Below are 56,167 nucleotides of genomic sequence, written 5' to 3'. Positions count from 1 at the left end.
CGCTGGTTGCCGGCACCACCGGCAACTTCCGCCAGCTGCTGGAAGACGTCACGCTCAACCCCGCGATGGGCTTCTACCTGAACACCCGCGGCAACCGCAAGGAAGACGTCTCGGGCCGCCAGCCCGACGAGAACTACGCGCGCGAGGTCATGCAGCTCATGAGCATCGGCCTGTACCAGCTCAACGCGGACGGCACGCTCAAGACCGGCGCCGACGGCCAGCCCATCGAGACCTACGTGCAGAGCGACGTGTCGAACCTGGCGCGCGTGTTCACCGGCTACGACCTCGACATCCGCGCCTCGGAGCGCAATGCCTTCCCGCTTCCGGGCGGCGGCAGCGTCGAGACCAACCAGTGGACCACCCGGCCCATGGCCTTCACGCCGAACAACCACTCCACGCGCGAAGCCGCCTTCCTCGGCACCACCGTGGCGGCCGGCACGCCGGGCCCGGCGGCGCTGAAGACGGCGCTCGACACGCTCTTCAACCACCCGAACGTCGGCCCCTTCATCGGCCGGCAGCTGATCCAGCGGCTGGTCACCAGCAACCCGAGCGCGGCCTACATGCAGCGCGTGTCCGACGTTTTCGCCAACAACGGCGCGGGCGTGCGCGGCGACATGAAGAGCGTGTTCGCGGCCGTGCTGCTCGACGACGAGGCGCGTGGACCCGCGGGCCTGGCCGACGCCAACTTCGGCCGCCTGCGCGAGCCGATGCTGCGGCTGGTGCAGTGGGGCCGCACCTTCGGCGTCAGCTCGGTCAGGGACACCTGGAAGATCGGCAATACGTCGGACCCGAGCCAGACCCTGGGCCAGAGCCCGCTGCGCTCGCCCTCGGTCTTCAACTTCTTCCGGCCGGGCTACGTGCCGCCCGCCACCGCCATTGCCGCCAACAAGCTGGTGGCGCCCGAGTTCCAGCTGGTCAACGAGACCAGCGTGGGCGGCTACCTCAACTTCCTGCAGCGCATCCTGCCGATCGGCTTCGACACCAAGGACGTGAGCGCCGCCTACACGAACGAGAAGGCGCTCACCGCCGACCCGGGCGCGCTGGTGCGCCGGCTCAACCTGCTGCTGGCCGGCAACCAGCTGTCGGGCGCCACGGTGGCGTTGATCACCGATGCGCTCTCGAAGGCGCCTCTGGCGAACCCGGGCACCGACGCGGCCCGGCTCAGCATGGTCTGCGCCGGCGTGCTGCTGGTGATGGGCTCGCCCGAATACCTCGTGCAGAAATAAGTCGACAGGACGCCGGAGCGAAAACGCACATGTACCTCATCAACCCCGCCGAGCACACCCGCCGCGCCTTCCTGCGCCGCGCGGGCCACCTTGCCATTGCCGGCACCGCGATGCCGTTCGCGCTCAACCTCGCCGCCATCGGCGACGCCGCCGCGCTGGGTGCGCCCAGCGGCGACTACAAGGCGCTGGTGTGCGTGTTCCTGTTCGGCGGCAACGACTACGCCAACACGCTCGTCAACTTCGACACCGCCAGCTACGCCAAGTACAGCACCATCCGCGGCGCGATCGCGCTGCCTTCGGACGCGGCGCTCGCGCTCACCGAGCTTCGGCCCACCGCCGCGCTGCCCGACGGCCGCAAGTACGCGCTGAACCCCAAGATGACCAAGCTGGCCGCCCTGTTCGACGGCGGCAAGATGGCGGTGCAGCTCAACGTCGGCCCGCTCGTCAAGCCGCTCACGCGCGCGCAGTACAACGGGGGCAACCGCAAGGACTTTCCGGTTCCGCCGAAGCTGTTCTCGCACAACGACCAGCAGTCGGTGTGGCAGTCTTCCTCGCCCGAAGGCTCGACCATCGGCTGGGGCGGCAACCTCGGCGACACGGTGCTGTCGGGCCAGGCGACGGGCTCGCTCTTCACCTGCATCTCGGTGTCGGGCAACGCCGTGTTCCTGTCGGGCGATACCGCGCAGCAGTACCAGGTCGGCACGGGCGGCGCGGTGCGCATCAACAGCGTGAGCGCGGCCGCCGGCAACGTCTACGGCTCGTCGGCCGTCAAGGCGGCCATGCAGCAACTGGCGCAGCAGGAGCGCGGCCACACGCTGGAGAAGGAATACAACAAGGTCACGGCGCGCGCAACGTCGGCCGAAGGCACCGTCACCGCCGCCATCCAGCCCGATGACCTGAACGCCAACTTCCCGGCCGGCAACAACCTGGCCGACCAGCTCAAGATGGTCGCGCGGCTGATCCGCGGGCACGACGCGCTGGGCGTGAAGCGCCAGGTGTTCTTCGTGTCGATGGGCGGCTTCGACCTGCACGACGACCTCGACACCAAGCAGGGCGGCCTGATGGAGCGGGTGTCCGATGCCATGGCCGCGTTCCAGGAGCAGATGAGGCTCCTCAACCTCGATGACAAGGTGACGAGCTTCACCGCCTCCGACTTCGGCCGCACGCTCTCGAGCAACGGCAACGGTTCCGACCACGGCTGGGGCAGCCACCATTTCGTGGTGGGCGGCGCGGTGAAGGGCAAGGCGCTGTACGGCACGGCGCCGCCGGTGAGCGTGGGCAACACCGCGGCCGACGACGACCAGTGGCACGTGGGCCAGGGCCGGCTGCTGCCGACCACCTCGGTCGACCAGTACGCCGCCACGCTGGCCAGGTGGTTCGGCGTGCCCGACGCGGAGCTCGACGGCATCCTGCCGAACCTGAAGAATTTCAACAACGTCGCAGCGCCGAGCGGCATCAGCTACCTGCGCGACATGGGGTTCATGGCATGAACGAAATGAGCATGATGGTCAACATGAGCGGCATGACCGACATGGGCAGTCTCAACGGCATGGAGGGGGGCGCCAGCGTCAACTTCGGCGGTGACGCGCATCGCGAGACGCGCCCGCTGATGCGCAGCAGCGAAGTGACGAACGTGCGTCCGTTCGGGACCGTCGAGGCCGCCATCGGCGCCATCGAATCGCTGGACCGCGAGCTCAGGAAGTTCGAACTCGCGGTGGCCGACAGCCTCCAGGACTACCTGGGCGTGCAGATGGCGCAGATCACCGACTGCGCGCTGGCGCGCGGCTGGGAGCCGGTGAGCTTCGTGCAGAAGGACGGCTTCCGGCTGTACCGCTACGAGACCATGCGCAGCTACTCGAAGCGCAGCAAGAAGCGCTGAGGCGCGGGCGCATCGCACAGCGCACGCAGCCGGCACTTCAGATCGGCACTTCAGGCCGGCGCGTCCGCCCCGACCGCGGCAAGCGCGCCGCGCACGCCATCGGCCTCCAGCGTGCCCAGGTGGCGCGCCACCGCCGCCACGAAGCGCGGCTCGCTCCCCAGTTCACCGAACACCGGCGCGAAGCCGGTGATGAACGCCACGCGGTCCTGCATCGATGTTGCCGCGCCGGCTTGCGCCAGCCGCTGGGCCAACGCGGCGGCCAGCGGGTCCTGGATGTCGTGCGTGGCGCCGGTCTCGTCCGTGCCGCGCAGGTAATAGACCCAGCCTGCGACCGCCAAGGCCAGCCGGTCGATCGGCAGGCCTTGCGCCAGCCGGTCGCGCACCGTGCCGAGCAGGCGCTGTGGCAGCTTCTGCGAGCCGTCCATGGCGATCTGTTTGGTCTGGTGCTGCAGCGCGGGGTTCGAGAAGCGCTGCAGCAGCCGCGCGCGGTAGCCGTCGAGGTCGAGGCCTTGCATGGCCGGCAGCGTGGGCGCGATCTCTTCGCGCATCAGCGCGTCGATGTAGCCGCGCAGCGCCGGTTCGGCCATGGCGCGGTCCACCGTGCGCAGCCCGGCCATCGCACCCAGATAGGCCAGCGCCGAGTGGGCGCCGTTGACCATGCGCAGCTTGAGCTTCTCGAACGGTTCCGCGTGATCGACGAAGCGCGCGCCGCCCGCCGTCCAGTCGGGCCGGCCGTTCGCGAAGCGGTCTTCCACCACCCACTCCAGAAAGGGTTCGCCGATCACCGGCCACGCATCGCCGGCGCCCAGGCGCGCGGAGATGCGTTCGCGGTCGGCGTCGGTGGTGCGCGGCACGATGCGGTCGACCATCGAATTCGGAAAGGTGCAGTGCGCCTCCATCCACTCGCGCAGGCCGGCGTCGACCTGCTGCGCGAAGGCCAGCACGATGCCGCGCGTCGTGTCGCCGTTCGCGGGCAGGTTGTCGCACGACAGCAGCGTGAGGGGTGCCAGGCCGCGCGCTCGGCGCAGCGCCAGCGCATGCACCACGAAGCCGGGCATGGTGCGCGGCGCCTCGGGGTGGGCGAGGTCGTGCACGATGTCTGCGGCGTCGAGGCGCAGCGCGCCGGTGGCCGGGTCGTGGTGATAGCCCTTCTCGGTGATCGTGAGGCTCACGATGCGGGTGTCCGGGTGCGCGATGCGCTCGAGCACGGCCGCCGGGTCTTCCGGCGCGACGAGCACGTCGAGCAGGTTGCCCACCACCTGCAGTAGCTCGCGCGGGCTGCCGTCGCCGGCCCCGTCGCGCAGGGCCAGCGTGTAGAGCCCGCCTTGCGGCTGCAGTGCGTCGCGCGTGTCGGCCGCGCGCAGCGAGACGCCCACGGTGCCCCAGCGCAGGTCGCCGCTGGCATGCAGCGCGGCCTCGTTGACGACCGCGATGTGCGCGCGATGGAACGCGCCCACGCCCAGGTGGACGATGCCGGCGCGCAGCGCGTCACGCGCATAGAGCGGCCGCGCGATGTCGGCGGGAAGGCGGGGCAGGGTGGCTGGATGCAGGCGCTGCATGGTTCGCCCGCTCACCAGTTCCAGAGCGTGCCGTCGTGCTGCAGGCGGTTCACCGGCAGGTAGGCGCGCTGGTACGGGTACTTGGCGGCCAGCGTCTCGTCGATGTCCACGCCGTGGCCCGGCGCCTCGCCCGGATGCAGCATGCCGTTGGCGAAGGAATACGAATGCGGGAACACCGCGTCGGTTTCTTCCGTGTGGCGCATGTACTCCTGGATGCCGAAGTTCGGCACCCACATGTCGAAGTGCAACGCGGCACCCATGCAGGCCGGCGACAGGTCGGTGGCGCCGTGGCAGCCGGTGCGCACCTGGTAGAGCGAGGCCAGGTCGGCAATGCGGCGCAGCTGCGTGATGCCGCCCGCGTGGACCACCGTGGTGCGGATGAAGTCGATCAGCTGGTTCTCGATCAGGTCCTTGCAGTCCCAGATGCTGTTGAAGATCTCGCCCACCGCCAGCGGCGTGGTCGTGTGCTGGCGAATGAGCTTGAAGGCCTCCTGGTTCTCCGCCGGCGTGGCGTCTTCCATCCAGAACAGGTTGAAGGGCTCCAGCGACTTGCCCAGCCGGCCGGCCTCGATGGGCGTGAGGCGGTGGTGCACGTCGTGCAGCAGGTGGATGTCGGGACCCACCGCGCTGCGCACCGCGTCGAACAGCTTGGGCGTGTGCTCCAGGTACTTGGCGGTCGACCAGTCGTGCTCGCTCGGCAGGTCGGCGTCGGCCGGTTCATAGAACATGGTGCCGCGGCCCACGCCGTACACCTTCTCCAGGCCCGGCACGCCGCTCTGCGCGCGAATGGCCAGGTAGCCTTCTTCCTTGTAGCGCAGCACTTCTTCCACCGTCTGCTCGATGTCGCGGCCGTTGGCATGGCCGTACACCATCACGCCGGTGCGGCTCTTGCCGCCCAGCAGCTGGTACAGCGGCATGTTGGCGGCCTTGGCCTTGATGTCCCAGAGCGCCGTGTCCACGGCCGCGATGGCGGTCATGGTGACCGGGCCGCGGCGCCAGTAGGCGCCCTTGTACAGGTACTGCCAGATGTCCTCGATCTGGTGCGCGTCGCGCCCGATCAGGCAGGGAATGACGTGTTCGGTGAGGTACGCCGCCACGGCCAGTTCGCGCCCGTTGAGCGTGGCGTCGCCGATGCCGGTGAGGCCCTCGTCGGTCTCGATCTTCAGCGTGACGAAGTTGCGGCCCGGGCTGCAGACGATGACGCGGGCGTTGGTGATTTTCATGGTGTATGTCTGTGCGTGTCGTTGGGGGAGGAGGGCGCGTGGCTCAGCCGTGCCAGCCGAGGTGGCCCAGGAAGTCGCGCGTGCGCTCGGCGGTCGGCGCCTCGAAGATCTGCCTGGGCGGGCCCTGCTCGACCACCTTGCCGTGGTCGAACACCACCACCCAGTCGGCCACGCTGCGGGCAAAGGCCATCTCGTGCGTGACCACGACCATGGTCATGCCTTCGTCGGCCAGCTTCTTCATCACGTTGAGCACTTCGCCGATGGTCTCGGGGTCGAGCGCGGAGGTGGGCTCGTCGAACAGCATCACCTCGGGTTCCATCGCCAGCGCGCGCGCAATGGCCACGCGCTGCTGCTGGCCGCCCGACAGGCCGCTGGGAAAGTTGTGCGCCTTGGCGGCCAGGCCCACCTTCTCGAGCAGCTTCATCGCGCGCTCGCGCGCCTTCGCCTCGCTCATGCCCAGCACCGTGACGGGGCCGATGGCCACGTTGTCCAGCGCGTTCTTGTGCGGGAACAGCTCGAAGTTCTGGAACACCATGCCCATGCGCTGGCGCACCTTGCGGGCCTCGCGCTCTTCGGTGGGCAGCGGCACGCCGTCGATCAGCACGCGCCCGCCGTCGATGGTCTCCAGCGCGTTGGTGCAGCGAAGCAGCGTCGACTTGCCCGAGCCCGAAGGCCCGATCAGGCACATCACCTCGCCCTTGTTGACCTGCACCGTCACGCCGTCCAGCGCCACGAAGCTGCCGTACAGCTTGCGCACGTTGTCGTACACCACGACCGGCGCCTGGCCCGCCGATTTACGTTCGCCGTTCATCATTCCTTGACCTCGAATTTCTTCTGTATCCAGTCGACCAGCTTGGCCTGCGGGTAGCCCATGAGCCAGTAGATGACGGCCATGGCCGTGAGCATCTCCAGCACGCGGAAGCTCGACGAGCGGATCTGCAGCGCCACGTGCGCCAGCTCGCCCACCGCGATCACCGACACCAGCGAGGTGTCCTTGAACAGCGACACCCAGGTGCTCGCCAGCACCGGCAGCACGCGCCGCCAGGCCTGCGGGATCACCACCTTCTTCATGGCCTGCCAGCGGCTCATGCCCACCGCGATGGCGGCTTCCATCTGGCCCTTGCGGATCGAGTTGATGCCGGCGCGGAAGGTCTCGGCGTTGTAGGCCGACACGTTCAGGCACAGCGCCACCAGCCCCGTGGTGAAGGCCGAGAACTCGATGTGCAGAAACACCGGCATCACGTAGAACGCCCAGTACACGACCAGGATCAGCGGCAGGTTGCGGAAGAACTCCACGAACGCCTGGCTGGCGCCCGACAGCACCTTCGATTTCGACAGCCGCATCAGCGCCAGCAGGATGCCTGCGGGCACCGCCACCACCATGGTCAGCACGGTGAGCAGCACGGTCAGCCCGGCGCCGTGCAGCAGGTCGTAGCGGTGGACCCAGACAATGTTCCAGTCCAGATTCATCACGACCTCCCCAGGTGCGCAACGCGCTTGTACAGCGCATCGATCAGCCGTGTTCCGGGGAACAGGATGATGAAGTAGATGACCATCACCACCGTGAACACCTCGATCGGCCGGTAGCTCTGGCCCGCGATGGTTTCGGCGCGTTTCATGAGTTCAGGCACGGCGATCACCGTGGCAATGGCCGTGTCCTTGATGGTGATCGACAGCACCGAGCCGAAGGCCGGCAGCATGCGCACCAGCGCCTGCGGCAGCACCACCTTGCGCACGATCTGCGCGCGCGACATGCCCAGCGCCAGCGCCGCGCGGATCTGCCCGGGCCGGATCGACTCGATGCCCGCGCGCACGATCTCCGCCACATAGGCGGCAATGTGCAGCGTGAGCGCCATCAGCGCGGCCCAGAACGGGTGGAAGCTGATGCCCGTGAGGATGGGCACCGCGAAATAGAACCACACCAATATCACCAGCACCGGAATGGCGCGCTGGGTGTCGATGTAGAACACGATGGGTATGCGCAGCCAGGCCGCGCCATAGACGCGGCCCAGGCCCAGCGCGGTGCCGAGCACCAGCGCGCCCACGGCGGTGAGCACCGACAGCAGCAGCGTGATGCCCAGCCCGCCGAGCAGGTACTGCCAGCTGTCGAGCAGGGGGGAGAAGTCGAGCTCCATGGGGTCCGTGAAATCAGCGAATCAAAGCGTTGCGGCCGGGGCCGCGGCTCACATCGCGTTGATGATTCGCGCTTCGTCCGCGTCGAGCTTGGGCTTCATCTGGTCGTTCACCGCCTTGAGCCAGTTCAGGTACTCGGGCTGGTTCTTGTCGATGGCCAGGCCGATGGGGGTGGCCATCTCGGTGGAGTCCTGGCAGTTGTTGCCGTCGGGCAGCACCTTCAGGCCCTTGACCTTGCGGTTGAGCGCTTGCCATGGCACGCGGTTGATGGGCGTCACGTCGGCGCGCTTGGCCATGATTTCTTCCACCGGCGCCGCGGTGCCGGCGGTGGACACGCCGCGCAGCTTGGCGTTGGGGAAGCGCTTCTTCACCCAGTTTTCTTCACCGCCGCCGGTGAAATAGGCCACCGTGATGTTCGGGTTGTTGAACTCGTCGATCGACTTGGCGTTGGCCACCTTCGGGTTGTCGGCGCGGCCGAACACGCACAGCGCGGTGCGCGAGTAGGTCACGAAGTCGACCACCTTCAGGCGCTCGGGCGTTACCGACAGCGGCGAGATCGTCATGTCGGCCTGGTTCGACGCCAGCACCGGCACCTTGGTCTCGTGCGAGACGGGCACGGCCTGCAGCTTCACGCCCAACTGCTTGGCTACCTCGTTCGCCAGCAGCCATGCGGGGCCGGCCCAGGCATCGCCCGAACCGGTGGTGTTCTCGATCAGCCACGGCGGGTTCGACAGCACCCCCGCGCGCAGCACGCCGGCCTTCTTGATGGCGTCGATGCGCGCGCTGGTGCCGGGGGCCGGCAGCGGCACGGTCTGCGCGGCGGCCTGGCCGACGAATGCCGCGGCCATCAAGGCGGCGAGCAGGGTCTTCGTAGTCGTCATCTTCTGTCTCCAGTTCTGTGGTTTTGGGTAAGGCCCAAGTCGGGCGGCGGGAACAACGAAAAAGGGAACGGCGGTGCCCGCGCGGGCACATGACGGCACCTGGCGGGCACGCGCCCTCAGCGCCAGGCCTGGGCGAACTCCGCGATCACGCGGTCGATGTGCGCGCGCATCGCGGCGCGGGCCTCGGCGGGGTTGCGTTCGAGCAGCGCGTTGAACACGCGCTGGTGGTCGTCCTGCGAGGCGCGGCGCAGCTCGGGCGTGTGGAAGTGCGCCTCCATCTGCGACCAGATCGGCGCCTTGGTGTGGTCCCACAGCCCGGTGACCATCTGCAGCAGCACGCTGTTGCCGGTCGACTCGGCAATGCGCAGGTGAAAGAGCCGGTCGGCCGCCTCGTTGGCCGCCTTGTCCTGCATGTGCTCGCGCATCGCGGCCAGCGCGGCGTAGATGCGGTCGATGTCGCTGTCCTTGCGGTTCTCCGCCGCCACCGAGGCGATCTCGGCCTCGATCAGGCTGCGCGCGCGCAGCAGCTCGAAAGGGCCGGGGCCTGGCGAGAGCGTGTAGGCGGCAGCGGGCGCCATGGCGCCGGCCGCCGGCGCGCAGATGTAGATGCCCGAGCCGCCGCGCACTTCGACCGCGCCCTGGATCTCCAGCACGATGATCGCCTCGCGCACCAGCGTGCGGCTCACGTTGAAGCGCTCGGCCAGCGCGCGCTCCGACGGCAGGCGGTCGCCCACCTTGAATTCACCGCCGCGAATGAGCTCGGCGATGCGTGCCGCGAGCTTCTGGTACGAGCGATCGGATTCCGGCTCGGCAGCCTGGACAAGGGGGGATTCGGTGAGCGTGGCCATGATGTGGTGAGCCAGTTTAAAAGTGGTTCACCAATTTGGGCCTCGTGGTTTACCAGTAGCCCGGCGAGGCTGGGAGGGACGCGCGCACGCTCGCGCCGCGCCGGGGAGCGGCGCCAACAGAAGGGAAACGAAGAAGTGGTGTACCGGCGCCTGTTCCGGCCCCGGTGAGCCGTCAGGAAGCGGCTTGCGCCAGGATGCGTTCCAGCTTGTCGATGTCGATCGGCTTCTGCAGGTGGTGGTCGAACAGGCCTTCGGCCGACTGGCCGCCCGTGTCCTGCGCCGAGAAGCCCGAGATGGCGACCAGCAGTTTCGGCGTGCCCTCGGCCGGGTTCTCGCGCAGCCGGCGTGCCACCTCGGTGCCGGGGAAGTCGGGCAGCGTGAGGTCGATCAGCGCGGCGTCGAAGTGCTCCGCGGCCGCCGCGTCCAGCGCCTGCTGCGCCGTGTAGGTGCAGCGTGCCGTGTGGTCCTGCAAGGTCAGCAGTTCTTGCAACAGGTCGGCCGCGGCTTCGTTGTCGTCGACGATCAGCACGTTCACGTAAAGCTCTCTTTTCAAGTAAGTCGAATGGAGCAGTATCGCGGCCCGCTACGAGCCGCGCAGTAGGAGCGCACCTACGATTTCGAGGCGCCGTCGCCGGTGTGGGTGTCCGTGTCCGTGCTGGCATCGCTGGCGTGCAGCGGCAGCTCGACCACGAAGCGCGAGCCCGCGCCGGGCGCGCTCTCCACGCCGATGCGCCCACCATGCAGGCTCACGATCTTGCGCGTGATGTACAGCCCCAGGCCTAGGCCGGCCGCGTGCTTGCGGCTGTCGTCGGTGCGCTCGAACTGCTCGAAGATGCGTGCCTGGTCTTCGGGCGCAATGCCGATGCCCTGGTCGCGCACCGCCACCTGTGCCAGGCCGCCGGCCTCGATCACCATCATCTCCACCGGCTTGCCGCCGCCGTAGCGCAGCGCATTGGTCAGCAGGTTGGTCAGCACCTGCTCGATGCGGAACTCGTCCCACACGCCGCGCAGCTCGGCCGGCGTCTCCAGCGTGATGGTCGAGCCCGCCGCCTCGGCCTGGTGCCGCAGGTTCTCGACCACGGCACGCGCCAGCACCGACAGGTCCACCGGCTTGGTCTGGATCGACAGCGCGTCGCGGCGCATGCGCGTCACGTCGAGCATGTCGTCGATGAGGCGCACCATGTTGCGGATCTGCCGCTGGTCGCGCTCGATCATCGCGGGCAGCCGGTCGGGCGCGAAGTTGGCGAGGTTGCCCTTGGACAGGTGCAACTGCCGCAGCTGCGCCTCCAGGTACAGCGTGTTCAGCGGCGTGCGCAGCTCGTGCGACACCATCGACATGAAGTCGTCGCGCATGCGCACCGCGCGCTCCAGTTCGCGCTGCGTGTGCTGCAGCTGCTGCACCAGTTCTTCCTGCTTGTGGTGGGCGGCGGCGAGCTGGTCCATCTCGTGGCGCAGCGCCTTGCGGTGGCGGTGCAGGTCGACGAACACGTTCACCTTGCTGACCACCGCATGCGGGTCCAGCGGCTTGTGCAGGAAGTCGACCGCGCCACTCTCGTAGCCCTGGAACGCGTAGTTCAGCTCGCGGCCGGCGGCGCTCACGAAGATGATGGGAATGTGCCGCGTGCGCTCGGTGCCGCGCATCAGCTCGGCCAGCTCGAAGCCGTTCATGCCCGGCATCTGAACGTCGACGATGGCCAGCGCGAATTCGTTTTCCAGCAGCAGCGCCAGCGCCGCTTCGGCCGAGGCGGCGCGGAACACCACGCGGCCCGGCGCGCGGATGAGCGCTTCCAGCGCCAGCAGGTTTTCCGGCAGGTCATCGACGATCAGCAGCTTGCTTTCGACGTCAATGTGCATGGGCGGCCTCCAGTTGAAGCAGCAGGGCGCGCAGGTCGCGCAGGGGGAGCACGTAGTCGGGCACGTGGCGCGCAATGGCGGCTTGGGGCATGGTGGGAATCTGGGCTTCCTTCGGTTCCTGGACGGCGGTGAGGCCGCCGGCCAGATGGATGCGGTTCAGGCCTTCGGCACCGTCGTCGTTGGCGCCGGTCAGCAGAAAGCCGGCCACGGCGGGGCCGTAGGCGTCGGCGGCCGAGCCCATCAGCACGTCGATCGACGGGCGCGAGAACAGCACCGGCGGCTCGCAGCTCAGCGAGAACCTGCGCTCGCGCTCGATCGACAGGTGGTAGCCCGGCGGCGCGAAATACAGGCTGCCCGCGGCCAGCGGCATCTTGTCGGCGGCCTCGTGCACGGGAATCGGCATGCGTTGCGCGAAGATCTCGGCCAGGTGGCTCTCGTGGTCCTCGGGCAGGTGCAGCACCACCGCCATCGGCAGTTGCCAGGTGGCGGGCAGGTCGTTCAGCAGCACGGTCAGCGCGTCGATGCCGCCGGCCGACGCGCCGAGCACCACCGCGTCGACGTGCTTGTTCACGGAAGAACGCAACTGCCGCTTCATGTGGCCTTCCGGTAGATGCGCTCGGCGCGCGCATGCGGCGCAAAGCGGTCGGAATAGCCCGAGAAGTCGATGCTTTCCTTCGAGCCCAGCCCCAGGAAGCCGCGGTGCGACAGCGACTCGTGGAAGAGGCCGAGCGCGCGGTCCTGCAGCTGCCGGTTGAAGTAGATGAGCACGTTGCGGCACGACACCAGCTGCGTTTCCGCGAACACGCTGTCGGTGGCCAGGCTGTGGTCGGCAAAGATCACGTCGGCGCACAGCGAGGGGTCGAAGCGCGCGGCGTCGTAGGCGGCCGTGTAGTAGTCGGAGAACGCGCTGCGCCCGCCCGCGCGCTGGTAGTTGGTGGTGTAGCCGCGGATCGCATCGAGCGGAAAGATGCCCTGGCGCGCCTTCTCGAGCGAAGCAGGGTTGATGTCGGTGGCGTAGATCTGCGTGCGCTCCAGCAGGCCTTCTTCGCGCAGCAGGATGGCCAGCGAGAACACCTCTTCGCCGGTGCTGCAGCCCGCCACCCACACCTTCACCGACGCGTAGGTGTGCAGGATCGGCACCACGTGCTGGCGCAGCGCCAGGAAGTACGACGGGTCGCGGAACATCTCGCTCACCGGGATGGTGAGGAACTGCAGCAGCCGGCCGAACAGCGCCGGCTCGCGCAGCACGCGCTCCTGCAGCGCCGAGATGCTCGGCAGGCCGAGCTGGTCGAGCGCGTGCAGCACGCGGCGCTTCTGCGAGGCCACGGTGTAGTTGCGAAAGTCGTAGCTGTACTTGAGGTAGATCGCCTCCATCAGCAGGCGCAGCTCGATCTCGGTGTCGCTGAGCGGGTGCAGCGGCGGCGGGGACGCGCCCGTGAGGGGCGAAGAAGGCGTCGGTGTCGCTGGCGTTCGTGTCACAGGCGCTCCATCTTCGGCATCCACACGCGCAGCAGCGAGAACAGCCGCTCCAGGTCGACCGGCTTGGCCAGGTAGTCGTTGGCGCCGGCGGCCAGGCACTGCTCGCGGTCGTCCTTGGTGGCCTTGGCGGTGATGGCGATCACCGGCATCTTCTCGAAGCGCGGGTCGGAGCGCAGGCGGCGCGTGGCTTCCAGGCCGTCCATCTCCGGCATCATCACGTCCATCAGCACCAGGTCGATGTCGCTCACCTGGTCGAGCCGCTCGAGTGCCTCGCGGCCGTTCCGGCCGATCTCGACCATGGCGCCGCGCTGCTCCAGCGCGCTGGTCAGCGCGAAGATGTTGCGCACGTCGTCGTCCACCAGCAGGATGGTGCGGCCCTCGAAGATGCGGTCGCGCCCGCGCGCGGTCTTCAGCATGCCCTGGCGTTCGCTCGACAGCTCGGCCTCCACCTTGTGCAGGAACAGCGTCACCTCGTCGAGCAGGCGCTCGGGCGAGCGCGCGCCCTTGATGATGATGGAGCGCGAGTAGCGCTGCAGCTCGGTCTCCTCGTCGCGCGTGAGGTTGCGCCCGGTGTACACGATGACCGGCGGGAACGACACGATCTCTTCGGCCGCCATGGCCTTGAGCAGCTCGCTGCCCTGCATGTCGGGCAGCTTCAGGTCGGTGATCATGCAGTCGAACACGCGCGTGCGCAGCAGCTCCAGCGCTTCCTCGCCCGAGCCCACGGCCACGATCTCGATGTCGTCGTCGCCGATCAGTCGGATCACGCTTTCGCGCTGCAGCTCGTCGTCTTCCACCAGCAGCACGACCTTGACCTTCTGCGTGAGCTTGTCTTCCAGCCGGCCGAACACCTTCATGAGCTCGTCGCGCGTGGCGGGCTTCAGCGCATAGCCGACGGCGCCCATCTGCAGCGCCGCGTTCTGCGCGTTCTCGGCGGCCGACACCACGTGGATCGGAATGTGGCGCGTGTGCGGCGAGTCCTTCAGGCGCTGCAGCACGTCCAGGCCGGTGCTGTCGGGCAGGCGCATGTCCAGCAGGATGGCGTCGGGCAGGAACTGCGTGGCCAGCTCGAAACCGTCGGCCGCGCCGTGCGCCACCAGGCAGCGGTAGCCCAGCTCGTGCGCCAGGTCGTAGAGGATGTGCGCGAACTGCGGCTCGTCCTCGATCACCAGCACGCGGCGCACCTGGTCGCGCGGAATGCCGCGGTCGTCGGCGAACTGCGGCGCGGGCACGGGGGAGGGCGGCTGCGGCGCCAGCGGGGCGGGAGGGGCCACGGCCCTGGGCGCATAGACCGTCGACTGCTGCGCGGCGGCGAATGCCGAACCCTGCAAGCCGTGCGAAGCCGGAGACCCCTGCGCCGCCTGCGGTGCGCGTGCGGGCAGTTCCAGCAGGAAGGTGCTGCCCTGGCCCGGCGTGCTTTCGACGGTGAGCGCGCCGCCCAGCAGTTGCGTGAGGTCGCGCGAGATCGACAGGCCCAGCCCGGTGCCGCCGTAGCGGCGGCTGGTGGTGCCGTCGGCCTGGCGGAAGGCCTCGAAGATCAGCTCGTGCTGCTTGGGGTCGATGCCGATGCCCGAGTCGGACACCGCGAACACCGCGCCGCCGTCCGGCGCCGCCGACACCACCAGCGCCACTTCGCCGCGGTCGGTGAACTTCAGCGCGTTCGACAGCAGGTTCTTCAGGATCTGCTCCACGCGCTGGCGGTCGGTGAGCAGCGTGAGCGGCGCGTCGGGCCGCACTTCGAGCCTGAAGCTCAGGTTCTTCTGCATGGCCAGCGGGCTGAAGGTGCTCTCCAGGCTCTGCGCCAGCTTGGCCAGGCGCACGTCTTCGGGCACCACCTCGAGCTTGCCGGCCTCGACCTTGGCGATGTCCAGGATATCGTTGATCAGCACCAGCAGGTCGTTGCCCGACGAATAGATCGAGTCGGCGAACTTCACCTGCTCGGCCGTCAGGTTGCCCTGCGGGTTGTCGCCCAGCAGCTTGGCCAGGATGAGCGCGCTGTTCAGCGGCGTGCGCAGCTCGTGCGACATGTTCGCCAGGAATTCCGACTTGTAGCGGCTCGCGCGCTGCAGCTCGTCGGCGCGGTCTTCGAGGTCGCGCTGCACGCGGCGCAGCGCGGTGTTGCGCTGGTCGAGCGCCTCGGTGCGCTCCGACAGCTGGCTGTTGGTCTGCTCCAGCTCGGCCTGCTGGTTCTCCAGCATGGCCTGCGAGGCGCGCAGGGCGCGCGACTGTTCTTCGAGTTCTTCGTTGGCGGTGCGCAGTTCTTCCTGCTGCACCTGCAGCTCTTCGTTGAGCTGCTGCGTCTCGGCCAGCACGTCCTGCAGCTGCTCGCGGTAGCGCGCCGCCGCCAGAGAGGTGCCGATGTCGTCGGTCACCACGTCGAGCAACTGGTTGCCGCGATCGTCCAGCGGGCCCGCCAGGCCGAGCTCGACCACGCCGTTGACCATGCCGCTGCTACTCACCGGCAGCAGCAGCACCGCCTTGGGCGACATCTGGCCCAGGCCCGAATTCACCTTGAGGTAGTCGGCGTCGATCGGGTCGATCACCATGCGGCGGCGCTCGGCCGCGGCCTGGCCGATCAGGCTCTCGGTGGGCGAGAACACCTGCGGCGAGGCCTCGGCCGCACTCGAAAAACCGTAGCTCGCGGCCCGGCGCAGCGGGCCGTGGCGCTCGCGCACGTACATGGCGCCCACGGCGGTGCCCAGGTGGCGGGAGAAGAAGGCCAGGATCTTGCGGCCCATGTCGGGTGCGCTGAGTTCGCCGACCAGTTCGCCCACCAGCTCGGTCTGCGCGCTGCGCAGCCAGGCCTCGTGGGCCAGCCGCTCGGCATGCGCCGCCTGCTCCTGCAGCACCACGTCGTAGCTTTCGGACAGCCGCACCAGCTGCCGCCGGCCGAAGTAGGCCACCAGCCCGGTGAAGCTCAGCGTGAACAGCAGGAACAGCCCCACCACCCACCACGCGGTGCTGTTGGCGGCGTTGTTGCGCTGGAAGCGCAGCGTCTGCTCGGTGTCCATGAGCGCGGTGAACTCGGCGCGCATGTCGTCGGTGAGGCGCTTGCCGCGGCCCAGGCGCACCTGGGCCTGGGCGTCCTCGCCGGTACGGCGCGCGGCGATCAGGCTGCGCGCGAACTCCAGCCAGGTGGCCTGGATGCCGGCGATGCGGTCGACGCGCTCCACCTGCTGCCGGTTGTCGGCCACCAGCGCGCGCAGGGCTTCGGTGTCGCCCTTCAGGCGGGGCACGGCGCTCTGGTACGGCTCCAGGAAGCTCTCGTCGCCGGTGATCAGGAAGCCGCGCATGCCGGTCTCCATGTCGATGCTCTGGCGCTGCAGCTCGCTGGCGGCGCGGGTGACGCGGTCGGTGTGCTCGACCCACTGGACGGTGTTGAGCAGGAAGAGGATCAACCCGACGAACACCACGGCGCCGAACACGCCGCCGATCAGGGGCAGCTTGATGTTGCGGCTGAGCAGACGCTCGAAGTCATCGGGGTCGATCGCGGTGGGAGTGTTCATCGGTCGCATTTGTAAGCAAAACTTGTCAAGTTTTGCCGATAAATGCCGGCGGACCTGTCGGAGAAGGCCCCGTTCCGGCAGAGAGAGGCGTATTAGGCCCGACGGGCCCGAAAGACAGGCCCCAGGCAAGCCTTTGTCAGGCTTCCGGCAGGCCTCGTTATACTGTAATTTCATACAGTCCAAGCCAGATGGGCCCCGAACCCTCCACCCCGCCAGACGCAGCCTGCGTCGTTGCGCACGTCGTTTCCGTCAAGGCCCTGTGCGCCTTCGGCGCGAAGGCGGGCGACCTCGACCTGCGCTTCGTGCCCGCGCCCAGCGCGCTCGAGGGCATGGCCGGCCATGCGCTGGTGCAGCACCGGCGCGGCGAGGGCTATGAGAGCGAGGTCGGGCTCGACACCACCTGCGGCGCGCTGCGCGTGCGCGGCCGGGCCGACGGCTACGAGCCGCGCAGGCACCGCGTGGAAGAAATCAAGACCTTCCGCGGCGACTTCGACGCCATCCGCGGCAACCACCGCGCGCTGCACTGGGCCCAGGCCCGCACCTATGGCTGGATGCTCTGCGAGCAGAACGGCCACGACCGGATGACGGTGGCGCTGGTCTACCTCGACCTTGCCACCGGCGACGAAACCGTGCTCGAGGAGCACCACACCCGCGAGGCGCTGCGCGAACATTTCGAGCTGCTGTGCGCGCGCTACAGCGCGTGGGCGGAGAGCGAGGCGGCGCACCGCGGCGCGCTCGACGCCGCGCTGGCCGGGCTCGAATTTCCGCACAGCGACTTCCGCGCCGGCCAGCGCGAACTGGCCGAGGCCGTCTACCGCGCGGCCATGGGCGGGCGCTGCCTGATGACGCAGGCGCCCACCGGCATCGGCAAGACGCTGGCCACCATCTTCCCGCTGCTCAAGGCGCGGGCCGCGAAGAACGCGCAGGGCATCGACAAGGTCTTCTTCCTCACCGCCAAGACCTCGGGCCGGCCGGTGGCGCTCGACGCGCTGCGCGTGCTCGACAAGGGCCGGGGGCCGGGCCGGCTGCGCGTGCTCGAGCTCGCGGCGCGCGAAAAGGTCTGCGAATACCCCGACCGCGCCTGCCACGGCGACGCCTGCCCGCTGGCCCGCGGCTTCTACGACCGGCTGCCGGCCGCGCGCGAACAGGCCGCGCAGGCCGCCTGGCTCGACCGCGCGGCGCTGCGCGACATTGCGCTGGCGCACGAGGTCTGCCCCTATTTCCTCGCGCAGGAAATGACCCGCTGGGCCGACGCCGTGGTGGGCGACTACAACTACTACTTCGACAGCAGCGCCTTCCTGTACGCCACCATGCGCGACGCCGACTGGCGCGTGGCCGTGCTGGTCGACGAGGCGCACAACCTGCTGGAGCGCGCCCGCGGCATGTACACCGCGCCGCTGGAAGGCGCCGCGCTCGAGGAGGCGCACCGCGTGGCGCCCGCCGCGCTGCGCGGCCCGCTGGCGCGCCTGTTCCGCGAGTGGGACACCGTGCAGCAGCCGCAGCAGGCCGCCTACGAGACCAGCGACGAAGTGCCCGAGCGCTTCCTGCGCACGCTGCAGGCCGCCAACACCGCCATGGCCGAGTACTTCGCGGCCACGCCCGATGCGTCGCAAGGCCCGTTGCAGCGCTTCTTCTTCGACGCGCTGCACTTCGCCCGGCTGGCCGAGGCCTTCGGCGACCACTCGGTGTTCGAGCGCACGCTGGGCGAGACCCAGGCCGAGCGCACGCTGGCCATCCGCAACCTGGTGCCCGCGCCGTTCTTGGAATCGCGCTTCGGCGACGCGGTGTCGGTCACCTGCTTCTCGGGCACGCTGTCGCCGTTCGAGTTCTACCGCGATGCGCTCGGCCTGCCGCAGAACACGGCCCTGCTCGACGTGGCGTCGCCGTTCACCAGCCAGCAGCTGCGCGTGGAGGTGGCCACGCACGTGTCGACGCGCTTTCGCGATCGCGCGGGTTCGCTGCGCAACGTGGCGGACATCATCGGCGCCCAGTTCGAGCGCATGCCGGGCAACTACCTGGCCTTCTTCAGCAGCTTCGACTACCTCGACAAGGCCTGCGCGGCGTTTTCCCTGCGCCACCCCGGCGTGCCGGTGTGGACGCAGACGCGCGGCATGCGCGAGGCCGACCGGCACGACTTCATCGCGCGCTTCCGCGAGGGCGGGCAGGGCATCGGCTTCGCGGTGCTCGGCGGCGCGTTCGGCGAGGGCATCGACCTGCCGGGCAGCCGGCTCATCGGCGCCTTCGTGGCCAGCCTGGGGCTGCCGCAGTACAACGAGCTCAACGAGATCACGCGCGAGCGCATGCAGACGCGCTTCGGCAAAGGCTACGAGTACACCTACCTCTACCCGGGCCTGCAGAAGGTGGTGCAGGCCGCCGGGCGGGTCATTCGCACCGAGGAAGACCGCGGCGTGCTGCACCTGCTGGACGACCGCTTCGCGCGCGCCGAGATCCGCGAGCTGCTGCCGCGCTGGTGGCATGTGCAGCTTGCCGGAAAGCCGGCGGGAAGGCCGGAGCCCGATGCGAGCCGCTAGACGCCTGGAACATGCCGGCCAGCCCGACCTGTTCGGCGAGGCGCCGGCCGCGGCCATCGAAGGGCTGCGCTACGAGAGCGGCTTTCTCTCGCGCGATGAAGAGGCCGAGCTGCTGCGCATCGTGCAGAGCCTTCCGCTCAAGGAGATGCGCTACAAGGAATACACGGCGCGCCGCCGCGGCATCGGCTTCGGCGGCAGCTACGACTTCGACACCAACCGCCTGAAGCCCGGCGCGCCGCTGCCCGAGATGCTGCACCCGCTGCGCGCGAAGGCGGCGGCGTGGGCCGGCATCGCGCCGGAAGACCTCAGCCATGCGCTGATCGCCGAATACCGGCCCGGCACGCCGCTGGGCTGGCACCGCGATGTGCCGGACTTCGAGGAGATCGTCGGCGTGTCGCTGCACAACGATGCGGTGATGCAGTTCCGCCCGTACGTGCCGGAACGGCCGGTACCAACGGGCGCACCGGGCGCACCGGCATCGGGACCCGGCACGCTCGAGTTCCTGGTCGAACCGCGCTCCATCTACGTGCTTCGCGGACCGGCACGCTGGGCGTGGCAGCACGCCATCGCGCCGACCGAGGCCTTGCGATACTCGATCACCTTGCGCACCCGCAGACGGAAGAGCCTATGAACCGCACCACCTTCCTCAAGCTGCTCACGCAAAAGCTCTATCCCGTGTTGAAGGCCGAAGGCTTCCAGGGCACCGGCCAGACGCTGCGGCGCATCGCGGGGCCGCTGATCCACGTGTTCAACGTGCAGGGCGCGAGCGGCGGCAAGGCCTGCTACCTGAACCTGGGCGCGCACCTCGCGTTCCTGCCGGGCGAGGGCGGCGGACAGGTGGCGCCGCAAGAGATGGAAGAGGCGGGCTGCGTCTTCCGCGACCGCATGGAGCCGCCGCCCGGTGCGGCCTTCGGCTGGGCCTACGGCACGTCGAAGGCGCAGGCCGAGGAAAACGTGGACTTCATCTTGAGCGAATGGGTGGGGCCGGGCCGCGCTTTCTTCGACCGGCACGGCAGCTATCCGCGGAGCTTCGAGCAGATGCTGCGCGAGACCGAGCCGAGCCGGATCCATGCGCGCACGGCGCTGCACCTGGCGCGCATCGCCGCGCACCTGGGCGACCGGGAGCGCGCGCGGGCGCTGGTCGATGCGGGCCTGGCAAGCGCGCCCGAACGCGCGACTTCGCTGAAAGCGGATCTGGAAAAGGTCTTGGCCGCCTAGCTGCGCGCCGCGCCGCCACTGCTTGGAGGCACCTGCAGCCCGCAAGAACGGGTTGATCCTGGTCATCGTCCAGGCCGCGCGGCAGCCACGCTCCTACAAGGGGCGACGCCGCGCGCCGACGAATGCGCAGGCGGGGCCTTCCTAACTTGGGTCCATGTTCGACCCCGCGCCCGCCGATGCCCTTGACTCCCTGACCCTTCGGCATGGCCGCGACCTGGCGCTCCGGCACCTGGTCGACGCGGGCATCGACCTGCTGCCTCTTCCGGGTTCGGGTTCGGGTTCGGGTTCGGGCCACACGTTGGCGCGGTGGCGCGTGCTGGCGGACGTGGCCGCGCACGATCTCTCGCTCGTCAAGCTGTTCGAAGGCCACACCGACGCGCTCGCCATCCTGGCCGAGCTCGGTGGCGCACCGGCCACGCCCGCAGGTGCGCGCTGGGCCACCTGGTGCGCCGAGCCGCCCGATGCGCGCGTGGTGTTCGAAGCCGAGAGCAAGGGCGGCATCCGCCTGACCGGCACGAAGGCCTGGTGCTCCGGCGCGGCCAGCGTCACGCATGCCGTGCTCAGCGGCTGGAACGCCGCCGGCGAGCCCTGTCTGGCGGCGGTCGCGATGGACCAGCCCGGCGTGCGCGTGACCGGCGACGGCTGGCACGCCCTGGGCATGGCAGCGAGCGCCAGCGTCGACGTGCGCTTGGACGGCGCGCGCGCGGTGCAGATCGGCGCGCCCGGCGACTATGTGCGCCGGCCCGGCTTCTGGCAGGGCGGCGCGGGCATCGCCGCCTGTTGGTTCGGCGGCGCCCTGGGCATTGCACGCCGGGTGCGCGAACTCACCGGGCCGAAGTCGGACGCCCACCGCGTCGCGCACCTCGGCGCCATCGAGGTCGCGCTGGGCGCGGCCGCCGCGCTGCTGCGCGAATCCGCCGCGTGGATCGACCGCCATCCGCAAGCCGACGCCCAGCGCGTCGCGATGCGCGCCCGCCTGGCCGTCGAGCAGGCGGCCAACGACGTCATGCACCACGCCGGCCGCGCGGTCGGCGCGGGCCCGCTGTGCCGCGATCCGCATTTCGCGCAGGCGATGGCCGATCTGCCGGTGTTCCTGCGCCAGAGCCATGCCGAGCGCGACCTGGCGGCGCTCGGCCAGTTGCTCGGCAAACAGCCCACCCCAGACGACAACGAGCACAAAGAGGACACATCACCATGGACGCTGTAGCGCGCCGCGCCATCCGCGGCGAAGGCACCACCGAAGCCGAATGGCACCGCTGGCCCGGCCTGGCGAGCCTGCCCGCCATCGACCTGCGCGCATTGGTGCCCGAAGGCTCGCGTGCGGTGGTCGTCGCGCCGCACCCCGACGACGAGGTGCTCGCGGTCGGCGGCCTGCTGGCCCAGTTGGCCGACAGCGGTACGCCGGTCGAGGTGATTGCCGTGACCGACGGCACCGCCAGCCACCGCGGCTCGACCGAATGGACCGCCGAGCGGCTCGCGCAGGCCCGCCCGCGCGAGAGCCTGCGGGCGTTGCGGCGCCTGGGCCTGTCGATCGAGCCCGCGCGCCTGGGCATGCCCGACGGTGGGCTGAAGAATGTCCGCGCCTTGCTCGCCGCGCGGCTGGTGTCGCTGCTGCGTCCGCGCGACGTGGTGTTCACCACCTGGCGCCAAGACGGCCACCCCGACCACGAGGTCACGGGCCAGGCCTGCGCGCTGGCCGCGGCAAGTGCCGGCGCGCGGCTGGTCGAAGTGCCCGTGTGGGGCTGGCACTGGTCGCGCCCCGGCGATGCCCGCATGCCGTGGGCGAACGCCTTCCGCCTGCCGCTGAGCGAGGAGGCCGTGCGCCGCAAGCGCGCGGCGGTGAAGGCCTTCACCAGCCAGTTGAAGAGCGACACATCGACCGGTTCCGGTCCGGTGCTGCGCGCCACCACCGTCGAGCGCGCCGCGCGGCCCTACGAGGTGGTGTTCCTGTGAGCAACGTGCAGCGCCCGTATTTCGACGCGCTCTACGCGGCCAGCGACGACCCCTATGCCTCGCGCGAGCGCTGGTACGAGGCGCGCAAGCGCGCCGTGCTGCTGGCCGCCTTGCCGCAGGCGCACTACCGGCGCGTCTACGAGCCGGGCTGCGGCATCGGCGAACTCACGCTGGCGCTGTCGCACCGCTGCGACGAACTGCTGGCCAGCGACTTCTCGGCCCATGCGGTCGAGCTCGCGCGCAAGCGCACCGCCGGTCGGGCGCAAGTGCAGGTCGCGCAGCACGCGCTGCCGATGGACTGGCCTTGTGAGGCCGGCCGTTTCGACCTGATCGTGCTCAGCGAACTCGGCTACTTTCTCGCGCGCCACGACATGCAGCGCGTGGCCGAATGCTGCAAGGCCTCGCTGGAGGCCGACGGCACGCTGGTCGCCTGCGACTGGGCGCCCGACTTCGCGCAGCGCAGCCTCTCCACGCGCGAGGTGCACGGCATTCTTTCCGGGCTCGGCCTCGCGCGCCTCGCGCTGCACGAGGAAGACGACTTCGTGCTGCAGGTCTGGGCGCGCGACGGCCGCTCGGTGGCGCAGCGGGAGGGCATCCGGTGATCGGCGTCGTCATTCCCGCGCACAACGAGTGCGAGCGCATCGGCGCCGCGCTGGCCGCGGTGCAACTGGCGGCCGCGCATCCGGCGCTGTGCGGCGAAGCGGTGCAGGTGGTGGTCGTGCTCGACAGCTGCAGCGACGGCACCGAGGCGGTCGCCGCACGGCTCGGCGCCGTGTGCCTGGTGCTGGACGCGCGCAACGTCGGCGTGGCACGCGCCCGTGGCGCCGAGTGCTGCATCGAAGCCGGCGCGCGCTGGCTCGCCTTCACCGATGCCGACACCGTGGTCTCGCCCGACTGGCTCGTGATGCAGCTGGCCGAGCAGGCCGACGCGGTGTGCGGCTGCGTCGTGGTCGGCGACTGGCACACCCACGGCGCTGACGGCGAACGCGGCGAGCGGGCGAGGGCGCTGTTCGACAGCCGCTACACGCACGCCGACGGCCACCGCCACGTGCACGGCGCCAACCTCGGCGTGGCCACCGAGGCCTACCGCCGCGCCGGCGGCTTCGCGCCGCTGGCGTGCAGCGAAGACGTGGCGCTGGTCGACGCGCTCGCGGCCGCCGGCGCGCGCATCGCCTGGAGCGCGGGCCCGCGCGTCACCACCAGCGCGCGCACCGACGCGCGCGCCAGGGGCGGCTTCGGCGACACGCTGCTCGCCATGGTGGCCTCGCTGGCACCGGTGACGGCCCCCATGCCGACGCCGCTGCTTGGATTCACCCCCGCGCTGCCGTGACCGACACGCCCCACAGGCGGGGCTTGCCTTCCCACACCGCGAAGCCGCTCACGCGCTTGCGCACGGCCCAGGCGTCGATGCCGTTGAACAGCATCACCATGGGCACCTGCTGGATCATCTGCGCGTGGATCTGGTCGAACAGCGCCTGGCGCTTCTTCGGGTCCGACTCGGTGAAGCTGTCGTCGATCAGCTTGAGCGCCTGCGGGTCTTCCCACACCTTGCGCGACTGCTTGTCCTTCGGGCCCGAGAACTGCTCGTAGCTCAGCGCGGGGTCCAGCCGCGACGAGTAGCTGAACGAGCTCATCTGGTAGTTGCCGCTGTTGTAGCGGTCGAGCTGCGTGGCCCATTCGAGCACCTCGATCTGCGCGTTGATGCCCACCGACTGCATCATGGCCTGCGCCAGCACGGCCACCGTGTAGCTGGGCACGTGGGCGCGCTTGTTGGTCTGGATGGTGATCTTCTCGCCCTTGTAGCCGGCCTCGCGCAGCAGCCTGGCGGCCTGCGCCGGGTCGTAGTGCCAGCCCTTCTTCTGCGCCGCGCTGTAGAAGGCCGAGCCCTTGTGGATGGCCGAGTTGTTCACCGAGCCCAGCCCTTCGGAGGCGGCCGCCACGATCTGCTCGATGTCCAGCGAGGCCGCAATGGCCTGGCGCAGCTTCTGGTTCTTCAGCAGCGGGTCGCGCGTCTGGATCAGCAGCACGTTCTTGATGGCTTCGGGCGGCGCCTGCACCGTGAGGTTGCGGTCGGTCCTGAGCTCCTGCGCGTCGCTCGAGGTGATCTGCCCCGCGTCGATGGCGCCCGACTTCAAGCCGGCCGCCGCCGTGGCCGCGTCGGGCACCACGAGAAACTTCACCGTATCGACCAGCGGCGCCTTCAGGCCCACGTAGCCGTCCGGCTTGGTGGCGCCGGCGGGCGAGGTGTAGCCCTTGAAGGCCGCGAGCGTCACGTACTCGCCGCGCTTCCACTCGCCGAACTTGAAGGGGCCGGTGCCCACGGGCTTGTCCCAGCTGCCGTCGGCCTTCACCGAGCTCTTGTGCAGGATGGCCGTCATGCCGCAGTCGGTGCGCGCCAGCGTGTCCAGGAACACGGCCGAGGGCTTGTTGATCTTCATCACGAAGGTGGCGTCGTCGGGCGTGGCGGTCTCCACCACCTTCAGGCCGTTGCGCCCGTCGTACTCGCCGGTGCAGCGCCAGTCGGTCTTCGGGTCCATGTAGCGCTTCCAGTTCCAGGCCACGTCGGCCGCGGTCAACGGGGCGTCGTTGTGGAACTTCACGCCCTTGCGCAGCTTGAAGGTGTAGGTCAGGCCGTCGGCCGACACGTCGACCGACTGCGCCAGCAGCGGGCCCACGCTGCCATCCATGCGGTAGCCGACCAGCCCCTCGACAACGTTGAGCAGCACGCCGTCGGTGGTGTTGTCGCGGTTCACACCGGGGTTGGTGGAGCGGATGTCGGCGGGCTGGGCCACCGTGACCGTGCTTTGGGCCAAGGCGCCCGAGGCCGCGAAAGCACCCAGGCAGGCGGTGGCGATGGCGGCGTGGCGAAAGAGAAGACGGGGCATGAAGTGACTCCTGCGGGCAGATACGAATGAAAGATCAGGCGAGGGCGGGTGCCGGGGTTTCGGCGCGGGCGTTCGCTGGGGCCTCGGCGCCGAAGCGCCAGCGCAGCCGCACGCCGCCGCCGGCGGTCGGCTCCAGCGCCGGAATGGCCGACAGCAGCTGGCGCGTGTAGTCCTGGCGCGGCGCATCGAACACCGCGTCGCGCGGGCCTTGCTCGACGATGCGGCCGTCCTGCATCACGATCACGCGGTCGGCCACCTGCTCTACCACGCCAAGGTCGTGGCTGATGAACAGGCAGGAAAAGCCGTGGCGCTTCTGCAGCTGCGCGAACAGCTCCAGCACCTGCGCGCGCACCGTCACGTCGAGCGCCGACACCGGCTCGTCGGCAATCACGAAGGCCGGGCGGCGCACGATGGCGCGCGCAATGGCCACGCGCTGGCGCTGGCCGCCCGAAAGCTCGTGCGCGTAGCGCGGCGCGAAGGCGGTGCCAAGGCCGACCTCGTCGAGCACCTCGGCCACGCGCCGGCCCTTGTCGGCGGCCGACATGCCGTTGACGAGCCGAAGCCCTTCGCCCACCAGCTGGCCGATGGTCATGCGCGGGTCGAGCGAGGCGTACGGGTCCTGGAACACCATCTGGCACTGCAGCCGGTAGTCGGACCAGCCGGCATCGGAACGCAGGATGGGCCGGCCGCGGAACAAAATCTCGCCGCCGCTGGGCTTGAGCAGGCCGGCAATGGTGCGGCCCAGCGTGGTCTTGCCCGAGCCCGAGCCGCCCACCACCGCCACCACCTCGCGCGGCCGCACCACCAGGTCGATGCCGTGCAGCGCGCGCTTGGGCACCGCCTTGGCGAACAGGCGGCGGTGGCCCGGGTAGTCGACCACCAGGTTGCGCACCTCGACCACGGGCGCCTCGTCGGGCACCTGCCGCGCGGGCAGGCGCCTCGGCATGGCCTGCAGCAGCTCGCGGGTGTATTCGTGCTTCGGCCGCTCGAGCATCTCGTCGGTGCGGCCGGTTTCCTTCACCTCGCCGTGCCGCATCACGACCATGCGCTGCGTGAAGCGCGCGACCATCGGCAGGTCGTGGCTGATCATGAGCACGGCGGTCCGGTGCTCGCGCGTGAGGCCCACCATGAGCTCCAGCACGTCGCGCTGCACCACGGCGTCGAGCGCGGTGGTCGGCTCGTCGGCAATCAGCAGCGCGGGCTCCAGCAGCATCACCGAGGCCAGCATCATCCGCTGGCGCATGCCGCCCGAGAACTCGTGCGGCCAGGCGTCGAGCGCGCCCTTGGGGTCGCGGATGCCCACGCGCGCCAGCATGTCGAGAATGCGCGCCTGCCGCGCCGCGGCCGACAGGTCGCGCCGGTGCAGCGCCAGCGCCTCGCCGAGCTGCTTGCCGATGGTCATCGACGGGTTGAGCGAAGTCATGGGCTCCTGGAACACCATGCCCACGCGCGCGCCGCGCAGTTCGCGCAGCCGCGCCGGCCGGGCCTGCGCCAGGTCTTCGCCCTCGAACAGGATGCGCCCGGCCGTGCGCACCAGCGGCGGCGGGGTGAGGCCCATGAGCGCGCGGGCGGCCTGCGTCTTGCCGCTGCCCGACTCGCCGACGATGCCGACCATCTCGCCCGGCGCGATGTCGAAGGACACGTTGCGCACGATCTCGCGCCCGCCCAGGCCGACGGCCAGCGTCAGGCCTTCCACGCTGACCAATGGCGTTGCTGCTGTCGTTGTGGTCGTGCTGGTGTTGGTCGTCGTCATTGCACGCCCTTCATGCGCGGATCGAGCCAGTCGCGCACCGCGTCGCCCAGCAGGTTGATGCCCAGCAGCGTGAGCGCGATGCACAGGCCCGGAAGAATCGAGAGGTAGCTGGCCTGCGCCATGAACGGGCGGGCCGACGCGAGCATGTTGCCCCAGGTGGGCGCCGGCGGCGGCACGCCCAGGCCCAGGAACGACAGCGCGCTCTCGGCCAATATGACCCAGCCGAACATCGAGGTGGCCAGCACCGTGAGCGGGCCCGTGCAGTTGGGCAGCACGTGGCGCACCATGGTGTAGAGCTCGGAGTTGCCCAGCACGCGCGACGACTCGATGAACTCCTTCTCGCGCAGCGACAGCACCGTGCCGCGCACGATGCGCGTCACCGAGGGCGTGTAGGCCAGCCCCAGCGCCAGCACGATGCCGTACTGGTTCGCGCCCACCACCGCGAGCAGGCCCAGCGCCAGCAGCAGGCCGGGGAAGGCCAGCAGGGCGTTGTTGAAGGCCATCACGATGCGGTCGGTCCAGCCGCGCAGGAAGCCCGTGAGCACGCCCACGATGCTGCCCACCACGATCGAGAAGCTCACCGTCAGCACGCTGATCCACACGCTGGTGGCGGCGCCGGCCATGAGGCGCGAGAGCTCGTCGCGGCCGAACTCGTCGGTGCCCAGCAGGTAGGCGCCGCCCGGCAGCTTCAGGCGCGAGCCGAAGTTGATGCGCAGCGGGTCGTGCGGCGTCCACAGCAGGCTCAGCAGCGCCGCGCCCACGATCAGGGCGACCACGGCGATGCCCACCAGGGCGTTCAGCGGCATTCGTTTCTTGTGTTTCATCGGGCTCATTCGACGGCGACGCGGGGGTCGAAGAGGGGGTAGCAGAGGTCGATCACCAGGTTCACCACCACGTAGATCACCGCCACGAACAGCAGGCAGCCCTGGATCACCGGGTAGTCGCGCGCGAAGATCGCGTCGACCAGCAGGCGGCCCAGGCCGGGAATGGTGAACACCGTTTCCACCACCGCGATGCCGCCGAGCAGGTTGCCCAGCACCAGGCCGATGAGCGTCCAGGTCGGGCCGAAGGCGTTCTTGAAGGCATGGCGCATCAGCACCGCGCGCTCCGACAGGCCCTTGGCGCGCGCATGCGTGATGTAGTCCAGCCGCAGCACCTCCAGCGTGCTGGCGCGCGCCATGCGCATGAGCACGCCGATCTCGTGCAGGAACAGCGTGAGCACCGGCAGCACCAGGTACAGCAGGCCGTTCTTCCAGTCTTCGGCGATGCCCACGTAGCCCACCACCGGCAGCCAGCCCAGCTTCAGGCCGAACAGCAGCAGCAACAGCAGGCCGAGCCAGAAGGTCGGAACCGACACCAGCAGCGTGGCCGAGCCGACCAGCAGCAGGTCGGGCGCGCGGTTCTGCTTCCACGCGGCGACCATGCCCGCGGGCACCGCCACCATCGCGGCCAGCGCCACGGCCACCAGCACGATGCGCCCGCTGATCAGGAAGCGGTCGGTCACCAGCGAGAGCACGTCCTGCCCGCTGTTGATCGAGGTGCCCAGGTCGCCCTGCAGCACGTGGCCGAACCAGATGCCGAACTGCGCCGGCAGCGAGCGGTCGAGCCCGAGGCGGGCGCGCAGCTCGGCCAGGCTGGCCGGCGTGGCGAGGTCGCCCAGCAGCAGCTGCGCGGGGTCGCCGGGAATCAGCCGTATCAGCACGAACACCGACACCGCCACGATGAGCAGTGTGGGAATCGCCATCGCGATACGGGCCGCTGCGAAACGGAACATGGGCCTTCTTCCTTGTCGAATGGAGTGTCGGGGGCGTAGGAGCGTCGGGAGCTCAGGTCGTCAGGCCGACGATGACACGGCGCGCGGCTCGCGCAGCGCATACAGCGCGTCGGCCAGGAAGTCTTGCACGCGGCCCACGCAGGCCAGGCCGTTGTGCGGCACGTTGTCCAGCAGGTCGAAGGTGACCTTCACGCCGGCCGCCTCGAACGAGCGGCGCAGCGTGTCCAGCCGCTCGGGCCGGGTGCGCCCGGATTCGTTGGCGCCGGGCATGTAGTACTTGCCGCCTTCGCGGTGCGTGATCTCCCAGGTCTCGATGTCGGCCTTGCCGGCAATCATCTGCACCGGCACCTGGCGCAGCGCGTCCAGGTCGATGGGCTTGCCGAAGCGCGTCTCGAAGTCCTTGGTGCCGACCCACCAGCCCTGCGTGGGGTCGAGCTGCGTCACCGAGCCCGGTGCGCCGATCGACGCGGCCCACAGGTGCTCGGGGTGCAGCATGGCGAAGCGGTTGACGAACTGGCCGCCGCCCGAATAGCCGAAGAGGGCGAAGCGGCTGAAGTCGCAGCCGAACTTCTCGGCCACCTCGGCCACCATGTCGAGCAGGATGCGGTCGTAGTGGATGTCGGCCTCCACCAGGTGCTTGAAGCCGTCGCGGTTGCCGTCGCCGCGCACGCCGGCCGGGAACAGCGGGCACAGCACGATGCAGTCGTTCCACTTGGCGAAGCCGCTGAAGGCCTCGCGGTAGTTGACGAAGGCGCGGCCGGTGCCGTGCATCACCACCACCAGCTGCATGGGGCGCGCGCCGGGCTTGCCGATGTGGTGCGGCACGTAGGTGCAGTACGAAAAACGCGGATCGCTGCGCGAGGCGTAGATGGTGCTGGCGCCCAGGTCGTAGATGGCGCGGGCGCGCTGCTCGGCGAAGGCCGTGGGGGCTTGGGGGGGAGCGTTGGAGGTCATGAAGAGAGGGGCTGCGGTGGGAAGGCGATGGGCGTGGGAGGCCGGCGGCTCAGAGCGTGTATTCCTGGAAATTGCGCGCCTCGTAGGGCTTGCGCGCCACCCACATCACGCGGTTGGCGGCGTCCATCAGGGTGGTGGCCACGGTGGCCGAGATGCTGCTGAAGTCCGCCGGCTTGGGGGTGCGCAGCACGCCGTCGGGCTTGCCGAACTCGTCGGCCAGCGCAGCCTTGACGTCGCTCCAGCCGACGCGGCCTTCGGCGCCGTGGGTGATGCGGCGCAGCGCGTTTTCCACGCGGTGCTGGCGGTAGATGCTGTCGGGGCGCTGCGGCAGGCCGGGGTCGCGCAGCTTGACGACGGCGGCGGGCGACATCCAGTGGTTGGCGTGCACCAGCAGGTCGTTCTCGGGCAGCGTCCAGAAAATCTCGCCGGGCGAGGTTTCCAGGCTGATGCCCGAGCCGTCGTTGCCGCTGGCCTGCGCCAGGATCATGTTGTTGGCGCAGTAGCGCTTGGAGGCCCAGATGGTTTTCATGGCCTGCGCCAGGTTGGCGGCCTCGAGCACGCGGCGGCGCAGCAGCACCAGCGGCACGCCGGCGCCTTGCTGGAAGTCTTCATGGCAGGTCAGCGAATTGCCGGTGAGCGACACGCCGTTGCTGTTGAAGCCGTGGCGCGCCAGCGCGCCGGCCTCGGTGAAGGTGAGCATGTCGGGGCCGTCCGCGTTGCGGATGCGCAGCACGATGCCGGTGTCCACGCACTCCTGGCGCCAGTCCCAGTTGTGGGCGTGCATGAGGCGGCCGGTGGCCGAGCGCGCGGGCAGCACCAGCAGACCGGTGCAGTCGCCGTCTTCGGAAGAGGGCGAGTCCGCCGCGGGTTCCGCGGCGCGCTTCATGTCGGCGTAGCCGAAGAGCATCTCGGTGCGGCAATTGATCATCACGATGTCTTCGAGCGGCACGCCCGCGCCTTCGGCGATGCCGCGCATCTCCTCGAGGTAGCTCGCGTCGTAGGCCTCGATCAGCGGCAGCATCGACTGCGCCAGGCGGCGGATGGTGGCGTCGTCCAGGCCGCGGCGGCCGAGCTGGGCGCGGTAGAGCGCCACGCCGCCGGCCACGCGCTCGGGCACGGCGCGGCCGTGCTGCACGCCGCGCGCATGGGGGGTTCCGGAAACGTCGACGAGGGGAAAGTACTGGGGGGTGGTCATGGTGGAGGAGGCCTGGTCTGTGGGTGTCATCGCCCTGCCGTCTGGAGGCGGTAGAGGGGCGTCGGGGCGGTGACCATGGCCGCATTGTTTTGCAAGCACAGGAAAAAATAAATTTAAAAATTATTTAGAATTGATAAAGAATTTCTTTTCCTTTCGGTCGCCGCCGGCCCGTTCCCCGTTCCCCGTTCCCCGTTCCCCGTTCCCCGTTCCCGGTTCCCGGTTCCTGCTTCCTCGTTTCCGCATGAGCACCATCCGCTTTCTTCGCACCTTCGTCGCCGCGGCCCGTGGCGGCTCCTTTGCCGCCGCCGCCGACCAGGTGGCCCTGACGCAGGCCGCCGTGGGCCAGCAGATGCGCGCGCTCGAGGCGGAAATGAAGAAGACGCTGTTCGACAAGACCGGCCGCACCATGGTGCTGAGCCCGGCCGGCCACCTGCTGCTGCCGCGGGCCGAGGAGCTGCTGGCCCGCTACGAGTCGATGCGGCGCGACCTGCAGGACCAGCGCCAGATCGCCGGCACCATCAAGCTCGGCTCGCTCATCTCGGCCATGGGCCTGCTGTCGAGCACGCTGGCGCAGCTCAAGTCGCTGCACCCGAACCTCGAGGTCGAGCTGCGCGTGCGCGAGCAGACGCAGCTCATGCAGGACGTGGTGAGCGGCGAACTCGACGCGGCGGTGGTCGTCGAGCGCCAGTGGCCCGAGGTGCCGGGCCTGCTGTGGACGCCGTGCTACGACGAGGCGCTGACCGTCATCGCGAATTCGGGCATTGCCTCGCCCGACACCTCCATTGCGAGCCTGTTCGCCACGCACCCCTTCATCCGCTTCGACCGCCGCACGCCGACCGGTGCGCGCATCGACCGCATCCTGCGGCGGCTGCAGCTGGTGCCCAAGGAGTTCCTCGAACTCAATTCGCTGCTGGCCATTGCCGAGCTGGTGCGCAAGAACGTGGGTTTCACCATGGCGCCGCTGCTGAAGAACTTCGACTGGGAAAGCGACCCCGCGCTGTGCGTGCTGCAACTGCCGGGCCGCCCGGTGGCGCGCCGGCTGGGCATGCTGGAGAACGGGCGGCGCAGCCACATCACGGCCGTGGTCCGCGAGGAGATGCTGGCGCACCTGCGCCGCATGAAGCCGGGCTCCTGACACGCCCTTGACAGAAGACAGACACCGCTGACGCGCAGCGCGTGCGTCTTCTTACCCGCGGCACGCAGCGCGCGCCCAGCATGGCTGCTTCACAACCTGCACGCACGGTGCACGACAAGCAAAGGAGCCATGCCATGCCAACAGGCGACAAGTCGTCCTACACGGACAAGCAGAAGCGACAGGCCGAGCACATCGAAGAGGGCTACGAGCACCGCGGCGTGGGCAAGGGCGAGGCCGAGCGCCGCGCCTGGGCCACGGTGAACGCCGAGACCGGCGGCGGCAAGAAGTCGGGCTCGGGGCGCGGCAAGGCCGAGAACCACGGCCCGTCGCGCAAGGGCGGTCGCCTGGGTGGCGCGGCCGCTTCGAACCGCAGCGCGGCCGAACGCTCGGCCTCCGCCAAGAAGGGCGCCGCCACGCGCAAGCGCAACGCCGAGAAGCGCGGCTGACAAGGGGCACACGATGCACATCATCCTGGGTGCGACGGGCCATGTCGGCTCGGCGCTCGCGCAAGCCTTGCTTGCGCACAACGAGCCGGTGACGGTGGTCACGCGCGACGCGCACAAGACCCAGGCGCTGCAGACCAAGGGCGCGCGCGTGGCCGTGGTCGACGTGTTCGACACGCCCGCGCTGCACCGCGTGTTCATGGGCGGCACGCGCGTCTTCGTGCTGAACCCGCCGGCGCCGCCGTCGACCGACACGGTCGCCGAAGAGCGCAAGAGCCTGCGCGCCATTCTTTGCGCGCTCGAAGGCTGCAAGCTCGAGAAGATCGTTGCCGAGTCGACCTACGGCGCGCAGGCCGGCGATGGCATCGGCGACCTGGGCGTGCTCCACGAGATGGAGCAGGCGCTGGGCGCGGGCCAGGTGCCGTTCAGCGCCATCCGCGCGGCCTACTACATGAGCAACTGGGACGCCTCGCTGAAGACGGCGCGCGAAGAAGGCAAGGTGCACAGCATGTACCCGCCCGACTTCACGTTGCCGATGGTGGCGCCGCACGACCTCGGCCAGTTCGCCGCCAAGCTGATGCTGGGCTCGCCGGCACCGTCGGGGCCGCACTATGTCGAGGGTCCGCAGCGTTATTCGCCGGGCGACGTGGCGCGGGCTTTCTCGCAAGCGCTGGGCCGGCCGGTGGACGTGGCCGTGACACCGCAGGCGCAATGGGTGCCGGCGTTCAAGGCGCTGGGCTTCTCGGATGCGGCGGCCAGGTCGTACGCGGAAATGACGCGTATCACGCTCGAAGACAAGTACGAGCCCGAGAAGCCGGAGCGCGGTGCCATCTCGCTGGGCGAGTACATCACCGCGCTGGTGAAGAAGAGTTGACGAGTTTCGGCGCCATGGCCTCAGGCTTGGCGCCGGGCCACCTCGTGCACGCAGCAGGTCTCACCGTCCAGCACCCAGGCGCCGCCGGCTTTCCATAGACGGTAGGCGGGCTCGAGGTCGAAACCGGGCACGCTTTCCCGCAGCGCAAGCATCAGCCAGTCTTGCAGTTCGAAGCTGGCCGCGATGCCGTAGCAGGCCTCGCGCAGGCAGTACATCCACCGCGGGCGATCGGGGCCGGCGTAGCGCAATTCGTCTTCGCAGCTTTCCATCGCCGCGGCGGCGGGTTCGAAGACCGGGTCATCGGGCCTGGCGTGTTCGAAGCGAAGCCGCGCCAGCACATCGGCTTCGGCGTGGAATCCGCGCTGCCGCAGGAATGCCACGCGCTGGCCGATGTCTTGCCGGGCAAGCTCGATCAACGCCGGCTGCGGCAACGCGTTGCGCTGCAACGGGCACACGTACAAACAGGATCTTTCTCCGCCGTCCCAAAGCACCGAGGTCTCGCTCAACAGGTGGTCATTGAACAGCCGCTTGAGCCGGGCCAGGAACTCGCCCGAGCGCGGCAGCTCGCCGAACATGCCGTCGAGTTGGGCAGGCTGGGCGTCCTTGATCAGCGCGATGAAATGCGACCCGTCGTAGTTCTTCTCTCCGCGCCGGACCCGGTGCCACAGCTTCTCGATGTCGTCTTCCTCGTCCGGATGCGGCACGTCGTCCTGGTTCGCGAGATAGGTGAAGCGCTGGACCGGCACGTGGATGTTGGCAACCAGCATGCCGCCTTCGGCGACCACGGGCAGGGCGCCCTCGGGCCACCAGCGCATCTCGGTGCGCCGCCAGCCGGCGCCCATGGCCGCGTCCAGCCCGGTCCAGAGCTCGTGCCGCTCCCTTGCCAGCGCCTCGTAGGCCGGCGTGAACATCTCGACGCCCTGGCCCGGCAACTCCAGCAGCCACGCGTCGATGAGGTGTTGCTGTCCCGGCCCGATGTCGTCGGGTGCCTCATGGCATGTCTGGTGGATGAACCCCTTGCGCCATTGGCCAGGCAAGGCGGCATAGACGCGATGGTTGGCGCCGCCCGGCGCATGGCTGCCGTAGGCGATGAGAACGGAGCAAAGGTTGTTCGGAGCGGTCATGAGGCTCTGATCGTCGCATAGCCGAGATTGGCCAAGAGGGCGTCCGATCACCGCGGAAAGCACCCTGAATTGGCGAGCTATCGACACTTCGAAACTATTTTTGGCGCTGGCAAGACAACTTGCATGTGCCGCCGCCGTGGCCCCTGCGCATGTTGCCGCCGTGTTGCGCGCGCTTGGTCCGAACGAGAAGCCTACGACGGCCAACGTCGTCCAAGTGCCGCTCATCCCGCGCCCGGATCGGCGGTTTGCCGCGCCGAATCGGCGTCTATACGATCCCGCGCCTTGCCCCCAAAGGAAATGCGCGGATGCCGCCCACGATTGCTTCTCCCTCGACGTCCTTGGCGTCGACCAACGCCGCCTGGCAACAGCGCAGCCGGCGCCATGTGTGGCACCCCTGCACGCAGAGCATCCGCCTGGAGGCCGTGCCGCCGCTGCCCATTGCGCGCGGCGAGGGCGTGTGGCTCTTCGACGCCGAGGGCCGCCGCTACATGGACGCCACCAGCTCGTGGTGGGTCAACCTGTTCGGCCATGCGCACCCCGCGCTCAACGCCGCGCTGAAAGACCAGCTCGACAGGTTCTCCCACGTGATGCTCGCGGGCTGCACGCACGCGCCCGCCGTGGAACTGGCGGAGCGACTGTCCGCGCTCACGGGGCACGCGCTGGGGTATTGCTTCTACGCCTCCGACGGCGCCTCGGCCGTGGAGATCGCGCTGAAGATGAGCTTCCACGCCTGGCGCAACGCCGGCCGCGACCGCAAGCGGCGCTTCGTTGCGCTGCGCCAGGGCTACCACGGCGAGACGCTGGGCGCGCTGCACGTGAGCGACGTGCCGGTGTTCCGCGACGCCTACGCGCCGCTGCTCGCGAACGCGCACCTCGTGCCTTCGCCCGACGCGCGGCGTGCGCGGCCCGGTGAAGACGCAGCCGCGGTCGCGCAGCGCGCGGCCGACGAACTCGACGCACTGCTGGCCGCGCAGCACGACACCATTGCCGCCGTGATCGTCGAGCCGCTGGTGCAGTGCGCCACCGGCATGGCCATGCACGACCCCGGCTACCTGCGCCGCGTGCGTGCCTCGTGCGACCGGCACGGCGTGCACCTCATCGCCGACGAGATCGCGGTGGGCTGCGGGCGCACCGGCAGCTTCTTCGCGTGCGAGCAGGCGGGCATCTGGCCGGACTTCCTGTGCCTGTCCAAAGGCATCAGCGGCGGCTACCTGCCGCTGGCGCTGGTGATGACGCGCGACGCCATCCATGACGCCTTCGTCGACGACGACGTGGCGCGCAGCTTCCTGCACTCGCATTCGTACACCGGCAACGCGCTGGCCTGCCGCGCGGCGCTGGCCACGCTGGACCTGTTCGACAGCGAAGACGCGCTGCAGCGCAACCGCGGCCGCGCGCAAAGGCTGCTGACACGGCTGCAGGATGGACTCGACGGCCAGGTAGGCCAGGACATCGCGCATCTCAGGCAGCGCGGAATGATCACCGCCTTCGACGTGCGCGACCCCGGCGCGCGTTTCGCCGAGCGCTTCCACATGGCCGCGCGGGCGCAGGGCCTGTTGATGCGGCCCATCGGCAACACCGTCTACCTGATGCCGCCCTATGCGATCGGCGACGACGAGATCGACCAGCTCGTCGACGGCACGCTCGTCACCCTCAAGGCCACGATGGCCACCCGTTCGAACGAAGGAGCCCGCGATGTCGCGCTTGCTTGACCGCCTGCAGGGCGAGATCGCCACGCTCGACGCGCAGTCGCTGCGCCGCCGCCGGCAGATCGCCGAAACCGCCTGCGCGCCCGAACAGACCTTGACGCTCTCGGGCGCCGCGACGCCGCGCACCATGCTCGGCTTCAGCAGCAACGACTACCTGGGCCTGGCCGCGCACCCCGCGCTGGCCGTGGCCTGGGCCGAGGGCGCTGCGCTGTACGGCTCGGGCAGCGGCGGCTCGCACCTGATCCTCGGCCATTCGCGCGCGCACGCCCGGCTCGAAGAAATGCTCGCGCACTGGATGTCGCCCTTCATCCCCGAGGCGCAGAGCCTGTTCTTCTGCACCGGCTACATGGCCAACCTCGCGGTGCTGTCGGCGCTCGGCGGGGCGGAGGCCGTCATCTTCTCGGAGGCGCTCAACCACGCCTCGCTGATCGACGGCGCGCGGCTGGCCAAGGCGCGGGTCGAGCGCTATCCGCACTGCGGGATCGCCGCGCTCGACGCACAGCTCGCCGCCTGCGACGCGCCGGTGAAGCTCATCGTGAGCGACGCGGTCTTCAGCATGGACGGCCACATCGCGCCGGTGGCCGAGCTGCTCGCGCTGGCCGAGCGGCACGACGCCTGGCTGGTGATCGACGACGCGCACGGCTTCGGCACGCTGGGCGCCACGGGGCGCGGCACGCTGCAGGCGCTGGGCTTGCGCTCCGAACGGCTGGTGCTGGTCGGCACGCTGGGCAAGGCGGCGGGCGTGTCGGGTGCTTTCGTGGCGGCGCACCGCACCGTCATCGACTACCTGGTGCAGCGCGCGCGGCCCTACATCTTCACGACGGCCGCGCCGCCGGCCGTGGCGCATGCGCTGCTCGCGAGCCTGGCGCTCATCGAAGGCGAGGAGGGCGCCGCACGCCGCGCGCGGCTCAAGGCCCGCATCGCGCAACTGCGCCGCGGCCTGCAGGCCGTGCTGCCGGCGGACGGCAGCGCATGGCTGCCGCCGTCGCCCACCGCGATCCAGCCGCTCATCGTCGGCAGCAACGCACGCGCCATGCGCGCGATGGCGCAGCTGGACGCGCACGGCCTGCGCGTCGGCGCGATACGGCCGCCGACGGTGCCTGCGGGCACGGCGCGGCTGCGCATTGCGCTGTCGGCCAGCCACAGCGAGGCCGACGTGGCGCGGCTGGTCGACGCGGTCGGCGAGGCGCTGGCGCAACCCGTGCAGGAGGCCGCATGACGCGCCGGCAGTGGTTCGTGACGGGCACCGACACCGGCATCGGCAAGACGCTGGTCAGCAGCGCCATGCTGAGCCTGCTGGCCGGCTCTGGCCTGCGCGCGGTCGGCATGAAGCCGGTGGCCGCGGGGCTGGACGAAGTGCACGGCGAATGGCGCAACGACGACGTCGAGCGGCTGCACGCCGCCGGCAATGTCGACGCGCCGCTTGCGCTGCGCTGCCCCTACCTGCTGCGCGCGCCGATGTCGCCGCACCTGGCAGCCAAGGAAGAGGGCGTGCGCATCGCGCTGCAGCCGATGCTCTCGGCCTTCGCCGAGCTTTCGGCGCGGGCCGATGCGGTGGTGGTCGAAGGCGTGGGCGGTTTCTGCGTGCCCTTCGGCGACGACCTCGACAGCGCCGACCTGGCGGTGGCGCTGGGCCTGCCCGTGGTGCTGGTGGTCGGGCTGCGGCTGGGCTGCCTCAGCCACGCGCTGCTGACCGCCGAGGCCATTCGCGCGCGCGGCCTGGTGCTCGCGGGCTGGGTGGCCAGCATGGTCGATCCGTCGATGCTGGCGCCGCAGGCCAACCTGCAGACGCTGCGCGCGCGGCTGGGGGCGCCGTTGCTGGGCATCGTGCCGCACCTTGAGCACCTCGCGCACCCGGAGGCCGCGCGGGCTGCTCAGGCCGCCCGCCACCTCGACCTGCGGGCCTTGCGCGCCACGGCGGCCCATGCCGCGCGCCGCGCGCTGCCGCAAGAAGAAGCAGCCTCGGCCGCCTCAGCCGCGCTGGCCTGATTCCGCCAGCCGCTTGGCGCGCGCGCCGCCCTGGCGCTCCAGCATCCAACCGGGGTATTCGGCCGGCAGCGCGCTCACCTTGTCGAGCGTGGCCAGTTCGTCGGCCGTGAGCTTGATGGCGGTGGCCGCGATGTTGTCGTCGAGCTGCTCGACGCGCTTGGCGCCGATGATCACGCTGGTCACCACCGGCTGGTGCAGCAGCCAGGCCAGTGCGACCTGCGCGACCGACACCTTGCGTTCGTCGGCGAGCTGGCGCATCACGTCGATGCAGTCGTAGGCACGCTCCACGTTCACCGGCGGAAAGTCGAAGCTGGTGCGGCGGCTGCCTTTTTCGGCTTCCACGTTGCGGCCGTACTTGCCGCTCAGCAGGCCGCCGGCCAGCGGGCTCCACACCATCAGGCCGACGTTCTCGCTGCGCAGCATGGGCGCGAGTTCGCGCTCCAGGTCGCGCCCGGCAATGGTGTAGTACGCCTGCAGCGACTCGAAGCGCGCCAGCCGGTCGCGCTCGGCAATGCCCAGCGCCTTGGCGATCTGCCAGGCCGCCCAGTTCGACACGCCCACGTAGCGCACATGGCCGTGGCGCACCAGCGTGTCGAGCGCGTGCACGGTTTCCTCGATGGGCGTGAGCGGGTCGAAGCCATGGATCTGGTACAGGTCGATGTGGTCCAGCTGCAGCCGCTTCAGGCTGGCCTTCACGCCGTCCATGATGTGAAAGCGCGAGGCGCCGGCCGAGTTCACGCCCTTGCTGCCGGTTTCGCCCAGCACCTTGGTGGCCAGCACGAAGCTGTCGCGCGGCGCCTTGAGGTTCTTCAGCGCCTGGCCGGTGATGACCTCGGACTGGCCTTCGGAGTACACGTCGGCCGTGTCGATGAAGTTGATGCCGGCGTCCATCGCCTTGCCGATCAGCCCTTCGGCCTCGGACTGCTGCAGGTTGCCGATCTGGCCCCAGATGCCGGAGGCGCCGCCGAAGGTCATGGTGCCGAGGCACAGTTCGGAAACCAGGAGGCCGGTGCGGCCGAATTTGCGGTACTGCATGGAGGAGTTCCTTTGCTTGGAGGCGCCTGTGCGGGCCGAAAAGCCCCGGCGGCTGCAAAAAGTATCCCGCCGGCGCCCCGTGGGTGGCGAGCGCGTTCCTGCAAAGGTCTTGCCTATTTCTCCAGACCTCCGGCCGGGGCCGTGCAGATTCGCGGGAGCGGCGCTAAGCTGCAAACCGCTCATTCCTCCAGGGTGGCCGTTGCGTGGCTGCCCCTTTATCGTGACAAGGCCATGAACATGTCCGACGAAACACCCGAAATCGCCGCCATCATTGCCCAGCCCATGCCGCTGGAACCCGAACTCGACGAAGCCAGGAAGGAACTGGTGCAGCTGATCAACCGCATCACGCGCGGGCAGGACGGCACGGTCGAAACGCCGGTGGCCGGCCTGCAGCTGTTCTGCATCAGCAAGCCCGACGGCCCCAAGCACGCCTTCGCAAGCCCGGCGCTCGGGCTGATCGCACAGGGCTCCAAGCGGATCATCGTGGGCGACGACATCTACGTGTACGACCCGATGCACTACCTCGTGACCTCGGTCGACCTGCCCGTGTGCGGCCAGATCCGCGTGACCAGCGAGAACGAGCCCTACCTGGGCCTGCGGCTGGAACTGGCGCTGGACGAGATCGGCGAACTCATCGGCGACGAGAAGCTGCCGGCCAAGGCCAACGCGCCCGCGTCGCGCGGCATGTACGTCAACCGCATCGCGATGCCGGTGCTCGACCCGGTGCTGCGGCTGCTGCGGCTGCTCGAGACGCCGGAAGACGTGCCCATCATGGCGCCGATGATCAAGCGCGAGATCATGTACCGCCTGCTGGTGAACGGCGAGGGCGCGCGCCTTCGCCAGATCGCGCTGCAGGACAGCCACACCCAGCGCATCGCCAAGGCCATCAGCGCGCTGCGCGTCAACTATGCGCAGTCGCTGCGGGTGGAAGACATGGCGCGCGCCGTGCACATGAGCGTGTCGTCGTTCCACCACCACTTCAAGGCGGTGACCGCGATGAGCCCGCTGCAGTACCAGAAGCAGCTGCGCCTGCAGGAGGCGCGCCGCCAGATGCTGGTGACCGGCATCGACGTGGCGAGCGCGGCGCACAGCGTGGGCTACGAAAGCCCGTCGCAGTTCGCGCGCGAGTACGGCCGCATGTTCGGCGCGCCGCCGCTGCGCGACAAGCAGCGCTGGCTCAGCGAGGCGGGCAACGACGCGCTGGGCGCGGCCTCGATGGAAGCCGCGTGACAGCCAGCCGCTCAACCGCCTCTTGATCGCCGCTTAGGCCTTTCGAAGTGCGCGCGCGTCCTGCAAGGGGTCGCGCGGGCGTCCGGCGGCGGGCCGCCCCGGCGTGGAGAAACTGCAGGTTTCCCCAATCTCGCAGCCCTCACTGTCCATGGCCGAATCCAAAGTCGCCATCTACGGCGCAATCGGCGCCAACGTTGCCATTGCCGTCACCAAGTTCACCGTGGCCGGCGTCACCGGCAGCTCCGCGATGCTGTCCGAAGGCATCCACTCGGCGGTCGACACCTTCAACGGCGTGCTGCTGCTGGTGGGCATTCGCCTGAGCAAGCGGCCGCCCAGCGCGGAACACCCGTTCGGGCACGGCAAGGAGCTGTACTTCTGGAGCCTGATCGTCGCGGTGCTGATCTTCGGGCTGGGCGGCGGCGTGTCGTTCTTCGAGGGCGTGCAGCACATCCGCCAGCCCGAGCCGATGCGCGATCCCACATGGAACTACGTGGTGCTCGCGGCCGCCGCCGTGTTCGAGGGCGCGAGCTTCGTCATCGCGCTGCGGCAGTTCCTGAAGCAGGCCGGCGACACGCCGTTCTGGGAGGCGCTGGACCGCAGCAAGGACCCGACCACCTACACCGTGCTGGCCGAAGATTCGGCGGCGCTGGCGGGCCTGGTGGTGGCCGGGCTGGGCATCTATTTCAGCCACCGGTTGAACATGCCGGAGCTCGACGGCGCGGCGTCGGTGGTCATCGGGCTGCTGCTCGCCGGCGTGGCCGTGCTGCTGATCCGCCAGGCGCGCGGCCTGCTGATCGGCGAGGGCATCCGCCCCGAGACGGCACGCGCGATCCGCGAGATGGCCATGGCGCAGCCCAGCGTGGAAGAGGTCGGCCATGTGCTGTCGATGTATGTCGGGCCCGACAACGTGCTGGTGGTGGTCGACGTCAACTTCCACGACGACACCGACACCGGCGAAGCGGCCGAGGCCATCGCCGCCATCGAGAAGCAGGTGCGCGCGCGTTTCCCGATGATCAAGCGGCTGTTCATCGAGGCCAGCGACGCACCCGCGATCGAGGTGGCGGCGCACGGCGCGACGCGTTAGACACGAGCCTCAGCCTCGGCGCTTAGCACTTTCGGCGATTTCTTGCGTCGACACGACCATGCAGGTTTTACAAAATCTCGCTATTGTTTTCCCCGCTGCAGCACGCCCGCCTTGCGAGAGGCGGAACCCGAACAACACGGAAAACATACGGAGTAAGCATGCTTTGGGAAAACAAGCTGGCGCAATGGAGTGCCGGTGTGCGCGCACGTGCGAACCTGCCCGCACGGCTCACGTTGTGGGACGGCAAGTCCTATGACTTCGGCGAATTCAGCGGGCCCTCGGCCCCGTCCGTCACGCTGCACGTGAAGTCGCCCGCGGCGCTGTCGCTGATGCTGCAGCCCACGCTCGACAACCTCGGCGAGGCCTATGTCAAGAGCAAGATCGATATCGAGGGCAAGCTCAGCGACGTCATCGACATCGCCTACGGCCTGGCGAAGGCCTCCATGGACAAGCCCGGCGGCGCGCTGCAGAACATGGCGCGCTACTTCACGCACACCAGGTCGTCGGACCGCAAGTCCATCCAGTACCACTACGACGTGTCGAACGCGTTCTACCAGCTCTGGCTCGACACGAACATGGTGTATTCGTGCGCCTACTTCGAGAACGGCGATGAAGACCTGGCCACCGCGCAGCTCAAGAAGATCGACCACATCCTCACCAAGATCGAACTCAGGCCGGGCCAGACCCTGCTGGACATCGGCTGCGGCTGGGGCGCGCTGGTGATCCGCGCGGCGCAGAAGTTCGGTGCGCGCTGCGTGGGCGTGACGCTGTCGCAGGCCCAGTTCGACCTGGCCAGCGAACGCGTGCGCGCCGCGGGCCTGCAGGAGCGCATCGAGATCCGCCTGCAGGACTACCGCGACGTGAGCGGCCAGTTCGACCGCATCACCAGCGTCGGCATGTTCGAGCACGTGGGCCGCAAGAACCTGCCCGACTACTTCAAGCGCGTGCAGCAGCTGCTGGCCGACGACGGCGTGGTCATGAACCACGGCATCACCTCGTCCGACCCCGAGGGCGGCGGCGTGTCGTATGGGGGCGGCGACTTCATCGACCGCTACGTGTTCCCCAACGGCGAGCTGCCGCACATCAGCCTGGCGCTGCAGGCCATGCAGCAGGGCGGCCTGGAGGCCTTCGACGTGGAGAACCTGCGCCGCCACTACGCGCAGACGCTGCGCTGCTGGAGCGACGCCTACGAAGCCAACAGCGACAAGCTGCACGCGCTGGTCGACGAGGAGAAGTTCCGCATCTGGCGCGTGTACCTGGCCGGCTGCGCCTATGCCTTCGAGAACGACGACGTGGCGATCTACCAGATCGTCGGGCGCAAGGCGGGCAGGGCGGCGAAGACGCTGCCGTGGTCGCGGCGGTACGTCTACGACGGGACCTCGGCGCTGAGCGCTTGAGGCTCCGAGCGCCTGAACTCGGGGTGCACCCGGGCCATGTGCGCCGCCGAGAGCTTGAGCCCGGGACAAGGGCTCACCACCCCCGATAGCATCGCGCGCACATGAACCCCACGACCAAAACAACAAGCCGCCCGCTGGTCATCGCCTCGATCATGGCCTCCATGGCCATGGTGGCCATCGAAGCGACCATCGTCTCCACCGTGATGCCGCAGATCGCCTCCGAGCTGGGCGGGCTGCACCTGTACAGCTGGGTGTTCGCCTCGTTCCTGCTGGCGCAGACCGCGATGACGGTGGTGTTCGGCAAGCTCTCCGACCTGTACGGCCGCAAGCCCGTCATGTTCGTGGGCATCGCCATCTTCCTCATCGGCTCGGTGCTGGCGGGCTTCTCGTGGTCGATGCCGGCCATGATCTGCTTCCGGCTGATCCAGGGCATCGGCGCGGGCGCCATCCAGCCCGTGTCGCTCACCATCGTGGGCGACCTGTACCCGGCGCGCGAACGCGGCAAGGTGCAGGGCTACCTGGCCAGCGTGTGGGCCATCTCGGCGGTGGTGGGGCCGATGATCGGCGCGCTCATCGTGCAGAAGCTGGAGTGGGGCTGGATCTTCTGGATGAACGTGCCCATCGGCCTGGCCGCCGCCGCGGGCTTCTGGCTGTACCTGCACGAGGCGCCCACCGTGCGGCGCTCGTCCATCGACATCGTGGGCGCGGTGCTGTTCACCGTCGGCATCGCGGCGCTGATGATCGCGCTGACCGACTTCGGCATCGGCGACATGGGCAGCGCGGCCATGTGGGCGGCGGTGTTCGCCGTCACGCTGGTGCTGTTCGTGATGCAGGAGCGCCGCGCCGCCGACCCGATGGTGTCGCTGCGGCTGTGGGGCGCGCGCATCATCGCCACCGTGAACGGCGCGGCCATGCTGGCCGGCATGGTGCTCATCGGCATCACCACCTTCCTGCCGATGTACGTGCAGGTGGTGCTGCAGCGCTCGTCGGTCACGGCCGGGCTCACGCTCACCATGGTGATGCTGGGCTGGCCCATCGGCGCGACGCTGACCTCGCGCACTTTCCACCGCATCGGCCTGTGGCGCATGGTGGTGGTGGGGGGGGCGCTGATCCCGGTGGGCACCGCGGCCTTCGCGCTGCTGTCGTCGGCCAGCACGCCGCTGCTGGCGGCGGTGGGTTCGTTCGTCATCGGGCTGGGCATGGGCGTGATGAGCCTGGCGTCGCTCATCCTCATCCAGGAAGCGGTGGACGTCGCGCAGCGCGGCGTGGCCACCGCGTCGAACGTGTTCTCGCGCAACCTCGGCAGCGCGCTGGGCGCGACCTTCTTCGGCGCGGTCTTCAACTTCGGGCTGACGCGCGGCGACGGCGCCATGGCCTTCACCGACGACCAGCTGCGCCTGCTGCTGCAGGGCTCGCACGGCTCGGCCGCCACCGACGCGGGCATCCGCATGGCGCTGGGCGGCTCGCTGCACCTGACCTTCGTGACCATGCTGGTCGTGAGCATCGGCGTGGTCGCGCTGGCGTTGCTGCTGCCCAAGGAGGGGCTGGAGAGCCACGCGGTCGGGGCGGGGAAGCCTGCCGCGAAATAAGAGGCAGGGCGCAGGGCGTTGAGCCTTCAGGGCACCAGCGATTTCTTCATGTGCGCCAGGTAGTAGCCGGGCGCGCAGTCGTCGATGCGGGCGTACTCCTCGTAGCCGTGCTTCAGGTAGAACCCGCGCGCCTGCCACTCGAAGGTGTCGAGCCTGGCGTTCCGCGCGCCGAGCGCGATGGCCTGCCGCTCGGCCTCGGCGAGCAGGCGGCTGCCCAGGCCGGTGCCGCGCATGTCTTCTTCGACGAACAGCACTTCGATGTTGAGCCAGTAGAGAAACACGAAGCCGCGCAAGCCGCCGAGCAGCCGGCCGCTCTCGTCTTTGGCGTTCAGGCGGATGTACTGCTGCTCCGGGTACTCGCCGACGAAGCCGTAGTTGTAGTGGCGCAGCTTGCGGCCGAGTTCACCGGAGCGGAGTTCCTCGTCGGTGGCGGGAGCGATGGTGATGTCGTTCATTCAGGCGAAGGCCAGTGCGATGAGCATGGGTGTGAAGAAGCCGGCGACCAGTGCCGCCGACACGAACAGCAGTTCGCCCAGATAGACGGGCTTTCGTGTCACCGCCCCGGCCGCAGGCCCGAGCACGAGCGGCATGGCGACCAGCAGCAGCACCGCGATCAGCGTCGAGCCCGTGAGGTAGTGCGACACACTGCCCCAGGCCATCCCCATCACCGCGATGCCGACGCATGCGATGGGCCTGGCGACGGGTTTCTCTTCGGGTGCCTTCGTGCCGGCCGGCGGGCCGGGCGAAACCACCGCCGCATGCCAGACCATGCCCGCGGCGAACGACAGCAGCGTGACCAGCGCCACCGGGCCGCCGCCGAACGCGGGGATGACCAGGGCCAGCAGCAAGGCGGCCGACAAGCCGGCGACGGTGGCGAGCACCACGCGCCAGAAGAGCAATGCGGCGAGCAATCCGATGAGGTCGTCCATGGTTCCCCGTTCTTCTCCAGCGCGTCACTGTACCGGCTTGCCGAGGTCTAGGGCGCGCGCTGCATATCGATCCGCGCTTTCCTTCTTTGTGCGCCGCGCCGTGCGTTGATACGGTCGCTCTCTTTGCATTTCAAGGCGAGCGACCATGGGCGCGAGAGATTTCGAGGGGCAAGTGCTGTCGGGCGCCGACGGCGCGGCTCGACACCAGGTGGACGTGCTGGTCATCGGCGGCGGCCCGGCCGGTGCCTGGGCCGCGGTGAGCGCGGCGGCGCAGGGTGCGCGCGTGCTGCTGGCCGACAAGGGCTTCTGCGGCACCTCGGGCGCCACCGCGAAGCCGCGCTCGACCAGGGCTCCATCGCGGCCTTTGCGGCGCAGATCGACGTGGGCCCGCTGCTGGCGTCGCGCGGCTATCCGGTGATCGACCAGGCCGAGCAGCACCCGACGCTGCGCGGCACCTCGGTGATCGTGGCGTCGAGCAAGCTGCTTGCGGCTGCGCCCGGCTTGCCTGCCGCGTGGACGCGCGCCCGCCGCACGGCGCTGCAGGAGATCCGCCGCGACGGCGCCGCGTACTACGCCTTCCACTCGGAGGTCAGCGGCTTCGGGCTGGACGTGGTGAAGCTCTCGCACCCGCTCTCGCAGTTTTCCGACGAGGCCTATCCGGCCGAAGGAATGGCTCTGCTCGACGAGGTCAAGAAGTTCCTGCTGGCCGAGAACCTCGTGGGCCGCGACTTCGCGCTTGCGCAGTGGCGCGCGCCGCAAGCCTGAACCTCCGCGCACAGCCGCAACCAGGCCGCGCCGCAAGCACGCGCTCTCCGCGTGGAGATGCTTGCACCCGCGCGCCGGCGCGGGCATCCTCGACTGCGTGCCGCCGGTTCACCGTGCGGCCTTTTTCATTCAATTCCCGTCAGGACCAGAGACACCCATGACCTACCACGCAGACTCCAAGCGCTACGACGCCATTCCCTACCGCCGCGTCGGCCGCAGCGGCCTCGTGCTGCCCGCGATCTCGCTCGGGCTGTGGCACAACTTCGGCGACACCACCTCCATCGCCACGCAGCGCCAGCTGCTGCGCACGGCCTTCGACCTGGGCATCAACCACTTCGACCTGGCCAACAACTACGGCCCGCCGTACGGCAGCGCCGAGACCAACTTCGGGCGCCTGCTGCGCGAAGACTTCAAGGCCTACCGCGACGAGCTCATCATCTCGAGCAAGGCCGGCTGGGACATGTGGCCCGGCCCCTACGGCAAGGGCGGCGGCTCGCGCAAGTACGTGCTGGCCAGTCTCGACCAGAGCCTGCAGCGCCTGGGCCTGGACTACGTCGACATCTTCTATTCGCACCGCTTCGACCCCGAGACCCCGCTGGAGGAAACCGCCTCCGCGCTGGCCCAGGCCGTGCAGCAGGGCAAGGCGCTGTACATCGGCATCTCGTCGTACTCGGCCGGCAAGACGCGCGAGATGGCCGCGCTGCTGCAGGAGTGGAAGGTGCCCCTGCTGATTCATCAACCGGCCTACAACCTGTTCAACCGCTGGATCGAGAAGGACCTGTTGAACGCCACCGACGAGCTTGGCGCGGGCGTCATCGCCTTCACGCCGCTCGCGCAAGGCTTGCTCACCGACAAGTACCTGAAAGGCATTCCGGCCGATGCGCGCATCAACCGGCCCGGCGGCGGTTCGCTCAAGCAGGAGCATCTGTCGGACGCGAACGTGGAACGCGCCCGCGCGCTCAACGAAATTGCAAAGCGCCGAGGACAGACTCTTGCGCAGCTGGCGCTGACGTGGACGCTGCGCGACCCGCGCGTGAGCTCGGCGCTGATCGGTGCGAGCCGGCCCGAGCAGATCGTCGACAACGTGGCGGCGCTGTCGCACGCGCCGCTGAGCGCCGAGGAACTGGCCGAGATCGACAAGCACGCGGTGGAGGGCGGGGTGAACCTGTGGGAGAAGCCCTCGACGGACTTCGCCTGAACCTGGGGCATCGCGGCATTGCGCCATCGCGAACCGCATCAGGTAACTTGGAATGCGTCTTTGGGAAAGCGGCGGCACTGCGCAGAATCGGTCGAAGCGTTCATTCGATCAATGCCATGCCACTGCGTACCCATTACCTTTCCCCGGCCGCCCAGGCGCGCCATGTGCTGGACCTGACTGCCAGGGCCTGGCGGATTCCGCCGAGTTCGGCGCGTGCGCTGGCGCGGCGCGCGCCGCACGGCCATGTGCCGTTGCGCGCCATGCGCCGGCTTCACGCAGCGGCGGTGCTGGCCTTGCTGCCGCATTCGTGGTGAACTGTTCTCCGGGCGGCTGAAGCCTGAACCTGGAGACTGCGGATGCTGATTGTTCTCGGTGGCTTGCCCGGTACCGGCAAGACCACCATCGCGCGCGAGATCGTGGCGCTCGCTCCGGCCGCGTACCTTCGCATCGACACCATCGAGCAGGCACTGCGCTCGGCCAGCGCGCTGGCCGGCAAGATGGTCGGTGATGTGGGGCCGGCGGGCTACATCGCTGCGTATGCCCTGGCGCGCTCCAACCTCGCCTGGGGGCAGACGGTGGTGGCCGATGGCGTCAACCCGTTGCCCGTGACGCGCGAGGCCTGGCGCACCGTGGCGGCGGACGCCGCGGTGCCCATCGTCGAGGTCGAGATCGTGTGCTCGGATGCCGCCGAACACCGGCGGCGCATCGAGCGGCGAAGCATCGATGTCCCCGGCCTCGTGCGCCCGACCTGGGCTTGCGTGCGCGAGCACGACTACCAGCCGTGGACCACGCCGCGCCTGGTGATCGACACCGCGACCGTCGATGCGCGCGAGGCCGCGCAAGCGATCCTGTCGCATCTGCGCGGCTGAGGCATCGCGCTCGCAACAGGCTTCGCAACAGACCCCGCAACCCAACCCGCATTCAACAGATATCGATAGAGGAATTCAGCGCAAACGGTGCGCGCGATGCCTCGGAGAATTTGCAGCAATTCTTCCAAGGGCGTGTCCCGCCGCACACCGTGTCCTACTCGCTGTCCCTGCTCGACAAGAGCCTGATTCCCGAAGGCGCCGACGCCGCCCAGGCGTTCCAGCACACCGTTGCGCTCGCGCAAAGCGCGGAGCGGCTGGGCTACCGGCGCTACTGGCTGGCCGAGCATCACGGCAACCGCAACTACGCGGGCTCCGCGCCCGAAGTGCTCGCATCGCACGTGCTGGCGAAGACCTCGCGCATCCGCGTGGGCACGGGCGGCGTGATGCTGCAGCACTACAGCCCCTTCAAGGTGGCCGAGACCTTTCGCGTGCTCGCATCGCTCGCGCCGGGCCGCGTGGACCTCGGCATCGGCAAGGCGCCCGGCGGCCTGCCATTGACCAGCAAGGCGCTGCAGTGGCTGCACGACCCGCTGAAGCAGCGCAGTGAAGACTTCGGTGTGCGCTTGGCCGAGCTCGATGCCTTCCTGCACGACGGCATCGCTTCGGGCCATGCACTGGCCGGCGCGGTCGCCACGCCCAACCCGCCGCAACCGCCGCAACGCGTGCTGCTCGGCGGCAGCCCCGAGAGCGCGGTGCTCGCGGCGCGGCTCGGCTGGCAGTTCGCCTATGCGGGGCACTTCAACGGCGACCCGGTGAACCTCGCGCAATCGGTCGAGGCCTACCGCGCCGAGACCGGCCGCGCGCCGCTGCTCGCGCTGTTCGCCTTCGCCGCCGAGACGCCAGAGGAAGCGGCCGCGCGGGTCGGCGCGCTGCGCAGCTTCCGGGTGCATCTGCCGACGGGGCAGAGCGTGAACCTGCCGAGCCTGGAGGCCGCCGCCGAGTTCGCGCGGCAGGCCGGCGTGAGCGACTACCGCACCGAAGAGCGCCGCCCGCATGTGATCTCGGGCACGGGCGAGCAGGTGCGCGACGCGCTCGATGCACTCAGCGAGCGCCATGGCATCGAGGAGTTCGTCATCGACATTCCGGTCGCGGATTTCGCGGCGCGCCATGCGTGCGTCGAGTTGCTGGCCAAGGCGCGCGAGACCGTGCCGGCCTGAGCTTTCCGTCTTCCTTCATTCCCCCCAAGAGACAAGAGCGATCGTCATGAGCAACATCAAGTTCGGCGTCATGCTGCAAGGTGCCGGCAGCCACATGAATTCCTGGAAGCATCCGGGCGGGCCGGCCGACGCGAGCGTCAACCTCGGCTTCTTCGTGCGCAGCGCGCAGAAGGCCGAAGCGGCCGGCATCGCCTTCGCGTTCGTGGCGGACGGGCTCTACATCAACGAGAAATCGATTCCGCACTTTCTCAACCGCTTCGAGCCGATCTCGATCCTGTCGGCGCTTGCGGCGGTCACCTCGAAGATCGGCCTGGCGGGCACCGTGTCGAGTTCGTACAGCGACCCGTTCACGGTGGCGCGCCAGTTCGCCTCGCTCGACCTCATCAGCGGCGGGCGCGCGGGCTGGAACGTGGTGACCACGCCGCTCGAAGGCAGCGCGAAGAACTACAGCCGCACGCACCCGGAGCACGCGCTGCGCTACGAGATCGCCGACGAGTACCTGGCCGTGACGCAGGGCCTGTGGGACAGCTGGGACGACGACGCCTTCGTGCGCAACCGCGAGAGCGGCCGCTTCTTCGAGCGCGACCGGCTGCACACGCTCGACCACAAGGGGCGCTTCTTCGAGGTGTCGGGGCCGCTGAACATCCAGCGCTCCGCGCAGGGGCAGCCGGTGATCTTCCAGGCCGGTTCGTCGGACGCGGGCATCGGCCTGGCGGGCAAGTACGCCGACGCGGTGTTCACGCATTCCCCCTCGCTGGAGGACACGCGCAGCTTCCTGCGGCAGGTGAAGGCCAGCGCGGTGGCGCAGGGCCGGCAGGCCGGCGACGTGAAGATCTTTCCGGGCATCGGCCCCGTGGTCGCGGCCACCGAGGAAGAGGCCGAGGCCAAGTACCGGCTGATCCGCGAGCTGCTCACGGTCGAGGAGGCGCTGGCCTACCTGGGCCGCTTCTTCGACCACCACGACTTCGGCCAGTACGCGCTGGACGCGCCGTTCCCCGAGCTGGGCGAGCTGGGCCGCAACAGCTTCCGCTCGACCACCGACCGCATCAAGGCGAACGCGAAGGCCAAGGGCCTGACGCTGCGCGAAGTGGCGCTCGAGGTGGCCACGCCGCGCACGCAGTTCGTGGGCACGGGCGAGCGCATTGCCGACGAGATCATCCGCTGGGTGGACGAGGGCGCCGCCGACGGTTTCATCCTGGGCTTTCCGGTGCTGGGGCAGGGGCTGGACGACTTCATCGAGTTCGTCATTCCGGTGCTGGAGGCGCGCGGGCGCTACAGCCGCGAGCTGCCGGGCCAGACGCTGCGCGACCACCTGGGCCTGCCGCGCAAGGCGAGCCGGTATGAAACGGCGGCCGACCCAGCCGGCCTCGTCCAGGCACGGAGGGCTGCCTGATGAGCGACCGGTTCGTCTACACCACGCCGCTCGACCCGCGCGCCCAGCCGCTGCTCGAAGGGCTGGCCCTGGAATACGCCACCCGCTACGGCGACGTGCTGCGCGAGCCCGGCGAGCCGAAGGAAATCGACCGCTATCCGGCGCACCTGTTCGCCCCGCCGCACGGCAACTTCGTGCTGCTGCTGCGCGACGGCGTGGCGGTGGGCGGCGGCGCGTTCATGCGCCGCGACGCGCGCACCGCGGAGCTCAAGCGCGTGTGGACGCACGCCGACCTGCGGCGCCAGGGCCTGGCGAGCAAGGTGCTGCTCGAACTCGAGGCGCAGGTGCTGCGCCAGGGCTACGAGCGCATCTGCCTGACCACCGGCTTTCGCCAACCGGAGGCCGTCGGCCTGTACCTGGGCCATGGCTACACGGCGCTGTTCGGGCCCGCCGCCGATCCGGAAGCGCCGCGCAAGCTGCCGTTCGAGAAGGCGCTGCGCGTGACGCGGCAGAAGGGCGAGGCAGTCGCCCACCCGGCCAGCTTGGCCGAGGCAGTCGCCCACACGGCCAGCTTGGCCGAGGAAGTCGCCCACACGGCCAGCCTGGCCGAGGAAGTCGCCCACACGGCCAGCCTGGCCGAGGCGGTGCAGCGATGAACACGACCGTGCTCGACGCTGGCGCCGAGCCGCGCGACCCCGCGCCGGTTCACATGCCAGCACCGCAGCGCCCGACGCCCACGGCACCTGGCGCACCGGTGAAAGGCGACTACTCGCACTTGCGCATCGTCCCCGCCAGGTACCCGGCACGCACGGCGGGCACCGTCTTCGCGGTGCTGGTCATTGCGCTGGTGCTGTATTCGACGCTGACCAACCCGCGCTGGGGCTGGGGCGTGTTCGCCGAATGGTTCTTCGCCGAGCCGGTGCTCGAAGGCCTGGGCCGCACGCTGCTGCTGACGGCGCTGGGCGCGGTGCTGGGCTTCTTCTTCGGCACCGGGCTGGCCTTGGCGCGGGTGTCGCGCTCGCCGCTGCTGGCGCGGCTGTCGTGGGTGTTCACCTGGATCTTCCGCTCGATCCCGGTGATCGTGCTGTTGCTGATCATCAACAACCTGGGCTACCTGTACGAGACGGTGTCGCTGGGCATTCCAGGCACCGACGTCACCTTCTTCTCGTACCCGACCACGCAGTTGATCAGCCCGTTCGTGGCGGCGCTGCTGGGCCTCACGCTGAACCAGGCGGCCTTTGCCTCGGAGATCGTGCGTGGCGGCATCCTGTCGGTGGAGCAGGGGCAGCTCGAAGCCGCGGCCGCACTGGGCCTGTCGCGCAGGCGGCAGTCGTTTCGCATCGTGCTGCCGCAGGCCATGCGCACCATCCTGCCGACCGCGTTCAACGACATCATCGGGCTGGCCAAGGGCACGTCGAACCTCTATATCCTGGCGCTGCCCGAGCTGTTCTACACGATCCAGATCATCTACCGGCGCAACCTGGAAGTGATTCCGCTGCTGATGGTGGCGACCGTGTGGTACCTCGTCATCCTCACGGTGCTGTCGGTGGTGCAGCACCATGTGGAGCGGCGCTTCTCGCGCGGTGCGCTGCGCAATCCGCCGAATTCCTGGGTTGGCGGCGTGGTGCACAGGTTGTGGCGTTCGAAGGTGCCGGCGGTGGCGCCGGTGGCCGGGTTGCCCGCTGCCGACGCCTCTGCCGATGCACCCGCGCAGGTGCCGCGCTGGACCGATCCGCTCACGCAGGGCGGCGAGGTCACCATCCACGGCGTGTCGAAGAGCTTCGGCGCGCTCAAGGTGCTCGACGACGTGACGCTCACCGTGGCGCAGGGCAGCGTGACGGTGATCCTGGGGCAATCGGGCTCGGGCAAGTCGACGCTGCTGCGCACCATCAACCACCTGGAGCGCGTGGACGACGGCTTCATTGCCATCGACGGCGAACTCATCGGCTACCGGCGCGACGCCGACACGCTCTACGAGCTGCACGAGAAGGAGATTCTCAAGCGACGCGTCGACGTGGGCATGGTGTTCCAGAACTTCAACCTGTTCCCGCACCTCACGGTGCTCGAGAACATCGTCGAGGCGCCGGTCTCGGTGCGCGGCCTGCCGCGCGCGGAGGCCGAGGCGCTGGCTTCGGAGCTGCTGGCGCGCGTGGGCCTGGGCGACAAGACGCATGCCTACCCGCGGCAGCTCTCCGGCGGCCAGCAGCAACGCGTGGCCATTGCGCGCGCGCTGGCGCTCAAGCCCAAGGTGCTGCTGTTCGACGAGCCCACCTCCGCGCTCGACCCCGAACTGGTGGGCGAGGTGCTGGCCGTCATCAAGCAGCTGGCGCGCTCGGGCACCACGCTGGTCATCGTGACGCACGAAATCGGCTTTGCCCGCGAGGTGGCCGACACCGTCGTCTTCATGGAGCGCGGCCGCATCCTGGAGACCGGCTCGCCCGGCAAGGTGTTCAACGCGCCGGCTCACCCGCGCACGGCGGAGTTCCTGGCCAAGGTTCTTTGACTCCCATTTCCTTACTGCACTGTCCTTCATGAACCATCGACGAAACATCCTGTGCGTTCTGCTTGCCGCGTTGCTGGTGCCGCTGGCGGCTTCGGCCCAGCCCGCGCCCGACCTGAGCCCCGAGCAGGCCGGCCGCCCGCGCGCGCAGAAGATCGACGAGGCCATCCGCCTCGCCAAGGACTTCAAGTTCCAGAAGGAGGGCGTGCTGGTCGTCGGCACGACCACCGGCCGCCTGCCGTTCGCGGCCTACGCCACCGACACCAGGACGCCCGTGGGCAACGCACCGGACATCGCGCAGCTGGTGGCCGACAGCCTCGGGCGCAAGCTGGAGCTGGTGTCCACCAGCTGGGCCGACTGGCCGCTGGGCCTGCAGTCGGGCAAGTTCGACGTGGTGGTTTCCAACGTGACGGTGACGGAAGAGCGCAAGGAGAAGTTCGACTTTTCCACCTACCGCAACGACCAGATCGGCATCTACGTGAAGACCGGCAGCAAGCTCGGCGCCATCAAGGAGCCGAAGGACATCGCGGGGCTCAAGCTCATCGTGCAGGCCAGCACCAACCAGGAGCAGATCGTGCTGCGCTGGAACAAGCAGAACCTGGCCGCCGGGCTGAAGCCGGTCGAGTTCCAGTACTACGACGATGACGTGGTGCAGCGCCTGGCCATCCAGTCGGGCCGCGCCGATGTGTACGTGGGCCCGAACGCCATTGCGGCCTACGAGGCACGCGACGGCAAGACGAAGCTCGCGGGCGTGTTCTCCGGCGGCTGGCCGCTCGATGCCGAGATTGCGGTCACCTCGCGCAAGGGCTCGGGCGTTGCCGACGCGGTCACGCTGGCGCTGAACGCGCAGATCAGGAACGGCAACTACGCCAAGGCGCTGTCGCGCTGGAACCTGGAGTCCGAAGCCATTCAAAGCTCGCGCACCAACCCGCCCGGCCTGCCGAAGAACTGATGACCATGGCTCTTTTCAAGCACACACCGGGCGCGTGGATGGCCCGCGGCCTTGTCGCGCTGACGCTCCTTGCAGGTGCGGCGCAGGCCGCCGACAAGTTCGACTTCACGCCCGGGCAGCAGGGCCGCCAGCGCGCCGGCAAGGACGCCGAGGCGGTGAACGCCATTGCGCCGAGCTTCAAGTTCGTGAAGCAAGGCGTGCTGACCATTGCCGTCGCACCGTTCGCGCCGCCGATCTCGACCTACGCCACCGACGCGAAGACCGTGGTCGGTTTCGACGCCGACTTTGCGCTGCTGGTGGCCGATGCGCTGGGGCTGAAGCTCGAGCTGCAACCCATCGCCTGGGCCGACTGGCCGCTGGGCCTGAGCTCGGGCAAGTACGACGCGGTGATCTCCAACGTGGGCGTGACCGAGCAGCGCAAGGAAAAGTTCGACTTCTCGACCTACCGCCTGGGCCTGCACGGCTTCTACGTGAAGGCCGACAGCCCGATCCGATCGATCAGGGAGCCGAAGGACATCGCGGGCCTGAAGCTCACGACCGGCGCGGGCACGAACCAGGAGCGCATCCTGCTCGAGTGGAACCGCCAGAACGCCGCGGCCGGGCTGAAGCCCGCCACCCTGCAGTACTACGACGACGATGTGACGCGCACGCTGGCGGTGGTCACCAGGCGCGTCGACGCCAACTTCAACCCCAACGCGCCGCAGGCCTACGAGGCTGCGAAGAACGGGCAGATCCGCCTGGCCGGCACCGTGAACGCGGGCTGGCCGCTGAAGTCGGACGTGGCCATTGCCACGCGCAAGGGCAGCGGCCTGGCCGTGGCGCTCACCACCGCGGCCAACGGCCTGATTCGCAACGGCACCTATGCCAGGGCGCTCGCACGCTGGAGCCTGGCCGAAGAGGCGCTGCCGAAGTCGGAAACCAACCCGCCCGGCCTGCCGAAGTTCGCGCCGTGAGCATCCGTCGTCTAGCGTTCCTCACGCCCGGCAACTACGCCGAAGAAGACCCGCTGGCCGGCCTCGAGGCGGCGCTGAAGCTCTTCGCGTTCGGCGAGAAGCTCGGCTTCGACGGCGCATGGGTGCGCCAGCGCCACCTGGAGCGCGGCGTGTCGTCGGCCACCACCTTCCTGGCCGCGGCCACGCAGCGCACGCGGCGCATCGAGCTGGGTGCGGCGGTGATCCAGATGGGCTACGAAAACCCCTTCAGGCTCGCCGAAGACCTGGCCACGGTCGACGTGCTCTCGCGCGGGCGGCTGCAGGTGGGCCTGAGCGCGGGTGCGCCGCTGCATGGCGCGTTGCTGGGCAACCGCTTTCATGACGCGGCGCCCCACACCGTCGACTACACGCACAAGCGGGTGGGGCGGCTCAAGGCCAACCTGGAGGACACGCTGCTCGGCGACGCGCAGACCTTTGTCGAGTCGGCCGGCGGGCGCGTGCGTGCGCGCGTGCAGCCGCATGCGCCGGGGCTGGTCGAGCGGCTCTGGTACGGCGGCGGCTCGCTGCGTTCGGCCGAATGGGCGGGGCGCAACGGCTTCAACCTGCTGCTGGGCAACGTGCTGTCGGGCGAGACGACCGACGATTTCCTGAACGCGCAGCTGGGCCTGGTCGAGCGCTACCGGCTGAGCGAGACCGACGTGCGCCGCGGCCGCATCGCGCTGGGCCGCGTGATCGTGCCGCTCGACAGCGCCGACGCCGCCACGCGCAAGCGCTACCGCGCGTTCGCGGCCGGCCGCGTCGAACGCACGCTGGCGCCGCAGGGCGAGCGGCGCACGCTGTTCGCGAACGACCTGGTGGGCACGTCCGACGAGATTCTCGAACGGCTGCGGCAAGACCCGGTGCTGCCGCAGGTGGAGGAACTGCGCGTGGAGCTGCCCTACAACTTCAGCACCGACGAGTACGAACAGATATTGACCGACCTGGCCGGGCGCATTGCGCCGGAACTGGGATGGCGTGCGAGCTGATCTGGAGGAAG

53 protein-coding genes and 1 pseudogene (1 of these 54 running past the window's edge) are annotated in these 56,167 nt (G+C 69.4%); 32 read left to right on the top strand and 22 right to left on the bottom strand.

The window, feature by feature from the left end; genetic code table 11:
• The 3 genes in view from BM013_RS02010 to BM013_RS02000 are tightly spaced (at most 29 nt apart) and all read left to right on the top strand, a layout consistent with a single transcriptional unit that may run on beyond the window.
• On the top strand, positions 1-1,226 hold the 3' portion of the coding sequence (locus BM013_RS02010; RefSeq protein ID WP_093122141.1) for a DUF1800 domain-containing protein. It extends 559 nt beyond the left edge of the window; only the last 1,226 of its 1,785 coding nucleotides appear in the window; its start codon lies beyond the left edge, outside the window; the stop codon is at positions 1,224-1,226.
• A gap of 29 nt (positions 1,227-1,255) precedes the next feature.
• Positions 1,256-2,716, top strand: coding sequence for a DUF1501 domain-containing protein (locus tag BM013_RS02005; RefSeq protein ID WP_093122139.1), 1,461 nt, complete (start codon positions 1,256-1,258; stop codon positions 2,714-2,716).
• Complete coding sequence (locus BM013_RS02000) at positions 2,713-3,105, top strand: hypothetical protein (RefSeq protein ID WP_256219870.1); 393 nt, start codon at positions 2,713-2,715, stop codon at positions 3,103-3,105. Before BM013_RS02005 ends, BM013_RS02000 begins: the two co-directional genes overlap by 4 nt.
• A gap of 50 nt (positions 3,106-3,155) precedes the next feature.
• On the opposite strand, the gene BM013_RS01995 is transcribed toward BM013_RS02000, so the two are convergent.
• The 12 genes from BM013_RS01995 to BM013_RS01940 form a co-directional block, all read right to left on the bottom strand.
• Positions 3,156-4,664, bottom strand: coding sequence for a mannitol dehydrogenase family protein (locus tag BM013_RS01995; RefSeq protein WP_093122136.1), 1,509 nt, complete (start codon positions 4,662-4,664; stop codon positions 3,156-3,158).
• Between the two features lie 11 nt (positions 4,665-4,675).
• Positions 4,676-5,887, bottom strand: a complete 1,212-nt coding sequence (gene manD / locus BM013_RS01990; protein WP_093122134.1) for a D-mannonate dehydratase ManD — start codon at positions 5,885-5,887, stop codon at positions 4,676-4,678.
• Between the two features lie 43 nt (positions 5,888-5,930).
• The gene (locus tag BM013_RS01985; protein ID WP_093122132.1) at positions 5,931-6,698 is read right to left on the bottom strand and encodes an amino acid ABC transporter ATP-binding protein; all 768 of its coding nucleotides are present in this window, start codon (positions 6,696-6,698) and stop codon (positions 5,931-5,933) included.
• Positions 6,698-7,357 carry an amino acid ABC transporter permease gene (locus BM013_RS01980; RefSeq protein ID WP_093122129.1) on the bottom strand — a complete coding sequence of 220 codons (660 nt, stop codon included), beginning with the start codon at positions 7,355-7,357 and terminating at the stop codon, positions 6,698-6,700. Before BM013_RS01980 ends, BM013_RS01985 begins: the two co-directional genes overlap by 1 nt.
• Positions 7,357-8,022: an amino acid ABC transporter permease gene (locus BM013_RS01975; protein WP_093122126.1), complete on the bottom strand. Its 666-nt coding sequence runs from the start codon at positions 8,020-8,022 to the stop codon at positions 7,357-7,359. Before BM013_RS01975 ends, BM013_RS01980 begins: the two co-directional genes overlap by 1 nt.
• Before the next feature lie 48 nt (positions 8,023-8,070).
• Positions 8,071-8,901, bottom strand: a complete 831-nt coding sequence (locus tag BM013_RS01970) for a substrate-binding periplasmic protein (protein WP_177206489.1) — start codon at positions 8,899-8,901, stop codon at positions 8,071-8,073.
• Between the two features lie 116 nt (positions 8,902-9,017).
• Positions 9,018-9,749: a FadR/GntR family transcriptional regulator gene (locus BM013_RS01965; RefSeq protein WP_093122124.1), complete on the bottom strand. Its 732-nt coding sequence runs from the start codon at positions 9,747-9,749 to the stop codon at positions 9,018-9,020.
• Between the two features lie 172 nt (positions 9,750-9,921).
• On the bottom strand, positions 9,922-10,302 hold the full coding sequence (locus BM013_RS01960) for a response regulator (protein WP_256219871.1): 381 nt from the start codon (positions 10,300-10,302) through the stop codon (positions 9,922-9,924).
• A 56-nt stretch (positions 10,303-10,358) separates the two neighbouring features.
• Complete coding sequence (locus tag BM013_RS01955) at positions 10,359-11,603, bottom strand: hybrid sensor histidine kinase/response regulator (protein WP_093122119.1); 1,245 nt, start codon at positions 11,601-11,603, stop codon at positions 10,359-10,361.
• Entirely contained in the window at positions 11,593-12,198 is a 606-nt protein-coding gene (locus BM013_RS01950; RefSeq protein WP_093122117.1) for a chemotaxis protein CheB, read from the bottom strand. Before BM013_RS01950 ends, BM013_RS01955 begins: the two co-directional genes overlap by 11 nt.
• Positions 12,195-12,977: a CheR family methyltransferase gene (locus BM013_RS01945; protein WP_093123304.1), complete on the bottom strand. Its 783-nt coding sequence runs from the start codon at positions 12,975-12,977 to the stop codon at positions 12,195-12,197. The genes BM013_RS01950 and BM013_RS01945 overlap by 4 nt, the downstream gene beginning before the upstream one ends.
• Before the next feature lie 101 nt (positions 12,978-13,078).
• Entirely contained in the window at positions 13,079-16,588 is a 3,510-nt protein-coding gene (locus BM013_RS01940; RefSeq protein ID WP_093122115.1) for a response regulator, read from the bottom strand.
• A gap of 188 nt (positions 16,589-16,776) precedes the next feature.
• On the opposite strand from BM013_RS01940, the gene BM013_RS01935 reads away from it, so the two are divergent.
• From BM013_RS01935 to BM013_RS01905, 7 genes are all read left to right on the top strand, one after another.
• Positions 16,777-19,119 (top strand): ATP-dependent DNA helicase, encoded by a 2,343-nt coding sequence (locus tag BM013_RS01935; protein ID WP_093122112.1) that lies wholly within the window; start codon positions 16,777-16,779, stop codon positions 19,117-19,119.
• Positions 19,106-19,750, top strand: a complete 645-nt coding sequence (locus tag BM013_RS01930) for an alpha-ketoglutarate-dependent dioxygenase AlkB (protein WP_093122110.1) — start codon at positions 19,106-19,108, stop codon at positions 19,748-19,750. The genes BM013_RS01935 and BM013_RS01930 overlap by 14 nt, the downstream gene beginning before the upstream one ends.
• Entirely contained in the window at positions 19,747-20,337 is a 591-nt protein-coding gene (locus BM013_RS01925; protein ID WP_093122107.1) for a DUF4304 domain-containing protein, read from the top strand. Before BM013_RS01930 ends, BM013_RS01925 begins: the two co-directional genes overlap by 4 nt.
• A 154-nt stretch (positions 20,338-20,491) precedes the next feature.
• Positions 20,492-21,544 carry an acyl-CoA dehydrogenase family protein gene (locus BM013_RS01920; RefSeq protein WP_256221354.1) on the top strand — a complete coding sequence of 351 codons (1,053 nt, stop codon included), beginning with the start codon at positions 20,492-20,494 and terminating at the stop codon, positions 21,542-21,544.
• The gene (locus BM013_RS01915) at positions 21,532-22,290 is read left to right on the top strand and encodes a PIG-L deacetylase family protein (protein WP_093122105.1); all 759 of its coding nucleotides are present in this window, start codon (positions 21,532-21,534) and stop codon (positions 22,288-22,290) included. The genes BM013_RS01920 and BM013_RS01915 overlap by 13 nt, the downstream gene beginning before the upstream one ends.
• The gene (locus BM013_RS01910) at positions 22,287-22,892 is read left to right on the top strand and encodes a class I SAM-dependent DNA methyltransferase (RefSeq protein ID WP_093122102.1); all 606 of its coding nucleotides are present in this window, start codon (positions 22,287-22,289) and stop codon (positions 22,890-22,892) included. The genes BM013_RS01915 and BM013_RS01910 overlap by 4 nt, the downstream gene beginning before the upstream one ends.
• Positions 22,889-23,620, top strand: a complete 732-nt coding sequence (locus tag BM013_RS01905; protein WP_093122099.1) for a glycosyltransferase family 2 protein — start codon at positions 22,889-22,891, stop codon at positions 23,618-23,620. Before BM013_RS01910 ends, BM013_RS01905 begins: the two co-directional genes overlap by 4 nt.
• Here the strand turns inward: BM013_RS01905 and BM013_RS01900 are convergent.
• From BM013_RS01900 to BM013_RS01875, 6 genes are read right to left on the bottom strand one after another with little or no spacing between them, the layout of a single operon-like run.
• Positions 23,601-25,175 carry an ABC transporter substrate-binding protein gene (locus BM013_RS01900; protein WP_093122097.1) on the bottom strand — a complete coding sequence of 525 codons (1,575 nt, stop codon included), beginning with the start codon at positions 25,173-25,175 and terminating at the stop codon, positions 23,601-23,603. The two genes, BM013_RS01905 and BM013_RS01900, sit on opposite strands and share 20 nt — an antisense overlap.
• Positions 25,176-25,209: 34 nt before the next feature.
• Complete coding sequence (locus BM013_RS01895; RefSeq protein ID WP_093122094.1) at positions 25,210-26,928, bottom strand: ABC transporter ATP-binding protein; 1,719 nt, start codon at positions 26,926-26,928, stop codon at positions 25,210-25,212.
• Positions 26,925-27,752 (bottom strand): ABC transporter permease, encoded by an 828-nt coding sequence (locus tag BM013_RS01890; RefSeq protein ID WP_093122091.1) that lies wholly within the window; start codon positions 27,750-27,752, stop codon positions 26,925-26,927. Before BM013_RS01890 ends, BM013_RS01895 begins: the two co-directional genes overlap by 4 nt.
• A gap of 5 nt (positions 27,753-27,757) precedes the next feature.
• A complete protein-coding gene (locus tag BM013_RS01885; RefSeq protein WP_093122089.1) occupies positions 27,758-28,702 on the bottom strand; it encodes an ABC transporter permease in 945 nt (314 codons plus the stop codon).
• Positions 28,703-28,762: 60 nt separating this feature from the next.
• Positions 28,763-29,656, bottom strand: a complete 894-nt coding sequence (locus BM013_RS01880; protein WP_093122087.1) for an alpha/beta hydrolase family protein — start codon at positions 29,654-29,656, stop codon at positions 28,763-28,765.
• Between the two features lie 49 nt (positions 29,657-29,705).
• On the bottom strand, positions 29,706-30,851 hold the full coding sequence (locus tag BM013_RS01875; RefSeq protein WP_093122084.1) for a C45 family autoproteolytic acyltransferase/hydrolase: 1,146 nt from the start codon (positions 30,849-30,851) through the stop codon (positions 29,706-29,708).
• A gap of 241 nt (positions 30,852-31,092) precedes the next feature.
• Between BM013_RS01875 and BM013_RS01870 the strand changes: the two genes are divergently transcribed.
• The 3 genes from BM013_RS01870 to BM013_RS01860 all read left to right on the top strand — a co-directional run bounded on the left by BM013_RS01870 (position 31,093) and on the right by BM013_RS01860 (position 33,303).
• A complete protein-coding gene (locus tag BM013_RS01870) occupies positions 31,093-31,986 on the top strand; it encodes a LysR substrate-binding domain-containing protein (RefSeq protein ID WP_093122082.1) in 894 nt (297 codons plus the stop codon).
• A gap of 134 nt (positions 31,987-32,120) precedes the next feature.
• A complete protein-coding gene (locus BM013_RS01865; protein ID WP_093122079.1) occupies positions 32,121-32,432 on the top strand; it encodes a plasmid stabilization protein in 312 nt (103 codons plus the stop codon).
• Between the two features lie 13 nt (positions 32,433-32,445).
• The gene (locus BM013_RS01860) at positions 32,446-33,303 is read left to right on the top strand and encodes an NmrA family NAD(P)-binding protein (RefSeq protein ID WP_093122077.1); all 858 of its coding nucleotides are present in this window, start codon (positions 32,446-32,448) and stop codon (positions 33,301-33,303) included.
• A 20-nt stretch (positions 33,304-33,323) separates the two neighbouring features.
• Here the strand turns inward: BM013_RS01860 and BM013_RS01855 are convergent, their stop codons facing one another.
• The gene (locus tag BM013_RS01855; RefSeq protein WP_143098222.1) at positions 33,324-34,490 is read right to left on the bottom strand and encodes a hypothetical protein; all 1,167 of its coding nucleotides are present in this window, start codon (positions 34,488-34,490) and stop codon (positions 33,324-33,326) included.
• Between the two features lie 242 nt (positions 34,491-34,732).
• Here BM013_RS01855 and bioA point away from each other — a divergent pair, with 242 nt between their 5' ends.
• Genes bioA through bioD form a run of 3 tightly spaced genes read left to right on the top strand, consistent with a single transcriptional unit; the run spans position 34,733 to position 38,122 of the window.
• A complete protein-coding gene (bioA, locus tag BM013_RS01850; protein ID WP_093122072.1) occupies positions 34,733-36,136 on the top strand; it encodes an adenosylmethionine--8-amino-7-oxononanoate transaminase in 1,404 nt (467 codons plus the stop codon).
• On the top strand, positions 36,120-37,352 hold the full coding sequence (locus tag BM013_RS01845) for an 8-amino-7-oxononanoate synthase (RefSeq protein ID WP_093122069.1): 1,233 nt from the start codon (positions 36,120-36,122) through the stop codon (positions 37,350-37,352). Before bioA ends, BM013_RS01845 begins: the two co-directional genes overlap by 17 nt.
• Positions 37,349-38,122, top strand: coding sequence for a dethiobiotin synthase (bioD, locus tag BM013_RS01840; RefSeq protein WP_093122067.1), 774 nt, complete (start codon positions 37,349-37,351; stop codon positions 38,120-38,122). The genes BM013_RS01845 and bioD overlap by 4 nt, the downstream gene beginning before the upstream one ends.
• Here bioD and BM013_RS01835 read toward each other — a convergent pair.
• Positions 38,105-39,157 carry an aldo/keto reductase gene (locus tag BM013_RS01835; RefSeq protein WP_093122064.1) on the bottom strand — a complete coding sequence of 351 codons (1,053 nt, stop codon included), beginning with the start codon at positions 39,155-39,157 and terminating at the stop codon, positions 38,105-38,107. The two genes, bioD and BM013_RS01835, sit on opposite strands and share 18 nt — an antisense overlap.
• A gap of 237 nt (positions 39,158-39,394) precedes the next feature.
• Between BM013_RS01835 and BM013_RS01830 the strand changes: the two genes are divergently transcribed.
• The 4 genes from BM013_RS01830 to BM013_RS01815 all read left to right on the top strand — a co-directional run bounded on the left by BM013_RS01830 (position 39,395) and on the right by BM013_RS01815 (position 44,457).
• Complete coding sequence (locus BM013_RS01830) at positions 39,395-40,387, top strand: AraC family transcriptional regulator (protein ID WP_093122061.1); 993 nt, start codon at positions 39,395-39,397, stop codon at positions 40,385-40,387.
• 148 nt (positions 40,388-40,535) lie between these two features.
• Positions 40,536-41,471, top strand: coding sequence for a cation diffusion facilitator family transporter (locus tag BM013_RS01825; protein ID WP_093122059.1), 936 nt, complete (start codon positions 40,536-40,538; stop codon positions 41,469-41,471).
• 158 nt (positions 41,472-41,629) lie between these two features.
• Positions 41,630-42,868, top strand: a complete 1,239-nt coding sequence (locus BM013_RS01820; protein ID WP_093122056.1) for an SAM-dependent methyltransferase — start codon at positions 41,630-41,632, stop codon at positions 42,866-42,868.
• 101 nt (positions 42,869-42,969) lie between these two features.
• Entirely contained in the window at positions 42,970-44,457 is a 1,488-nt protein-coding gene (locus BM013_RS01815) for an MFS transporter (protein WP_093122054.1), read from the top strand.
• A 26-nt stretch (positions 44,458-44,483) separates the two neighbouring features.
• On the opposite strand, the gene BM013_RS01810 is transcribed toward BM013_RS01815, so the two are convergent.
• Positions 44,484-44,912, bottom strand: coding sequence for a GNAT family N-acetyltransferase (locus tag BM013_RS01810; RefSeq protein WP_093122052.1), 429 nt, complete (start codon positions 44,910-44,912; stop codon positions 44,484-44,486).
• A complete protein-coding gene (locus tag BM013_RS01805) occupies positions 44,913-45,386 on the bottom strand; it encodes a hypothetical protein (RefSeq protein ID WP_093122049.1) in 474 nt (157 codons plus the stop codon).
• A gap of 145 nt (positions 45,387-45,531) precedes the next feature.
• On the opposite strand from BM013_RS01805, the pseudogene BM013_RS01800 reads away from it, so the two are divergent.
• The 12 genes and pseudogenes from BM013_RS01800 to BM013_RS01750 form a co-directional block, all read left to right on the top strand.
• Positions 45,532-45,717, top strand: a pseudogene (locus tag BM013_RS01800) (FAD-dependent oxidoreductase); the annotation flags it as partial.
• A gap of 50 nt (positions 45,718-45,767) precedes the next feature.
• Complete coding sequence (locus BM013_RS01795) at positions 45,768-46,151, top strand: hypothetical protein (protein ID WP_256221353.1); 384 nt, start codon at positions 45,768-45,770, stop codon at positions 46,149-46,151.
• A 157-nt stretch (positions 46,152-46,308) separates the two neighbouring features.
• A complete protein-coding gene (gene mgrA / locus BM013_RS01790) occupies positions 46,309-47,349 on the top strand; it encodes an L-glyceraldehyde 3-phosphate reductase (RefSeq protein ID WP_093122046.1) in 1,041 nt (346 codons plus the stop codon).
• 116 nt (positions 47,350-47,465) lie between these two features.
• The gene (locus BM013_RS40355; protein ID WP_143098221.1) at positions 47,466-47,663 is read left to right on the top strand and encodes a hypothetical protein; all 198 of its coding nucleotides are present in this window, start codon (positions 47,466-47,468) and stop codon (positions 47,661-47,663) included.
• Between the two features lie 42 nt (positions 47,664-47,705).
• Positions 47,706-48,218 carry a P-loop nucleotide/nucleoside kinase family protein gene (locus tag BM013_RS01785; RefSeq protein ID WP_093122044.1) on the top strand — a complete coding sequence of 171 codons (513 nt, stop codon included), beginning with the start codon at positions 47,706-47,708 and terminating at the stop codon, positions 48,216-48,218.
• A 149-nt stretch (positions 48,219-48,367) separates the two neighbouring features.
• Complete coding sequence (locus BM013_RS01780) at positions 48,368-49,375, top strand: LLM class flavin-dependent oxidoreductase (RefSeq protein WP_093122041.1); 1,008 nt, start codon at positions 48,368-48,370, stop codon at positions 49,373-49,375.
• 46 nt (positions 49,376-49,421) lie between these two features.
• On the top strand, positions 49,422-50,768 hold the full coding sequence (locus tag BM013_RS01775) for an LLM class flavin-dependent oxidoreductase (protein ID WP_093122038.1): 1,347 nt from the start codon (positions 49,422-49,424) through the stop codon (positions 50,766-50,768).
• A complete protein-coding gene (locus BM013_RS01770) occupies positions 50,768-51,403 on the top strand; it encodes a GNAT family N-acetyltransferase (RefSeq protein ID WP_093122036.1) in 636 nt (211 codons plus the stop codon). The genes BM013_RS01775 and BM013_RS01770 overlap by 1 nt, the downstream gene beginning before the upstream one ends.
• 53 nt (positions 51,404-51,456) lie before the next feature.
• Positions 51,457-53,250 (top strand): amino acid ABC transporter permease/ATP-binding protein, encoded by a 1,794-nt coding sequence (locus tag BM013_RS42125; protein ID WP_177225422.1) that lies wholly within the window; start codon positions 51,457-51,459, stop codon positions 53,248-53,250.
• Positions 53,251-53,278: 28 nt separating this feature from the next.
• Complete coding sequence (locus BM013_RS01760; protein WP_093122031.1) at positions 53,279-54,199, top strand: ABC transporter substrate-binding protein; 921 nt, start codon at positions 53,279-53,281, stop codon at positions 54,197-54,199.
• A gap of 38 nt (positions 54,200-54,237) precedes the next feature.
• Positions 54,238-55,152 carry an ABC transporter substrate-binding protein gene (locus tag BM013_RS01755; RefSeq protein WP_256219893.1) on the top strand — a complete coding sequence of 305 codons (915 nt, stop codon included), beginning with the start codon at positions 54,238-54,240 and terminating at the stop codon, positions 55,150-55,152.
• Positions 55,149-56,156: an LLM class flavin-dependent oxidoreductase gene (locus tag BM013_RS01750; RefSeq protein WP_093122027.1), complete on the top strand. Its 1,008-nt coding sequence runs from the start codon at positions 55,149-55,151 to the stop codon at positions 56,154-56,156. Before BM013_RS01755 ends, BM013_RS01750 begins: the two co-directional genes overlap by 4 nt.
• The last annotated feature ends 11 nt before the right edge of the window (positions 56,157-56,167 follow it).

It is taken from the genome of Variovorax sp. OK605 (assembly GCF_900115445.1).
In the GTDB taxonomy this organism is placed as follows: domain Bacteria; phylum Pseudomonadota; class Gammaproteobacteria; order Burkholderiales; family Burkholderiaceae_C; genus Variovorax.
Note: the sequence above shows the minus strand (reverse complement) of the source record. Positions and strands in the feature narration are given on the sequence as shown.

Coding starts and splice junctions, on each gene's coding strand:
- BM013_RS01955 (WP_093122119.1), bottom strand. CDS start 11,603: ATGCACATTGACGTCGAAAGCAAGCTGCTGATCGTCGATGACCTGCCG.
- BM013_RS01895 (WP_093122094.1), bottom strand. CDS start 26,928: ATGACGACGACCAACACCAGCACGACCACAACGACAGCAGCAACGCCA.
- BM013_RS01985 (WP_093122132.1), bottom strand. CDS start 6,698: ATGAACGGCGAACGTAAATCGGCGGGCCAGGCGCCGGTCGTGGTGTAC.
- BM013_RS01810 (WP_093122052.1), bottom strand. CDS start 44,912: ATGAACGACATCACCATCGCTCCCGCCACCGACGAGGAACTCCGCTCC.
- BM013_RS01885 (WP_093122089.1), bottom strand. CDS start 28,702: ATGTTCCGTTTCGCAGCGGCCCGTATCGCGATGGCGATTCCCACACTG.
- mgrA (WP_093122046.1), top strand. CDS start 46,309: ATGACCTACCACGCAGACTCCAAGCGCTACGACGCCATTCCCTACCGC.
- BM013_RS01805 (WP_093122049.1), bottom strand. CDS start 45,386: ATGGACGACCTCATCGGATTGCTCGCCGCATTGCTCTTCTGGCGCGTG.
- BM013_RS01970 (WP_177206489.1), bottom strand. CDS start 8,901: ATGACGACTACGAAGACCCTGCTCGCCGCCTTGATGGCCGCGGCATTC.
- BM013_RS01880 (WP_093122087.1), bottom strand. CDS start 29,656: ATGACCTCCAACGCTCCCCCCCAAGCCCCCACGGCCTTCGCCGAGCAG.
- BM013_RS01940 (WP_093122115.1), bottom strand. CDS start 16,588: ATGAACACTCCCACCGCGATCGACCCCGATGACTTCGAGCGTCTGCTC.
- BM013_RS02005 (WP_093122139.1), top strand. CDS start 1,256: ATGTACCTCATCAACCCCGCCGAGCACACCCGCCGCGCCTTCCTGCGC.
- BM013_RS01870 (WP_093122082.1), top strand. CDS start 31,093: ATGAGCACCATCCGCTTTCTTCGCACCTTCGTCGCCGCGGCCCGTGGC.
- BM013_RS01875 (WP_093122084.1), bottom strand. CDS start 30,851: ATGACCACCCCCCAGTACTTTCCCCTCGTCGACGTTTCCGGAACCCCC.
- BM013_RS01935 (WP_093122112.1), top strand. CDS start 16,777: ATGGGCCCCGAACCCTCCACCCCGCCAGACGCAGCCTGCGTCGTTGCG.
- BM013_RS01775 (WP_093122038.1), top strand. CDS start 49,422: ATGAGCAACATCAAGTTCGGCGTCATGCTGCAAGGTGCCGGCAGCCAC.
- BM013_RS01890 (WP_093122091.1), bottom strand. CDS start 27,752: ATGAAACACAAGAAACGAATGCCGCTGAACGCCCTGGTGGGCATCGCC.
- BM013_RS01925 (WP_093122107.1), top strand. CDS start 19,747: ATGAACCGCACCACCTTCCTCAAGCTGCTCACGCAAAAGCTCTATCCC.
- manD (WP_093122134.1), bottom strand. CDS start 5,887: ATGAAAATCACCAACGCCCGCGTCATCGTCTGCAGCCCGGGCCGCAAC.
- BM013_RS01820 (WP_093122056.1), top strand. CDS start 41,630: ATGCTTTGGGAAAACAAGCTGGCGCAATGGAGTGCCGGTGTGCGCGCA.
- bioA (WP_093122072.1), top strand. CDS start 34,733: ATGCCGCCCACGATTGCTTCTCCCTCGACGTCCTTGGCGTCGACCAAC.
- BM013_RS01915 (WP_093122105.1), top strand. CDS start 21,532: ATGGACGCTGTAGCGCGCCGCGCCATCCGCGGCGAAGGCACCACCGAA.
- BM013_RS01865 (WP_093122079.1), top strand. CDS start 32,121: ATGCCAACAGGCGACAAGTCGTCCTACACGGACAAGCAGAAGCGACAG.
- BM013_RS01920 (WP_256221354.1), top strand. CDS start 20,492: ATGTTCGACCCCGCGCCCGCCGATGCCCTTGACTCCCTGACCCTTCGG.
- BM013_RS40355 (WP_143098221.1), top strand. CDS start 47,466: ATGCCACTGCGTACCCATTACCTTTCCCCGGCCGCCCAGGCGCGCCAT.
- BM013_RS01945 (WP_093123304.1), bottom strand. CDS start 12,977: ATGGAGGCGATCTACCTCAAGTACAGCTACGACTTTCGCAACTACACC.
- BM013_RS01980 (WP_093122129.1), bottom strand. CDS start 7,357: ATGAATCTGGACTGGAACATTGTCTGGGTCCACCGCTACGACCTGCTG.
- BM013_RS01995 (WP_093122136.1), bottom strand. CDS start 4,664: ATGCAGCGCCTGCATCCAGCCACCCTGCCCCGCCTTCCCGCCGACATC.
- BM013_RS01900 (WP_093122097.1), bottom strand. CDS start 25,175: ATGCCCCGTCTTCTCTTTCGCCACGCCGCCATCGCCACCGCCTGCCTG.
- BM013_RS01760 (WP_093122031.1), top strand. CDS start 53,279: ATGAACCATCGACGAAACATCCTGTGCGTTCTGCTTGCCGCGTTGCTG.
- BM013_RS01845 (WP_093122069.1), top strand. CDS start 36,120: ATGTCGCGCTTGCTTGACCGCCTGCAGGGCGAGATCGCCACGCTCGAC.
- BM013_RS01860 (WP_093122077.1), top strand. CDS start 32,446: ATGCACATCATCCTGGGTGCGACGGGCCATGTCGGCTCGGCGCTCGCG.
- BM013_RS01825 (WP_093122059.1), top strand. CDS start 40,536: ATGGCCGAATCCAAAGTCGCCATCTACGGCGCAATCGGCGCCAACGTT.
- BM013_RS01770 (WP_093122036.1), top strand. CDS start 50,768: ATGAGCGACCGGTTCGTCTACACCACGCCGCTCGACCCGCGCGCCCAG.
- BM013_RS01950 (WP_093122117.1), bottom strand. CDS start 12,198: ATGAAGCGGCAGTTGCGTTCTTCCGTGAACAAGCACGTCGACGCGGTG.
- BM013_RS01975 (WP_093122126.1), bottom strand. CDS start 8,022: ATGGAGCTCGACTTCTCCCCCCTGCTCGACAGCTGGCAGTACCTGCTC.
- BM013_RS01830 (WP_093122061.1), top strand. CDS start 39,395: ATGTCCGACGAAACACCCGAAATCGCCGCCATCATTGCCCAGCCCATG.
- BM013_RS01835 (WP_093122064.1), bottom strand. CDS start 39,157: ATGCAGTACCGCAAATTCGGCCGCACCGGCCTCCTGGTTTCCGAACTG.
- BM013_RS01965 (WP_093122124.1), bottom strand. CDS start 9,749: ATGGCCACGCTCACCGAATCCCCCCTTGTCCAGGCTGCCGAGCCGGAA.
- BM013_RS01930 (WP_093122110.1), top strand. CDS start 19,106: ATGCGAGCCGCTAGACGCCTGGAACATGCCGGCCAGCCCGACCTGTTC.
- BM013_RS01785 (WP_093122044.1), top strand. CDS start 47,706: ATGCTGATTGTTCTCGGTGGCTTGCCCGGTACCGGCAAGACCACCATC.
- bioD (WP_093122067.1), top strand. CDS start 37,349: ATGACGCGCCGGCAGTGGTTCGTGACGGGCACCGACACCGGCATCGGC.
- BM013_RS42125 (WP_177225422.1), top strand. CDS start 51,457: ATGCCAGCACCGCAGCGCCCGACGCCCACGGCACCTGGCGCACCGGTG.
- BM013_RS01755 (WP_256219893.1), top strand. CDS start 54,238: ATGGCCCGCGGCCTTGTCGCGCTGACGCTCCTTGCAGGTGCGGCGCAG.
- BM013_RS01815 (WP_093122054.1), top strand. CDS start 42,970: ATGAACCCCACGACCAAAACAACAAGCCGCCCGCTGGTCATCGCCTCG.
- BM013_RS02000 (WP_256219870.1), top strand. CDS start 2,713: ATGAACGAAATGAGCATGATGGTCAACATGAGCGGCATGACCGACATG.